Source organism: Chimaeribacter coloradensis, assembly GCF_002858715.1.
GTDB classification, from domain to species: Bacteria; Pseudomonadota; Gammaproteobacteria; order Enterobacterales; family Enterobacteriaceae; genus Chimaeribacter; species Chimaeribacter coloradensis.
In genome coordinates this window covers 1-55,438 of sequence record NZ_PJZH01000013.1, presented here as the reverse complement: position 1 = coordinate 55,438, position 55,438 = coordinate 1, and the positions used below count along the sequence as shown (strand labels likewise).

The window sequence follows — 55,438 nt, the reverse complement described above, 5'->3', positions numbered from 1 at the left end:
CGCTGGCGGTAACGGCCGCCGCGAAGTCACGCGGGTAGCCCTTTTTTTCCATCTCCGGCACCATCACCGAGCCGATGGAGGCGGTGTCCGCCACCGAGGAGCCGGAGATCGCGCCGAAGAAGGTCGAGGCCATGATGTTGACCAGCGACAGCCCGCCGCGGATAAAACCGACAAAGATATAGGCGAAGCTCACCAGCCGCCGGGCGATGCCGCCCTCCGCCATAATGGCCCCGGCCAGGATGAAGAACGGGATCGCCAGCAAGGAGAACTTGTTCACCCCGTTGGTGAGCTGGATCATCAACGCCTCCAGCGGCAGGTCGATCCACAACGCGCCGACCACCGCGCTCAGCCCCACGGCGTAAGCCACCGGCACGCCAATCGCCAGCAGTACCCCCAGTGAAAACAGCAGAATAAATGCATCCATCAGCGTCGCCCCGTATCAGGTTTCCGAGGTGCCGAAGACCACCGCCTGGCGATGGTGTTGCGGCCCCAGCATCAGCCGTTCAAGCACGAACAGCAGGGTAATGGCCGAGCCGAGCGGCAGCGGCAGGTAGGTCTCCCCAGCGGTGAGCACCGGGAAATCCGCCACCGGCTGCTCCCACAGCTCACGGCACAGGGTCGCGCTGTAGACCAGGATGAACAGGCTCAGCGCCAGCATCAGCAGGTCGGTCAGGGTGGAGGCCACCTTCTGCCCCACCGGCGACAGCCGGTCCGTCAGCATACCGACGGCGATGTGCGACCCGGCGCGGTAGCTCACCGCCGCGCCGACAAAGGTAAAGGTCACCATGCAGATAATGGAGACCGGCTCCGGCCAGGAGAGCGCCTGGTTCAGCGCATAGCGGTAGAAGATGCCGACCGGGATCACCGCCACCATCAGCAGCAGCGCGATGCCGGAGATCCACATTGCCAGCCGGTAGAGCACATCCATCGACGACAGGTAGTAACGGGCCATAATTTCCCCCAGTAACAGACGGGACGTGAAAGGCTTATTTCACATCGTTGATTTTATCCACCAGATCCTGATGGGCCTTGCCATACTGCTCACGCACCGGCTGGGTCGCCTTGTAGAAATAGGTCGTGTCGATCTCCTGGAATTTGACCCCGCCGGCTTTCATGGTCTGCAACGCTTTTTCGTTATAGGCAGCCCACAGCTGGCGCTGTTCGGCCTGCGCCTCTTTCGCCAGCTTCAGGATCAGCTGCTGGTCTTCCGCGCTTAACTTGTCCCATTTCGCTTTTGAGTAGAGGAACAGCTCCGGGATAATGAAGTGGCGGGTCAGGGTGTAATACTTCGCCACCGGCAGGTAGTTATGGGCGACAAAAGTCGGCGGGTTATTCTCCGTGCCGTCGATCACACCGGTCTGCATGCCGCTGAAGACTTCACTCACGCCCATCGCCACCGCGTTGGCCCCCATCGCTTTCAGCGTGGCCAGCGCTACCGGGCTGCCCTGTACGCGGATCTTCATGCCTTTCAGATCTTCCGGTTTGGTCAGCGGAGTTTTGGTGATCATGTTGCGGGTGCCGGAGTCCATCCAGCCGAGGAACACCAGACGGGATTTCGGATCGGCGGTGATTTTGTCCCCGATCTCTTGGCCGATGGCGCTGTCGAGCACCTTATGCAGGTGGTCTTCATCGCGGAAAATGTAGGGCAGGGTGAAGACTTCAATCTCCGGCAGAATGGCCGCCACCGGGGCCATGGAGACGCGGATCAGGTCGATGGCGCCGATCTGCGCCTGCTCGATCATCTGTTTCTCATCGCCCAGTACGCCGCCGGGGAAGGTTTTCAGCTCGAGCCGCCCGTCTGTGGCTTTCTCCAGTTTTTCGCCCATATGCTGTACCGCCACCACATTCGGGTAGCCCTGCGGGTGGACGTCCGCGGCTTTGATGGTCTGGGCGAAGGCCGGGGCCGCCGCAAACAGCGTGGCAGACAACAGGCTCAGGGCCAGCAGGGATTTTCGCAGTCTCATGATTCTCTCCAGGGGTAGGGGAATGCCGGGAAAATGGCCTAAAAAAAGCGGGTCTGGTTAAATTTGAAACATTTTATTAACGCGATTATACACTTTGAAATGGTATTGAAAATTTGTTGAAATGGCTTTTTAAAGTAAATCCGATCTGCGTCACGGCCAGCGCTGGCGCGGCCTTTGGATTTGTGATGCGGCTAAAAAAACAGCGCCCCTCGGCCCCTTTTTCCGGCGGTTGCCCCCGCTGTGTTTCACCTTTCTTTATGGAATGTTCACCTGCCTTGACCTTGATCTCTTGCCTGCGTAAATAATAATGAGAACCACTATCAATCCGCGCTGTGTTTGATATGATCCCGCACTGATTTATTTCTTCCAACGTTGATGATTTAGGGTGGAGGCGTAGCGTGAACCTGGCTCGCATGATGATGAAATGTGGGATGCCCACATCCGTACAACACACAACTCAATCCCGGCAAAAAACGGGCGGGCGCGGGCGTCTGGCGTTGGCCTCCCTGTGCCTGATGGCCGGGCTGAGCGGCCCGGCGCTGGCGGCCCCGGCGAATAATGTCGCCCCGGCCACGCAGAGCGCGCAGGCAGAGGCCGCGCCTGCTGCGACCGCGCCGGTCATGGCCGCGGATACCCAACCGGCCGCGCCCAGCGCCCAGCCGGTGATACCGCAGGATTTGTCAGTGCTCGGCATGTACCACCATGCGGATGCCGTGGTGAAAACCGTGATGATCGGCCTGCTGCTGGCCTCGGTGGTGACCTGGGCGATCCTGTTCGCCAAGGGCAGCGAACTGTTTGCCGCCAAACGCCGCCTGCGCCGTGAGCTGAGCGCGCTGGCCTCCGTGACTTCGCTGGACGAAGCCGCCGCCGTGGTGGACGGCTTTGATGACGAGAGCCTCAGCGCCCGCCTGCTGGCCGACGCGCAAAACGAGCTGGAACTGTCGGCCCAGTCTGCCGACATCAACGGCATCAAAGATCGCACCAGTTTCCGCCTGGAGCGCCGCGTCGCGGCGGCCGGCCGCCACATGGGGCGCGGCAATGGCTTCCTGGCGACCATCGGCGCAATCTCGCCGTTCGTCGGGCTGTTCGGCACCGTCTGGGGCATCATGAACAGCTTTATCGGCATCGCCGAAACCCAGACCACCAACCTCGCCGTGGTGGCCCCGGGCATCGCCGAAGCCCTGCTGGCGACAGCCATCGGGCTGGTGGCGGCGATCCCGGCCGTGGTGATCTACAACATCTTCGCCCGCCTGATTGCGGCCTACCGTCACCTGTTGGGTGATGTGGCGGCCCAGCTGCTGCTGCTGCAGGGGCGCGATCTGGATCTGGCCGCCAACGCCGGCACCAAACGCGCGAATCCGCAACTGCGCGTGGGGTAACTGACGATGGCGATGCGTCTGAATGACGATATTGATGAAAGCGGGGAGATGCATGAGATCAACGTGACGCCGTTTATCGACGTGATGTTGGTTCTGCTGATCATCTTTATGGTGGCCGCGCCGCTGGCGACGGTGGATGTGCGGGTCAACCTGCCGGCCTCCACCAGCAAGCCGTCGCCGCGCCCGGAGAAGCCGCTGTTCCTCACGGTAAACGCTGAGAAACAGCTGTTCGTCGGCGATGTGCCGGTGCCGCGTGAGCAACTCACCGCGCAACTGGCCCAGCAGACCCACGGCGACAAAGAGACCACCATTTTCTTCCGCGCTGACAAATCAGTGGATTACGAGACAATGATGGGCGTGATGGATACGCTGCGTCAGGCGGGCTACCTCAAGGTCGGGCTGGTGGGCATGGAGCACACCGGCGCGCAGTAAGCCTGCACGTGATGAAACGGCCTCCCCGGAGGCCGTTTTTTTATGCCTGCGCCCCGCAGGAAGTGCGGTAAAGCAGGCGACTTCTGCGTGTGGCTCAACTAAAATAGGCGTTTTGTTGACAGGTCAGGCGGTAACTATGATGCACGGTACAATTACGACATATTTCGAAGACAAAGGATTCGGATTTATTAAAGATGAAAACGGCGACAACCGGTATTTTCACGTTGTCAAAGTGGCGAATCCGGAGCTGCTGAAAAAGAATGCCGCCGTGACCTTCGAGCCGACCACCAACACCAAAGGGCTGTCGGCCTATGCGGTGAAAGTGGCAGTAGAGAGCAAGTACATCCACATCGCCGGTGAGCGCATCAAAATCACCAGCATCAAGTCCTTCAACCGCTTCACCAAACAGGTGCCGGTTGAGGCGCAGATCGATAAAGAGAACGCCGTGCTCTCCGCCGGGTTGCTGATGGAGCGCATCCGCCCGAAACAAGAGGCGGAGAAGGGCGCGACCCGCCCGCTGGAGATGCTGAACGTCACCACCTTCCAGAATAAAACCTTCACCTTCTCCGAACTGGAGATCGACATTGAAGAGACGATCAAGGCGCTGAAAAACCTCTGATTCCCCCGCCGCCGTGCTGCCCACGGCGGCGCTGCCCCCTCTGCTTTTCCCCCTGTCTGCCGCTGACAGATTCATTCTGTTTATCTCTTATGATCGGCGCGCCGCCTGCTAGAATAGTGACGCTGCGCACGATGCCGCGGCACGCCTATAAAAATAACCTGTTCGCCGTTCGCGGCAACGCTTTGAATTGAGAAGGGATAATGGAGTCTGTTCATATTGGTTTTCCTCTGGAGACGGTCAGCGTATTCGTTGGGCTGTCGATTGCCGCGCTGCTGATTGACCTGTTTGCCCACCGCGGCAACCACGCCATCAGCCTGAAAAGCGCGGTAGGCTGGTCAATTTTCTGGGTCGCCACGGCCCTGGGTTTTGCCGGTTTCCTCTATATTCACCACGGTGCGGCCGTTGCTAACCTGTTTATTACCGGTTATGCGCTGGAGAAAGTGCTGTCGGTGGACAACCTGTTTGTGATGATGGCAATTTTCGCCTGGTTCAAAGTGCCGGATGGTTTGCGCCACCGCGTGCTCTACTGGGGCGTGATCGGGGCGATTGTGTTCCGCGGCATTTTTGTGGCCTTCGGCACCGCGCTGCTCTCCCTCGGGCCGTGGGTGGAGATGGTGTTTGCGGTGATCGTCGCCTGGACGGCGGTGATGATGCTGCGCTCCGGCGAAGACGACGAGGAGATCGAAGATTACTCCGATCACTTCGCCAACCGTCTGGTGCGCCGCTTCTTCCCGGTCTGGCCGAAACTGGCCGGCGACCGTTTCCTGCTGAAAGCCGGCGAAGTCTCCGCTGAGCTGGAGAAGCCGCAGAACAAGGGCTTCGCCTTTACGGTGAAGAAAGGCGCGCGCTACGCCACGCCGCTGCTGCTCTGTGTGGCGGTGGTGGAGCTGTCGGACGTGATGTTCGCCTTTGACAGCGTCCCGGCGGTGATCGCCGTGAGCCGCGAGCCGCTGATCGTCTACTCCGCGATGATGTTCGCCATCCTCGGCCTGCGCGCGCTCTACTTTGTGCTGGAAGCGCTGCGCCGCTACCTGTCACACCTGGAGAAAGCGGTGGTGGTGCTGCTGTTCTTTATCGCCTTCAAACTCGGCCTGAACGCCAGCGACCACCTCTGGCACCACGGTTACGAGATCGGCATCAACACCAGCCTCTACATCGTGCTGATTGTGCTGGGCCTCGGCATCCTCGCCAGCGTGCTGTTCCCGGCCAAAGAGAAGTAATTCTCCCGCCACTATGAAAAAACCCCGGCCCGCCGGGGTTTTTCTTTTTCAGGTTGGTGGAAAGGCGAAACAGTGCAGGCAGAGTTTTTAACTACTTGCAGGATCAATGACTTAAGTCGCATAAAAAGAGGGAAAAAATCGGTAGAATTTTTGCGCCTGAGAAAAGTCAGGGTAATCAATGAAATACGGTAAAAGTGTTCCCCGCGAGAGCGGGGATGAACCGCCTACCGGATATTGCATCTGCATCTGCATCAGGTGTTCCCCGCGAGAGCGGGGATGAACCGTGGGCGACCGCCGCAGAGGGTGGGATAGCCAGGTGTTCCCCGCGAGAGCGGGGATGAACCGCATTCGGTTGCTTCCTTGCCGGGTTGGTTGGAGTGTTCCCCGCGAGAGCGGGGATGAACCGGCGACATTATCCGAAGGCCAATTGGTCACCTAGTGTTCCCCGCGAGAGCGGGGATGAACCGCCGCGCGCCTGGGGGTTTCCTGGGATGCCGGTGTGTTCCCCGCGAGAGCGGGGATGAACCGCCCCCTGACGCGTGGAACCTATTGGAGAGGGAGTGTTCCCCGCGAGAGCGGGGATAAACCTGGGAAACCCTGAGGCCAGTGTAACGATCGAACGTGTTCCCCGCGAGAGCGGGGGAATGAATCGGCGTCGGTCAGATTTCGGTTTGGTCAGTTTAATTCAAAGCAAATGGCGAAATTCGTCTACCGTCCTGTTAGGAGAAATTTATGTTAAAAATAGAATAAATTGCATTAATTTTGTTTTATATCAATAAATCACTACATTTAATTTTAGCCCTGGGGTTTGGTCACTATTTTTATTGATTTCAAAAAAATAAGTGACTATTGTTTTTTTAACTTCAGATGGTTTTAATGAGAGTGAGGGTGTATGAAGGAAAAAAAATAAAGAAGAAAATGTTCCTGACGTTTTCGAATGCACGCATAAAGGAATTCTTAATCTGGGAGGGAAAGAAATATCATGTGCAGTATTAAGCAATGGTAAAAGAATAATTACTCAAACTGCTTTGTTTGATGTTTTCGGAAGGCCAAGAAAAGGGGAAAAAAGACTAGGTAAAGAATACCCTTCTATAATAGGTGCAAGAAATCTCCTTCCTTATGTTGATGAGGAGCTAATCGAATATTCTAAACCTGTCCATTACTACTCATCAACATCTTCAAAAATACTGAAGTCAGGATATGATGCTAATATTATCCCTGCTGTTTGCGAAATATATTTATCTGCAAAAGAAAATAATGATATTTTAGAATCGCAAGAAAAAATTGTATATCAAGCCAATGTTATAATTCGAGCGCTTGCTAAGGTAGGTATTGCTGCACTTGTTGATGAAGCCACTGGTTATCAGTTAGAGCGAGAAAGTGATGCTTTGCAAACTTTATTAAGGGCATATATATCGGAAGACCTACTACAGTGGCAGTCTCGATTTCCAAGAAAATTTTACCAAGAAATTTATCGGCTATATGACTGGGATTATAACCCAACATCGTTCAAACATCCTAGCTACATAGGACATTTCACAAATGACTATATATACAAGAAAATGCCAACTGGGGTGCTTAATGAATTGAGAAGCAGAAATCCAAAAAACAATAGTGGGAATAGGTTAAGAAGGCATCATCAGTTCCTTTCCGGTGATATAGGAATTCCTCACCTTGAAAAGCATATAACCAAAGTAATCACTATAATGGAACTTTCTAAAAATATTGATGAATTTAGAATTAATTTTACTAAAATTTTTGGTCCCGAAAAAGATGATCTTCAACTTAGTTTGATTTAAAAGGATTTTATCTTAACAATAAGAATTGTCAAAGGAATGCTAAATTAGTGTTTCCCACGCGAGCGGAGATAAACCGTATGCGCGACAGTATGGTTTTTAAGTGGCTGCACAGGTTAACGACTCTGGTGCTGCTTATCGTGGTAATGGGGTTTCTGCTGCTGAACCGTACAGCAGACTACAAGGCCGATGACCTCTTCCACACCAGCCGTCAGGTCACTCCGGATCTGTGGCTCTACGCGACCCGGAACGACAGCGGAAACGCCACAGTGCCGGTGGTGTACCGGTACTATCTCTTGCCGGAAATCACCGGTTCTGAAGGGGAGATCGTCAAGGCACTGCACAGCAGTATGCCGTTTCTTGAAGGAACCGGGGATATTACGGCGATCAGTGCCGAAAACAACCGCGTCAAGGTCGTATACAGCGGCCGGGTCTATTCGCTGGATCAGTCAGCCTATTACACGGCCAACGGAAAGGACATGGCGATGCACCTCGCCTACGAAATTCAGTAAAAGGTCATGACAGAACGTGTTCCCCGCGAGAGCAGGGATAAATGAGTCTACGAATCTGGTGATAAGGGATTAATCGTATTATGAAACGCCTGATATGGATGCTGATTTTTTTTAGTTTTCACACTTTATCAGCGGTTACACCCAGTGAATGTGTCAAGCTAAACAACGGCATTGGTTCTGCCATGTATATTTCAATGCTGGAAGATCTGAAAATAGCGCGATCCAATATCATTAAAGAAAAGACTAAGGCAACAATAGTTGTTACCTCTCCCGTTACGCATCCGCTGGCAATGGTGTACGGCGAAGAGGAAAAACGCCTTAGCGGGGAGCACAGCGAGGATCGTACAACCGCAGAAGAATATGCGCAGGGCTTTATGGCAGACAATTCAAAAAATATAATTACTGAATACATCTTTGAAAATAAGGAAGGGAAACACAACGTTTTTCTGGCTTCAGCATTCGCCAGCGAGAACGACTGCTCAGTAAGGTTCAACGGTTATATCATCGTTAAACGTGAGTTTTAAAATTGCTACTGCAAAACATAAATATTTTTATGTTATTAACCGCGAGAGTGGGAATACACCGAGCCGTGTGAGCTACATCGAAACTGCGCTGGAGTGTTCCCCGCGAACGCGGGGATAGTCTCCGCCTTCAGGCGAAGGCGAGTCTGTGTAAATGGCTGACATCTGTTAACTGCCTGGCGATAAACAGGCTGTATGTGGCCTGAATTTTTAACCAGGTTTCCGGTGTGCTGCCAATCACGGCGGAAAGTTTAAGGGCCATTTCTGGCGTAACGGCAGTATGGCCGGAAATTAACCGGCTGGCCGTTGAGGGCGCGATCTCCATCGCTTTCGCAAATTGACGGAGGCTCACATTCATGTCCTCCAGCGCTTCAGCAATGATTTCGCCAGGGTGGGCGGGGTTAGCCATTTTCATTAGTGGTAATCCTCCAGGTTAAGAATTTCAGCATCACCATCGATAAATTTAAAGGTGATGCGCCAGTTGCCGGAGACGCTGATCGACCAACTATCTTTGCGATCGCCTTTGAGCGCGTGCAGGTCATACCCTGGCATATCGATTGCGTCTATACAGTCAGCGGCATCAATCACCGTGAGGCGCGTTTTAATTCGGTTAACCAGTTTTTGTTCAATGCCGCTGCTGTCATTTTTAAGGAAAAAATTCTTTAGCCCTTTATGTTTAAAGCTTTTAATCATGGTCTCGTCCTTGTTCCCTCTTGCGGAACAGTATAGCAAGTGTTCCGCATGAGGGAACAGGCATGGTTGCTAAAATGGCGCAATAAAAAACCGACAGCCTCTGTCGGTTTCAGAAAAGTAATGAGACTGCCATCCCCCCTACATATTCCCTTCCAGCTTATAGTGCCGGGTATTTTCCCGTTTCACCTTAATCCGCCAGATAACCGCCAGCAGGATGAACCAGAGCGGCATCGAGAACAGCGCGATGCGCGTGTCCGGGTCGAACACCATGATCACCAGCGAGAACAGGAAAAACAGCAGGCTCAGGCGGCAGAGGAAGATGCCGGCGGGCATTTTGAACATCGCCTGCTGGTGCAGTGCCGGGCTGCGTTTGCGGTAGACCAGGTAGGCCACCAGGATCATGCCCCAGCTGTAGATCACCAGAATCGCGGCCAGCGTCGAGACGATGGTAAACAGCGTCATCACGTTCGGCACCAGGAACAGCAGCAGGGTGCCGCTCAGCATACAGAAGATAGAGAAGACCAGGCTGCGTACCGGGATCGCCGTGGTGCGGGACAAAATCCGGAACTGCCAGTGCGCGTGCTTCTCCATCGACAGGCCGTAGAGCATCCGGGTGCTGGAGTAGACGCCGCTGTTGGCCGAGGACATCGCTGACGTCAGCGCAACGAAGTTAATGATCGCCGCCGCTGCCGGCAGCCCCGCCTTGGCAAACAGCGTCACGAACGGGCTGGTGTCGGGCGAGATGTGCTGCCAGGAGGTCACGGCGATGATCACCAGCATCGACAGCACATAAAACAGGATGATGCGCAGCGGGATCGCGTTGATCGCTTTCGGCAGGATCTTCTCCGGCTCGCGCGTCTCGGCGGTCATGGTGCCCAGCAGCTCAATCCCGGTGTAGGAGAAAATGGCGATCTGAAACCCGGCGAAGAAGCCCACCACGCCGTGCGGCATGAAGACCGCCGGATCCGTGAGGTTGCCGAGTGAGGCGCGTACGCCGTCCGGCGACGTCCAGCCGGTGGCGACCATCCAGATGCCGGTGACAATCAGCGCCACTATCGCGATGATCTTGATCAGGGCGAACCAGAACTCCGCCTCGCCGAACATCTTCACCGACATCAGGTTAAACAAAAACAGCAGGGCGAGGGTGAACAGCGCCGGGATCCAGGGCGAAAGGTGCGGCAGCCAGTACTGCACATAGCCGCCGCATACCACCACATCGGCGATGCAGGTCACCACCCAGCTCAGCCAGTAAGACCAGCCGAGAAAGAAGCTCGCTTTGGGGCCAAGGTAATCGGAAACGAAATCAGCAAACGAGCGGTACGCCAGCTTAGTGAGCAGCAGCTCGCCCATCGCCCGCATCACCATAAACATAAAGAACCCGACCACCACGTAGGTGATGAGGATAGAGGTGCCCGAGACGGCGATGGTTTTCCCGGCGCCCATAAACAGGCCGGTGCCGATGGCACCGCCAAGGGAGATTAACTGGATGTGGCGGGCGCTCAGCCCGCGGTGCAGGGTCTCAGGGTTGGGCGTATCCCCGGCGGGTGTGCCCGGCCGTTGTAATTTTTTTTCAGTCATAGGGGTCCTGTCACTCTGATAGGGAAAGGCGCGGCGCGCCCGGTGCCAGCAGCAACCCGGCCCGCAGGCCCGGTGCCACACCGGCGTTGGGGAACAGGATATGGCGCGCGGTATCACCCACCCGCCAGCAGCGATCCGGCTGGTGGGCGATCTCATAACCGGGCGGCAGGCAGGTGAAGTTCTCCGCCTCGTCCGGCAGGTTCAGGGTGAAGTGCTCACTGGTTTTGATGATGCTCTCCGCCACCGTAAAGTGCTGCACCGGCGGTTTTTGCCGGGCCGGCAGCGGCGCGCCGATGATCAACGCGCGGAGCATCGCACCGGTGGCCGCAAACTGCGGCAGGTCGTTCCGGCCGAACGGCCGCGCCTTGCCCAGTTCCAGCGTGCAGCTCTGCGCCTGAAACGCCTCACTGACGAAGTGGCTGAAGGTGCCGCCTGCGGCGCTGTGCTGCACCACCGCATCCAGCTCCGCCGCTGCCAGCATGTCGAAAAACGGCGGGTGATAGGGGTGCGCATGGTAAGGCACCAGCGCAAACTGCGGGTAGCGCGAACCGCGGATCGCGGTGTGCATATCCAGGTGCCAGCGCTCAGTCTCCGGCGCATCAGCCTGCGCAAAGAAGGCGGCAGTCACCCGCTCCAGCTCCGCCGCCCGCGTCGCCTCATGGCTGCGCGGCGCGTTACGGTGGCGGCCGCCGAAGAGCCGGTTCATATCATGGTGCAGGTAGCGGCGGTTGGCGCGCATCGCCGGCAGGTTGCCGAACACCAGCAGCAGGGCGGTCTCCGGGCGCAGTGCGCCGGAACCGATCTCCGCCAGTAATTGCAACAGCAGTTCAATTGGCGCGGTCTCATTGCCATGGATGCCCGCCGACACCACCACCGCCCGCGGCGGGGCGTGCTGCGGCGTCAGTTGCAGCACGCCCTCCGCCAGCCAGCGCGGGCGCAGGACGGCGGGCAGCGGCAGGTCGGGCAGGGCGCAGTGCAGGAGTTGTTCGGTTAATGGCTGCATCTTGCCCCCTCAGCGCTGGAAATCATAAACGGCACCGAGGCGCAGGATCTGCGACAGCTCATCCAGCGCCACATAGACCTCGCGCAGCAGTTGCGGGTCAGCCATGTCGCCGGGGTGCAGCCGGTCGCGGTAGTGCTTGCCGACCCACGCCGTCAGCCGCTGGTAGAGCGTCTCATCCAGCAGGCTGCCGGGGTTCACGGCGGCGCGTTCCGCCTCGTTCAGCACCACCCGCAACCGCAAACAGGCCGGGCCGCCGCCGTTGCGCATGCTCTCGCGCAGGTCAAACACCCGCACCTCATTGACCGGCGAGCCGGGTGCCGTGGTCAGCGCATTCAGGTAATCCCAGACGTTCTCCCGCTGGCGGCACTCCTCCGGCACCACCAGCAGCATTTTGCCGTCCGGCTTGCTCAGTAACTGGCTGTTGAACAGGTAAGAGGCCACCGCGTCCGCCAGGCTGACGCGCGACTCCGGCACCTCCAGGCTGATGAAGTCATGCCCCAGCGCCGCCATGTTGTCGCGCAGCGCGCCCAGCACCGCAGGCTGGTCGACAAACGCCCGCTGGTGGTGGAACAGCACGTTTTTATTGCTGACGGCGATCACGTCATTGTGGAACACGCCGCTGTCGATGGCGGCCGGGTGCTGCTGGACAAACAGCGTCCGTTCCGGGTTGAGCTGGTGCAGCCGCGCCACCGCCTCACTCGCTTCGCGCGTCTGGCGCGCCGGGTAGCGCTGCGGTTGCAGGCCGGCGCCGAAAGCGCGGCGGCCATAGACAAACATCTGTATGCCCGGCGTCGCGTAGTCACCGCCAAAACGGTTGTGGTTGGCCGCGCCCTCATCACCGAAATCGCCGTGCTGCGGCAGGGCGTGGTGGTGGCAGAAGTGCGCTTCATCGGCAAAGGTGGCACGCAGGATCGCCGAGGTGGTCGGCGCTTCCAGCGACCGGTGCAGCTTGTTGTTCAGGTTGGCGACGGTGAAATGCACGCGGCCGTCCGCGCTGTCTGCCGACGGCGACACGGTGGCGGCGTTGGCCGTCCACATCGCCGAGGCGGAACCGAGCGTCGAGAGCAGTTGCGGCGAGTAGGCGGCCGCCTGTTGCAGCATCTGCTCATCGCTGCCGCTGAAGCCGAGCGCCCGCAGGGCGGCGACGTTCGGGCGCGGGTGGGGCGGCAACACGCCCTGTACAAACCCGGCATCCGCCAGCGCTTTCATCTTCTCCAGCCCCTGCAACGCCGCCTTGCGCGGGTTGGAGACGCCATCTTTATTGTTCAGCGACGCCTCATTCCCGACGGAGAGGCCGGCATAGTGGTGGGTCGGGCCGACCAGGCCATCAAAATTTGCTTCATAACCAGACATAACTACCCTCTGCGTGGTGGCGGATCAGAATTTCAGGCCGGGGTTCAGGGTCTCCGGCAGCGCCGGGGAATCGGTGACCAGCGAGGCCATCGGCCAGGCGCAGTAGTCAGCGGCGTAATAGGCGCTCGGCCGGTGGTTGCCGGAAGCGCCGATGCCGCCGAACGGCGCATTGCTGGAGGCACCGGTCAGCGGTTTGTTCCAGTTCACAATCCCGGCGCGGGCGTCATCCGCCAGTTGGGCGAAACGGGCCGGATCGGGTGAGATCAGGCCGATCGCCAGCCCGTAACGGGTGGCGTTGGCGATCCGGATCGCCTCCTCAAAGGTGGTGTAGCGCGACACCGACAGCAGCGGGCCGAAGTACTCCTCATCCGGCACCTCAATGCCGGTGACCTCGATGATCCCCGGCGTCAGCAGCGTGGCGTTGGCGTCCGGCTGGGTCATCTCCAGCAGCGAATGGCCGCCGAGCGCCTGCAACTGCTGTTGCGCCTGCAACATCGACTCCGCCGCCTGCAACGAGATCACCCCGCCGATAAACGGCTGCGGCTCCGCGTTCCAGTGACCGACCTCGATCCGGCGGCTCACCTCCACCAGCCGGGCGATCAGCGCGTCGCCCTCCGGCCCCGCCTTCACCAGCAGGCGGCGGGCGCAGGTGCAGCGCTGCCCGGCAGAGATAAAGGCGGACTGGATAATCAGGTGCACGGCCGCATCCTGGTTTTCGACGCTGTCGACGATCAGCGCGTTGTTGCCGCCCATCTCCAGCGCCAGCATTTTCTCCGGCTGGCCGGCCAGGTAGCGGTGGAAGTGGAACCCGGCCGCCGCGCTGCCGGTAAACAGCACGCCGTCGATTTCCGCGTCTTCCAGCAGCGCTTTGCCGGTCTCTTTGCCGCCCTGGATCAGGTTCAGCACGCCGTCCGGCAGGCCCGCCTCCTGCCACAGCCGCACCGTCAGCTCGGCGGTGGCCGGGGTCAGCTCACTCGGTTTGAACACCAGCGTATTGCCGGCGATCAGCGCCGGGATGATGTGGCCGTTGGGCAGGTGGCCGGGGAAGTTATAGGGGCCGAACACCGCCATCACGCCGTGCGGCTTGTGGCGCAGCAGCGCTTTGCCGTCCGCCATCGCGGTTTCGCTCTCGCCGGTGCGGCGCTGCCAGGCGTCCACGGAGATGGCGGCTTTGCCGATCATCGCCTGTACCTCGGTGCGCGTCTCCCACAGCGGCTTGCTGGTCTCCTGGCTGATCAGCCGCGCCAGCGCCTCTTTATGGTCAGCCAGCAGCGCGGCGAAGCGTTCAATGATGGCGATGCGCTGGGCGGCCGGGCGGTGTGACCAGCCGTAAAACGCCTCGCGGGCGGCGCGGCAGGCGGCCTGCACCTCTTTCGCCCCGGCGCTGTGCGCCTGCCAGAGCACCTGTTGGTCATTAGGGGAGAACTTGCTGAAACGCGGGCCGCTGCCCGGTTGCCAGTTACCCTGGATAAAGTGTGCAGCGTGCGTCATGCGGGCAGTTCCTCAGGCAGCAGGCTGACCAGCCGGGCGTTATCGCCTTCAGCCAGGTGCAGCGCGTCAATCATCGGGCCGGTAAGATCCAGCGTCGGGGTAGTGGCATCGGCCTCAATCAGCAGGGCGCGGAAATCCTCAAAGTGCTGGTTGGCGACAATGCAGAGGGTGTCACCGGAGGCGGCCGGGTCACCGTGGCGCACCGGCAGCACGCGGCTGGTGCGCACTGCGCGCAGGGCATCCGTCTCGCCCTCCAGCACCGGCCCGGCGTCAAAGATGTCCACCGAGCCGCGCCAGGTCAGCCCCTCGCGCTCCAGGATGGCACGCGCCGGGGCGGTCTGCGGATGTACCTGGCCGATCACCTGCTGCGCCGGTTCCGGCAGCAGTGAGATGTAGATCGGGTAGGAGGGCATCAGCTCGGCGATAAAGGTTTTGGAGCCGATGCCGGTAAGGTAGTCCGCCTCGGCGAACGGGATCTCGAAAAAGTGGTGGCCGAGCGCGTCCCAGAAGGCGGAGCGGCCGCCGTTGTCCACCACGCCGCGCAGCTCAGCAAACAGGTGCGAGGAGAAAAGCGCCCGGAAGGCGGCGATAAACAGGAAACGCGCCTTGGAGAGAAACAGCCCGTTGCGGTTACGCTGGTAGGCCGGGTCGAGGAACAGGGTGCACAGCTCGCTGTGGCCGGTGTGGTCATAGCTCAGGTAGAGGGTGTCGAGGTTTTTATAGACGCCCAGCTCCCGGGAGGCGCGCACCGTGCGCTGGATGCGGAAGTTATAGAACGGCTCATCCAGCCCCACCGCCACCTCAATGGCGCTGACGCCGACCACTTTCGCCAGGGCCGTATCTTCCAGCACAAACAAAAACCCCTGCTGGGATTTGGGGCGCAGCCCGGCGAAGGTTTCAACGCTGCGCGCAATGCGCGCGCGCAGGCGGTCGGGGTTATTCGGCAGTGAGGTCAACCCCACGCCCGCGCGGGCGGAGAGGTCGAGAATATCGTTCAGGTCAGTCTCTCTGACCGGGCGAAACAGCATCATGGCAGGCTCCTCAACGTCTCACACAAAACGGGCAACGGCGCGTTCCAGCCGGGCAAAGCCTGTTTCCAGCTCTTCCGTGCTGATGTCCAGCGCCGGGGCGAAACGCAGCACGTCCGGCCCGGCGATCAGCGCAATCAGCCCCTCTTCGGCAGCCAGGTTGGTCAGCGTCTTGGCCTTGCCGCGCCAGCGCTCCGCCAGCGCCGCGCCAATCAGCAGCCCCTTGCCGCGCACCGCACTGAACACGCCGTGACGCGCGTTGAGCTGCTCCAGGTGGCTGACAATGATGTCGTGGCGCTCACGCACCCCCTGCAATAATTCGTCATCCAGCAGTGACAGCACCTTGTCCGCCACTGTGGCCGCCAGCGGGTTGCCGCCGAAGGTGGTGCCGTGGGTGCCGGGCTGGAACACCTGCGCCCACGCCTCTTTCGCCAGCATCGCGCCGATCGGGAAACCGCCGCCCAGCCCTTTGGCGCTGGTGAGGATGTCCGGCTCCACGCCGTAGGTTTGGTAGGCGTACAGCGCGCCGGTACGCCCGGCACCGGTCTGCACCTCATCGAAAATCAGCGTCGCCTGGTGCCGGTCACACAGCGTGCGCAGCCCGGCCAGGAACGCCGGGTCAGCCGGGATCACACCGCCTTCGCCGACAATCGGCTCGACAATGATCGCGCAGGTTTTATCGGAGATATGATTCTCCACCGCGTTAAGATCGTTGTAGGGCAGGTGGGTAACGCCCGGCGGCAGCGGGGCGTAATCAGCGGAGTATTTCGGCTGGCCGCCGACCGTGACGGTAAACAGCGTGCGGCCGTGGAAGGAGTTGGTGAAGGCGATGATCTCCTGCTTGTGCGCGCCGTGGCGGTCATGGGCATATTTGCGTGCCAGCTTCAGCGCCGCCTCGTTGGCCTCTGCACCGGAGTTACAGAAGAAGACTTTGTCGGCAAAAGTGGCGTCGACCAGCCGTTTCGCCAGCCGCAGCACCGGCTCGTTGGTGTAGCCATTGCCGATGTGCCAGAGTTTCCCCGCCTGTTCCGCGAGGGCGGCGGCGAGATTGGCATTGGCATGGCCCAGGGAGTTGACGGCAATCCCCCCGGCCAGGTCGATATATTCTTTACCTGACTGGTCCCAGACGCGCGAACCGGCAGCCCTGACGGGAATAAACGGCGCGGGGGCAAAACAGGGAACCATATAACGATCAAACCAGTCGCGTGTAATTTTCTCTGCCATAACATCCTCTCCCAATAATAAGTGTGCAGGCCGCGCCATTCTGTCGGCCCATGCTCAGAGAGCAGGGCCATTCCGCCCCGATGACGTCAGGGGGGCACAGGTGTCTGGCTGGAAACTTTTTCTTAACATTTGCCTCAGCACCTTTCAGCAGGTGTGGGGCGGCCTTACATGATTAACATGATAAAAATGAAGGGGTTTTCTCCCGGATTATCGCAATGGAACGGCGGAGGGCCGGTCAGTGATTGACCTCAATGCTGGCCGTGCGCCATAACATTGTCAACACACTTGCCGTCAAAATATTCACTTTTTGATCACATTCAAGCTTCTGATAAATAGGAAAAATTCAAATCTTATGCACTTTGAGTGCATAAAAAATGCATAAAAATGCTTTCCCTATAGGGGCCGAAAAAGCTAATTAATTATTCATTACGTTGTTTAAATAATGCGGCCGAAAAAAATTCCGCGCCTGAATTAACCATTTCCCAATAATTTTTTGGTGCTAGAGTGAAGGCGCATAGTGATATGCAGGTCACTTCCACGGTTTAACAATACAAATAACTTTGTTTAAAAAAGGTTTGTCATGGAAAAGCTCTCTTACGTGTCTGAAAGCAGCACATCGGCCTGGTCCACTTACCTGCAACAAATTGATCGCGTCGCACCCTACCTCGGCGACCTGTCACGCTGGATTGATACCCTGCGCCACCCCAAACGCGCGTTGATTGTCGACATCCCGCTGCAAATGGATGACGGCACCATCCGCCACTTCGAAGGTTTCCGCGTTCAGCACAACCTGTCACGCGGGCCGGGCAAGGGCGGCATCCGCTACCATCCGGATGTCGATCTGAATGAAGTGATGGCGCTCTCCGCCTGGATGACCATCAAATGTGCGGCGGTGAACCTGCCGTACGGCGGCGCGAAGGGCGGCATCCGCGTCGATCCGTTCGCCCTCTCTGACGGTGAACTGGAGCGCCTGACGCGCCGTTACACCAGCGAGATCGGGCTGATTATCGGGCCGCAGAAGGACATCCCCGCGCCGGACGTCGGCACCAACCCGAAAGTCATGGCGTGGATGATGGACACCTACTCCATGAACCACGGCACCACCATCACCGGCGTGGTCACCGGCAAGCCAATCCACCTGGGCGGCTCGCTGGGGCGTGAGAAGGCCACCGGCCGCGGTGTGTTTGTCACCGGCAAAGAGGTGGCGCGCCGTGCGGGCATCGGCATTGAAGGGGCGAACGTCGCGGTGCAGGGCTTCGGTAACGTCGGCAGCGAAGCGGCACGGCTGTTTGTGGAAGCCGGTTCGTGGGTGGTGGCGGTGCAGGACCATACCGCGACCCTGTTCAACGCCGGCGGCATTGACCTGCACGCCCTGAGCGACTGGCAACTCGCGCACAAACAGATCGCCGGCTTCCCGGGGGCGAAAACGATCGACAGCGACGCCTTCTGGGACGTGGAGATGGACATCTTCATCCCGGCCGCGCTGGAAGGGCAGATCACCCGCGAGCGTGCGGAGAAACTGCGCTGCAAACTGGTGCTGGAAGGGGCGAACGGCCCGACCTACCCGGAAGCGGATGACATCCTGAAAGCGCGCGGCGTGACCGTGGTGCCGGACGTGATCTGTAACGCCGGCGGCGTGACCGTGAGTTACTTTGAGTGGGTGCAGGACATGGCCAGCTTCTTCTGGAGTGAAGAGGAGATCAACGTGCGCATGGACAAGATCATGACCGACGCAATGGTCCACGTCTGGGACAAGGCCGTAGAGAAGGGGTGCAGCCTGCGCACTGCCGCCTACATCGTGGCCTGTGAACGCATTCTGATGGCGCGTAAAGATCGCGGTATTTACCCCGGGTAAGCCGCCGCAGCACGGGCGGCAGGGCCGCCCGTGCAGTCACTTATCCCCGGTTATTCATATTGCAGATAAGCGACGTGGGTTTGCAGGTACTCTTCCAGCCCGTGACGGCCATCCGCGCCGCCCACCCCGGATTTACGCCAGCCCGCATGGAACCCCTGCATCGCTTCAAAGTTCTCACGGTTGACGTAGGTTTCGCCGAACTTCAGCCCTTTTAGCGCCTTCATGGTGACGTTCAGGTCACGGGTGAAGATCGACGACGTCAGGCCATATTCGCTGTCATTCGCCAGCGCGATCGCCTCGTCCAGCGTGGAGAAGGCCATCACCGGCAGCACCGGCCCGAAAGTTTCCTCTTTCATCACCGCCATATCCGCGCGCACGTTGGTCAGCAGCGTCGGCTCATAGAAGAAGCCGCGGTCGCCGATGCGTTTGCCGCCAATCTCCACTTTTGCGCCCTGTTCCACGGCGTTCGCCACTTTTTGCTCCACACGCTCCAGCGCCGCCCGGGTGATCAGCGGCCCCATGTCCAGCGTTGCCTGCTCGGCCGGGTCGCCCACTTTCACCTGGCGGAACGCCTCGGTCAGGCGCGTGACGAACTCGTCATATACCCCTTCCTGCACATAGAGGCGCTCGGCGCAGTTACAGACCTGCCCGGTGTTGATCACGCGGGAGCTGACAATCGCTTTCACCGCCAGATCGAGGTCTGCGTCGTTCATCACGATGGCCGGGGCTTTGCCGCCCAGCTCCAGCGAGACTTTGGTGACGTTGTTGGCCGCCGCCTGCATGGTGGCGATGCCGGCGTTGACGCTGCCGGTGAGGCTGACCATGCCCACTTTCGGGTTGGCGGCCAGCTCCTGCCCGACCACCGGGCCGTAGCCAGTGACCACGTTAAACACCCCGGCCGGTAAGCCCACTTCATCGACGATTTCGGCGAAGATCACCGCATTATTCGGCGTCAGTTCGCTGGGTTTGATCACGATGGTGTTACCGGTGACCAGCGCCGGGGCCGCTTTGCGGGCGATCAGGAAGAACGGGAAGTTCCACGGCAGGATGCCGGTGGTGACACCAATCGCTTTCTTGAACACCAGGATATTTTCATTCGGGCGGTCGCTCTGCACGATCTCCCCTTCATAACGGCGCGCCCACCCGGCCATGTACTCCAGGTAGTCGGCGGTGAACAGCACTTCGGTCTGTGCCAGCGCCTGGGTTTTGCCGCCCTCGGCCACGATGGTGGCGGTGAGTTCCGGCTCGCGGCGGCGGATGCCGGCGGCGATCTTGATCAGCCAGTTGCCGCGCTCCACCGCAGGCAGCGCTTCCCAGCCCGGCTGGGCCGCCTCGGCCGCATCGATGGCGCGGCGCGCATCCTCGGCGCTGCCTTCCGGCACCCGCGAGAGCACCTCTTCGGTGGCCGGGTTGATCACCTCAATCCACTTATCGCTGCGGTTCTCCACAAACTGGCCGTTGATGTACATCTGTTGCTGAACTGGGGACATGGCAGGATCTCCGTAACCAATATTTTATCGTCGTGTTAATAAACAGAGAGGTTTCTGTTATTTGGTTGCCAACATGACGCACCCAACGGGAAATCACCTTCATCTGGCTGCCATTTGCCTGCCACAGGTGGCAAAAAACCGCAGATCGGCATGACCGGCGTAGCAGATTTACAACATGGGGAGGAACAGGGGAAAGAACACAGGTACAACAGAGGAAAAACGCGCCATCTCTTCTCATCACTGACCATTAAAAGGGCCTGCCATGACCAGACTGACTGCAAAAGATTTCCCGCCTGAACTGCTCGAATACTTTGATTTCTATGTGCACGGCAAGATCAGCAAACGCGAGTTTCTCGATCTGGCGTCGAAATTTGTGGTGGGAGGCCTGTCCGCCGTGGCGCTGGGGACGCTGCTGACGCCTAACTACGCCTTTGCACAGCAGGTGGAGTTTACCGACCCGGCGATTCTGCCCGAGTACATCCACTACCCGTCACCCAACGGGCACGGCAGCGTCAGGGGCTATTTCGTCAAACCGGCCAACGTCAGCGGCAAAGTGCCGGCGGTGGTGGTGGTGCATGAGAACCGGGGGCTGAACCCCTATATCGAAGATGTGGCGCGGCGCGTGGCGAAGGCCGGGTTTATCGCGCTGGCACCGGACGGCTTAAGCGCCGTCGGCGGTTACCCCGGCAATGATGAGAAAGGCCGCGAACTGCAACAGCAGGTCGACCCCACCAAATTGATGAATGACTTTTTCGCGGCGATAGAGTTCCTGATGCACCACGAGGCGACCACCGGCAAAGTGGGCATTACCGGGTTCTGTTACGGCGGCGGGGTGGCGAATGCGGCGGCGGTGGCCTACCCGGAGCTGGGGGCGGCGGTGCCGTTCTATGGCCGCCAGCCGAAAACCGAGGATGTGCCGCGCATCAAAGCCCCGTTGCTGCTGCACTTCGGCGAGCTGGATTCGCGCATCAACGAGGGCTGGCCCGCTTATGAGGCGGCGCTGAAAGCCAACCATAAAACCTATCAGGGCTACGTGTACCCCGGGGTGAACCACGGTTTCCATAACGATTCCACGCCGCGTTATGACAAAGCCGCCGCGGAGCTGGCCTGGAGCAGGACGATCGACTGGTTCAAAAAGTACCTGGCGTAAAAAAGGGGGCCGGTGCAGCACCGGCCCCCTTAATGCAGGCGCAGATTACGGGTTACGCTTGTCTTCGGTACGCAGTTCAAAATCGGACGCGTCGTGGCGCTCATGCAGCTGCTCAGACGGCTCGCCCCAGGTACGGTTGACGATGCGGCCGCGCTTCACGGCCGGGCGCTCTGCCACCTCATCCGCCCAGCGCAGCACATGCGGGTAAGCGCTCACATCCAGGAACTCGGCGGCATTATACAGCGACCCTTTCACCAGGCAGCCGTACCACGGCCAGACAGCGATGTCGGCAATGGAGTACTCCTCCCCGGCGATAAAGCGATGCTCCGCCAGTTGCCGGTTCAGCACATCGAGCTGGCGTTTGGCCTCCATGGTGAAGCGGTTGATCGCATACTCAATTTTCACCGGCGCATAGTTATAGAAGTGGCCGAGACCGCCGCCCAGATAGGGCGCGGAGCCTTGCAGCCAGAACAGCCAGTTCAGGGTTTCGGCGCGGGCTGCGTGATCTTCCGGGATGAAATGCCCGAACTTTTCCGCCAGATAGAGCAGGATCGCGCCCGACTCAAACACCCGTACCGGCGTGGTGCCGGAGTGGTCAGAGAGGGCCGGGATTTTGGAGTTCGGGTTCACCGCCACAAAGCCGCTGGAGAACTGGTCGCCTTCGTTGATGCGGATCAGGTGCGCGTCATACTCCGCGCCGCTGACGCCCAGCGCCAGCAGCTCTTCCAGCAGGATCGTCACTTTCTGGCCGTTCGGGGTGCCCAGCGAGTAGAGCTGCAACGGGTGTTTACCCACCGGCAGCGTTTTGTCGTGGGTTGGCCCGGCCACCGGACGGTTGATGTTCGAGAACGTGCCGCCTTCCTGTTGTTGCCAGGTCCAGACTTTCGGGGGTTGGTAGTGAGTGTCTGACATGTTGTTGGTCTGCCTTCTGCTGAGCAATAGGGATAACGATAATGGCGCGGAAAGGTGGCAGGAGGGAAGGGGGCGGCAGGGATAAGGCAGAAAAAGCCAAAGCCCCCACCGGGCAGAGGCCTTCAGGGGGCACGGCTGGGCCTATGATGTCACGCCTGAAGAGAAGATCGTCAAAAAGCTCGGCCACCTGCCGGTACACCTGGTGATGCTGGGCGCCTCCGGCCAGCGCACCTACGAAAAACATGGCTACGCCGACGCCCTGCACGCCCAGATTTCCCACGGAATTTTCGACTACTGCGGCGCGCCGGTGATCACCGCTGAACTGCTGCTGATGGAAGAGCTGGGAACGCCGGATGCGTACCTCGACGCCGCGTACCACATCGGCCGAAGGGTATTTGGGTGAGGGGGCAGAAAAGCAAAAACCCGCCATAAGGCGGGTTTTCTGAAGAAGATGCTCAGCATAAAGTGATGCAGCAATACCTTGTTGTGTAAGGCAATAAAAGGCAGGTAAAATAAAAAGCCCACTCAAAAAGTGGGCTTTCTAAACCTTCATCTGTCCACAGGGGGAGGCGTCCGCCAACAAGTCCCGTGGCTAGTGACACAATCTTAGGACATAACTCGTTATGGCGTCAACGGAAGAGGCTGTACAGGCGATAAAACGGGCTTTAACGCATTCCCGGATGAGTACTTATGAAAAAGTATTTGAGGGAAACCCTGACCGCCGTCTGGCTTTAGAACTCTATGCCTGGAATGCGTTGGTTTCGGCCGCTTTTCTGGCACCGTTGCACCTTTGCGAAGTTGTGGTCAGGAATGCGGTGGCCGATGCGCTTGAAGCGCAATATGGGGAACGGTGGCCATGGTCACCCGGCTTTGAGCGAAGCCTGCCTGATCCCGCAATAGGATATAGCCAGCGCAAAGATTTATTTAATGCGCGCAGAAACCAACAAACCACCGGCAAGGTCATTCCGGAGTTAAAATTCGCATTCTGGCAGAAACTGTTTACCCGGCGTAATGACGAACGTCTCTGGAACAGGTACTTGCCTGTTATTTTCCCTTATGGTGATTCATCCCTGGGTATTAATCAGCAGAGGCAATTTATCTATGATGAACTTGAAAGAGTGCGTAAATTACGAAACCGTATTGCGCATCATGAACCCATTTTTTCCAGGGATCTTTATGTTGATTATCAGGTGATTAATCAACTGATTCGTCTGAGGTGCCCTATTACTGCCGAGTGGATGGCGCAGCATCAGCAAGTACTCTCCCTGATAAAAGAGTTACCCATACCTGCATAAGGGCAAGGTAACCAAACGCCGTTCGATGAAGAGTCCGGATGCAGAAAAGCAAAAACCCGCCTTTTGGGCGGGTTCTTTAAATAGTGGTGCCCGGACTCGGACAACACGCCGCAGGCGTGTTGCACAGCGCGCTTGTCGCGCTGGCCCCGGAGGGGTGAGGGCGAAGCCCGAATAATCGAACGTCGTTCGATAGAGAGTCCGGACGCAGAAAAGCAAAAACCCGCCTTTTGGGCGGGTTCTTTAAATAGTGGTGCCCGGACTCGGAATCGAACCAAGGACACGGGGATTTTCAATCCCCTGCTCTACCGACTGAGCTATCCGGGCAACGGGGCGCATTAAACCGTATTGGCCGGGAGGCGTCAACGGCTTTTTCCCGGTTTGTGGTTCAAGCGCCGATTTTTACAGCAAACCCGCTGCGGGCAGGGCGGGCCGGGGCGGGAATTGTGGCTTGAACCCCCTGGGGAAAAATGCCATGATTGCGCAAATTTTGACTTCCGTTTTACGCGACAGCTTATGAGGGTTGCGGCATGACAGGCTTATCACATCGCACCGCCCGGTGCTGCCGCGCGGCCCCCGTCGCCGCCCCTTTGATGCCTGCCCGGCTGCGCCCGGCGCGTTCCTCCTGCCCGATCCTTTGCCGTGTTACCCCCTTGTCTGCCCCCACCATGCGGTGAAGCTACCCTGTGCACGCTGTTGGGCATGATTAAAAACAGAGCCTTCCTCTGGTTTTACTGATGTCTATCGACGGTGCTGTTCCCAGTTTATGCCTGCGCCCGGCCCTGTGCCCGGGCCGGTGTTAACCCTGGCCGCCGGGTCTATCACATTGCCGGGAGAGGGCGTATTTGCCCTGTCCCATTGCCGTGCCGATGTGGCACCCCCTCATCCTTAACCGTTTGAGAGTTGCAGATGAAATCATTGAAAATAGCAGCAAGCGCCGGCGTGGCCGCACGTCTGGATACCCCGCGTGACGTCATCGCGCTGGAGAGCGCCGACTACACCGAGGTGGCCGCCATCGTGGTCTCCGCCGACGACCTGCGCGCCGGGCGGCTGGAGGCGGTTCAGCAGACCGGCTTTGCCATCCCGGCGTTTGTGGCCGTCAGCGGGGACGAGGCGGTGTCGCCCGACTACCTGCCGCACCTCAAGGGCGTTTTCTCCCTGTCGGATGCCAACCAGGCGTTCTACGGCGCGCAACTGGAAGCCGCCGCGGCCGCCTATGAAGCCGCGCTGTTCCCGCCGTTTTTCGACACGCTGAAAAAGTATGTTGAGATGCAGAACTCGACCTTCGCCTGCCCCGGCCACCAGGGCGGTGAGTTCTTCCGCCGCCACCCGGCCGGCCGCCAGTTCTATGAGTTCTTCGGTGAGAACGTCTTCCGTGCCGATATGTGTAACGCGGACGTGAAGCTCGGCGACCTGCTGATCCACGAGGGCAGCGCCAAAGATGCGCAGAAGCACGCGGCGAAAGTCTTCAGCGCCGATAAAACCTATTTTGTGCTGAACGGCACCTCGGCGGCCAACAAAGTGGTCTGCAATGCCCTGCTGACGCGCGGCGACCTGGTGCTGTTTGACCGCAACAACCATAAATCCAACCACCACGGCGCGCTGATCCAGGCCGGGGCGACGCCGGTCTACCTGGAGACGGCGCGCAACCCGTTCGGCTTTATCGGCGGTATTGATGCGCACTGCTTTGACGAAGCCTACCTGCGCCGGGAGATCGCGCGGGTTGCCCCGCAGCGTGCCGGTGAGGCGCGCCCGTTCCGGCTGGCGATTATCCAGCTCGGCACCTATGACGGCACCATTTATAACGCCCGCCAGGTGGTGGAGAAGATCGGCCACCTGTGTGACTACATCCTGTTTGACTCGGCATGGGTCGGCTATGAGCAGTTCATCCCGATGATGCAGCAGTGCTCGCCGCTGCTGCTGGAACTGGGCGAGAACGACCCGGGCATCATCGTCACCCAGTCGGTGCATAAGCAGCAGGCCGGGTTCTCGCAGACGTCGCAGATCCATAAAAAAGATAACCACATCAAAGGGCAGAAGCGCCACGTCAGCCATAAAAAGCTTAACAACGCCTTTATGCTGCACGCCTCGACCAGCCCGTTCTACCCGCTGTTTGCCGCGCTGGATGTCAACGCCCGGATGCACGCCAACGGCAGCGGCCGGCCTATGTGGCTGGCCTGTGTCAAAACCGGCATTGAGGCGCGTAAAATGCTGCTCAACCGCTGTTCGATGATCCAACCCTTTGTGCCGCCGGTGGTGGACGGTAAACCCTGGCAGGATCACGACACAGAGCAGATGGCGAATGATGTGCGCTTCTTCGACTTTGTGCCGGGCGAGCGCTGGCACGGCTTTGAGGGGTATGCCGAGCACCAGTATTTTGTCGACCCGTGCAAACTGCTGCTGACCACGCCGGGCATCGACGCGGCGACCGGCAACTACACCGGTTTCGGCATCCCGGCGACGATCCTGGCCAACTACCTGCGTGAGAACGGGATCGTGCCGGAGAAGTGCGATCTCAACTCGATCCTGTTCCTGCTCACCCCGGCGGAGAGCGAGGCCAAGATGGTGCAGCTGGTGGAGGAGATTGCCCGTTTCGAGCGTTATGTGCAGGAGGATGCGCCGCTGGAAGAGGTACTGCCGACGGTCTACCGCAAAAACGAAGCGCGTTACCGGGGTTACACCCTGCGCCAACTCTGCCAGGAGATGCACGATCTCTACGTCAGTTTTGATGTGAAACAGTTGCAGAAAGAGATGTTCCGCCAGGCGCATTTCCCGCAGGTAATGATGAACACCCAGGACGCGCACAACGAATTCATCCGCGATAACGCAGAGCTGATTCCGATCGGCGAGGCGGAAGGGCGGGTGGCGGTAGAGGGTGCATTGCCGTACCCGCCGGGCGTGCTCTGCGTGGTGCCGGGTGAAGTGTGGGGCGGGGCGGTGCAGCGTTACTTTATGGCGCTGGAAGAGGGCATCAACCGGCTGCCGGGCTTCTCGCCGGAGTTGCAGGGCGTCTATGTGGAGAAGAAGCCGGAAGGCTGGAAGCGCATTATGGGCTACGTGCTGACGCACTGATCTCTCTGCTGACAATAAAAAAACCCGCCGAGGCGGGTTTTTTATCGGGTCAGTTTTTATCACAACACCGCTTTTTAGCCGCCGCGACGGTAGCTCTTCTGCGCGGTGTTGACCTTGTAAAGGTAACGGCGCGATTCGCCCGACGGGTGTTTGGTGGTCAGGGTGGTGTAGACATCGCCCGGTGCCATGCTGTTGATGATGTTGAACGCCCGCGCCTTGTCGCTGGAGAAGACGCGCAGCACGCTGCCTGCGCCGCCGTTGTAGGCGGTGATCACCGCGTAACGGCGTGAGGTCGGGTTGCTGATGCCGCCCAGGTAGCTGTTCTGCAAAATCGACAGGTAGGCGGTGCCGGTGTCGATGTTGTTCTCCGGGTCAAACAGGTAGTTACGGCTCGGTTTGCCCCATTTGCCCTGCATTTTAAACACGTCCACGCCGGCGGAGTGCTGCACCACCTGCATCAGCCCCAGCGCGTCGGAGTTACTCACGGCGTAGGGGTTGAAGCTCGATTCGGTCTGCATGATCGCCAGGATCAGCGACGAGTCCACGCCATACTTCGCCGCGGCTTTACGCACCATCGGCAGGTATTTGTGGGCACGTTTATCGAGGTGGTTCGGCACCAGCTGGATGGTGACCGAGTAGATCACATGCAGGCCCGATTCGCGTTTCTGCAAACGGGTCTGCAACAGGTAGTCGGCAAAGTGCGCGGCGCGCCACTCCCAGCGGATCGGCTCGCCGTTGTTGTCCAGTACCTGGCCGTAGAGCAGTGGCTCTTTGCTGATCTGGATGTCGTTGGCGTCGGAGTAGAGATCCACGCCGTCCGGGTCTTCACCGATCAGCAGCGTGGTGATGATCGCCTGGCGCAGGTGCGCCGCCGGATCGGTGCCGGCGATGGTCTCAATGGTGATGGTACCGCTGTCAAAGTTGATGTGGCTGCGGGTCTGGTACTGATCCGAATATTTAACGTAGTCCTTCGGCCCGGCAATCAGGACTTCGTTCATCCCCCAGATATTCTCGATGTTATTGGCAAACTGCCCCATCAGAATATCGAACCCGTTGGTATCTTTTACAAAGGCTTCGCTAAACGCATCGCTTTTCTTGTCGCTGGAACAGGAAACCAGCAAAGGCGCAATGACCAGCAGCGCTAACATTTTCTTCATCTTAAATGCCGTGTCGTGATGAAAGAAGCAGGGCCAATCCAGCCCCGAAAAAGGTCTGCCCCGGCGTTACTCGCCCGGTGGCGTATAGCCTTCAATGTGGACGTCATGCCCTTCGAACAGGAATTTCACCATCTCCTGCTCCAGCAATTTGCGGTCAGCCACATTCATCATGCTGAGTTTTTTCTCGTTAATCAGCATGGTCTGCTTGGTCAGCCACTGCGACCAGGCCTCTTTGGAAATTTCGTTATAGATGCGCTTGCCCAGTTCACCCGGGTAGAGCTGGAAATCCTGCCCTTCGGCATCGCGTTGTAAAAAGGTGCAATAGATGGTTCTGCTCATGCTTATTCCTCATCCGCGGCGCGATGGCCGAATAGGGGTTGCTGTGTGGGAACGTGCCGGGCCAACTGGGCCAGCAGGCGCTCCACCGGGGCGGCCAGCCCGACCGACGGCGGCCGCGCTAAGTTATACCAGAGACCGGAGCCGGCATCCATGCCGCCCGGTGCCGATGGGCTGCTTATCTGCACCGGCACAATATCCAGGTGGAAGTGGCTGAATGTATGGCGAAAGGCGATCAGCTGCTCGCGCGGCGCGCCCTGTAAACCGTGCCCGGTAAGCCAGGCACCCAGCGCGGCCTCATCCTCAAACTGCGGGAAGCCGTAGAGGCCGCCCCACAGCCCGGAGGGCGGGCGCTTCTCCAGCCAGACGCTGCCCTGGTGCTCAACCAGCGCCATCCAGCCGGTGCGCACCGGCAGCACTTTCTTCGGCTTCTTGCCGGGGTACTCCGCCCAGCTGTGGTGGGCGTAGGCCTCACAGCCGCGGTTCAGCGGGCAGAGTTCGCATTTGGGTTTTGAGCGGGTGCAAACCATCGCGCCGAGGTCCATCATCGCCTGGTTGAACTGCTGCACGCCGTCGGCTGGGGTCACCTGTTCACTGAGTTGCCACAGGCGGTTTTCGACTTTTTTCTCACCCGGCCAGCCGGACACGGCGTAGCAGCGCGCCAGCACCCGCTTGACGTTGCCGTCGAGGATCGGGTGGTGCTGGCCCAGGGAGAGGGACAACACCGCCCCGGCAGTGGAGCGCCCGACGCCGGGCAGGTCTGCCACTGCGTCAAACGTCGTCGGGAAGACGCCGCCATGCTCCGCCACTACTTTCTGCGCCGCCTTATGCAGGTTACGCGCGCGGGCGTAGTAGCCCAGCCCCGTCCAGAGGTGCAGCACCTCATCCAGCGGCGCGGCGGCCAGCGCCTGCACATCCGGGAAGCGGGCCATAAAGCGCTCAAAATAGGGGATCACGGTGGCAACCTGGGTCTGTTGCAACATCACTTCAGAGAGCCATACTTTGTAGGGGGTTTTCTCAAGCTGCCACGGCAGGGTTTTGCGGCCGCAGCGTTGGTACCAGTCAAGCACCAGGTGCGCGAATTGTTGCGCTTCCATCATAGGCGGGTTCGGTTGTTATCAGAAAAAGAGTAGCCTGCGATTCCAGCACAGTCCCCAGCCTGAGTAAACCGGAACTTTCCGGCTAAACGGCCCCAATACAACGCGGCGCTTGCTAAAGCAGGGTATCTTTGGATAATGCGCCTTTCCTTATTCACCGCCAAACAGACGAAACGCACTATGATTAATGACGTCATCTCGCCGGAATTCGATGAAAACGGCCGCCCGCTGCGCCGCATCCGCAGCTTTGTCCGCCGCCAGGGCCGCCTGACCAAAGGGCAGCAATTTGCGCTGGATAACTTCTGGCCGGTAATGGGCGTGGAGTACCAGACGTCGCCGATCAGCCTGGAGACGCTGTTTGGCCGCGAAGCGCCCACGGTGCTGGAGATTGGCTTCGGCATGGGGGCCTCGCTGGTCACCATGGCACAGACCAACCCGCACCAGAACTTCCTCGGCATTGAAGTGCACACGCCGGGCGTCGGGGCCTGCCTCGGCACTGCCCACGAAGCCGGGGTCAGCAACCTGCGCGTGATGTGCCATGACGCGGTGGAAGTGCTGGAGAATATGATCCCGGATAACTCGCTGACCATGGTGCAGCTCTTCTTCCCGGACCCGTGGCACAAGGCGCGCCACAACAAGCGCCGCATCGTGCAGGTGCCCTTTGCTGACCTGGTGCTGCGCAAGCTGAAGCGGGGCGGCGTGTTCCACATGGCGACCGACTGGGAAGCCTACGCGGAGCATATGCTGGACGTGATGAACCAGATCGCCGGTTATAAGAACGTCTCCGAAAGCGGTGACTACGTCCCGCGCCCGGAGTCGCGCCCGCTGACCAAATTCGAAGCGCGTGGCCACCGTCTCGGCCACGGCGTATGGGATCTTATGTTTGAGAGGACAAAGTAATGGCCACACAACGCAGCCGCCGTTTGCGCAAAAAGTTACATATCGACGAGTTCCAGGAGCTGGGCTTCTCGGTGAAATGGACGTTCCCGGACGAGACCCCGGTTGAAACCATCGATGCCACTCTCGACACCTTCATCAATGAAGTGATTGAGCCGAACGGCCTGGCCTTTGACGGTGGCGGCTACCTGCAGTGGGAAGGGCTGGTATGCCTGCAGAAGATCGGCCACTGCACCGACGAACACCGCCAGCGGGTGAAAAGCTGGCTGGAGCAGCACAACATGACCGACGTGGTGGTCAGTGAGCTGTTCGACATCTGGTGGGAATAAGTTCCCGCCTGCAAAAAAGCGCCGCAAGGCGCTTTTTTTATGGGCGTTTCCCGCTCAGGGAAGGAACCAGTTCAGCCGCTCACGCAGCGCCACCACCCGGCCGACGATGATCAGGCTCGGGCTGCTGACCTGCTGCGCCAGCGCCGCCAGATCGCGCAGCTCACCGCTGACCACCTTTTGTTTCACTGAGGTGCCGTTCTCCACCAGCGCCACCGGCATCGTGCCGCGCATGCCGTGCGCCATCAGCTGCTGCTGGATCGCCGGGGCCTGTGACAACCCCATATAAAACACCAGCGTCTGCTGCCCGGCGGCCAGCGTCGCCCAGTCCGGCTCGCCCTCTTTTTTCAGGTGGCCAGTGACCAGCCGCACGCTCTGCGCGTAGTCGCGGTGGGTGAGCGGGATGCCGCTGTAGGCCGCGCAGCCGGACGCAGCAGTGATGCCGGGCACCACCGAGAAGGGGATGCCGGTGTCGCAGAGGGTCTCCAGCTCCTCGCCGCCGCGCCCGAAGATGAACGGATCGCCGCCTTTCAGCCGCACCACCCGTTTGCCGCGCCGCGCCTGCGCCAGCAGGATCTGGTTAATCTCCTCCTGCGGCACACAGTGGTAACCGGCACGCTTGCCGACGAAGATGCGCTCTGCGTCGCGCCGCACCAGGTTCATCATCTCATCGGAGACCAGCCGGTCATAAACCACGATGTCCGCCCGCTGGAGCTGCTGCAAGCCCTTAAGCGTCAGCAGCCCGGCGTCGCCCGGCCCCGCGCCCACCAGCACCACTTCGCCGTGGTGGTCCAGCGGCTCACTGAACAGGGTCTCGACGAGCTGCGCGGTGCGCTCATGCGCCTGCGCCGCCACGGCGTGCGCCAGCGGCAGGTGGTCAAACAGCTTCTCCCAGAAGTGCCGCCGCTCGCCCTGGCTTTTCCAGCGCTGTTTCACCCGCTGACGCAAACTGCCTGCCAGCGCCGCCAGGTCGCCCAGATGCTGCGGCAGCAGCGCCTCCAGCTTCTCGCGCAGTAACCGCGCCAGTACCGGCGCGCGCCCGCCGGAGGAGACCGCCGCCATCAGCGGTGAACGGTCGATGATCGACGGCATGATAAAGCCCGCCTGTTGCGGTGCATCCACTATGTTGCAGAAGATGCGCTGCGCCTCGGCGGCGTCACTGACCTGCTGGTTCACAGCCGGGTCATCCGTCGCGGCGATCACCAGCCACTTATCCGCCAGCAGCGCCGGGTCAAACGGCTGTGGGGCCAGCGTCAGCGCCCGCTGCTCCGCCCACAGGTGAAATTGCGGGGTGAAATGCAGGGCGCAGACGGTGAGCTGCGCCCCCGCCTCCATCAGCAGGCGCGCCTTGCGCTCCGCGACCTCGCCCCCGCCTACCAGCAGGCAGGCGCGCTGTTGTAACCGGCAGAAAATCGGCAGGTAATCCATAGGGTGGCCCTCAGGCGATGCGGCGGGTGGCAGCAGTGGTGGCCGGTTGCGGGCGTTGTGCGCGCGGGGTGGCGTACCAGTAACCCAGCCCCATAAACACCGCGCCGGAGAGGGTATTGCCGAGCGTCACCCACAGCAGGTTGTGGCCGATACCGGAGAGCGTATACGCCTCGCTGTGGTGGCCGAACCAGGAGAGGGCGAACAGCGTCATGTTTGCCACCGAGTGCTCGTAACCGGAGGCGATAAAGGCCAGCAGACACCACCAGATGGCGATGAACTTCGCCGCGCCCTCGGTGCGCAGCGCCATCCAGATCGCCAGGCAGACCAGCCAGTTACAGAGCGCACCTTTAAAGAACAGCACCATCGCCGGGGCGGTGGTTTTCGCCAGCGCGGCGGTGTGCAGCAGGCTCGATTCCGTCGGCAGCAGACTGCCGCCGCCCCAGTGGTAGAGCAGGGCGACGAACACCGAGCCGAGCAGGTTGCCCAGCCAGGTCTGCGGCAGGATGGCCCACATCTGTGCGGGGCGGATTGTCCCGGCTTTCACGCCGAGCGTCAGGAACATGGTGTGGCCGGTGAACAGCTCAGAGCCGGCGATGATCACCAGCGTCAGCGCGATGCCGAAGGTGGCCCCCATCACCAGCGGGCGTACCGACGGGTCCAGCAGGTTGCCGAGGGTAAAAATCAAAATAATCGCCAGGCCCACATAGGCCCCGGCCATCGCGGAACTGACCCAGAAGCTCAGCGGCGTCTCTTTGGCCAGCCGCGCAATGCGTGCGGCGTTGGCGGCACATTTCGTCAGGGTGTCGGTAAACATGATGGTGTCTCAGAGGTGGTATAACGATAAAAAAGGGGGCCGGGCGGCCCCCACTCATCAGGCGCTGACTTCGACGAGGCCGTCCCGCACCCGCACCGGCCAGGCAGTGACGGAATGCGCCTCATCTTCCAGACACCGCCCGTCACGCAGGCGGAAACGCTGTTTTTTCAGCGGGCTGGCGACCCACAGCTCGCCCTGGTGCTCCGCGATAATGCCGCGTGACAGCACGCTTGCCTGGGCGAACGGATCGATATTGCTCAGGGCGAAGAGCTGGTCATCCGCGTAGGGGCGGAACAGGGCGATCTGCTGTTCGCCGACCAGCGCACAGACGCCGGTGGCCGGCAGGATCGCCTCTAACGGGCAGACGGTTGTCCACTGGCTCATGGGTTCACCTCCATTTCCGGTTCAGACGTGGTGACCAGCCGCACCGGGATGCGCTCCTCCGGCCGCGCCGGGCGGTGCTGGTCACGTTCCGGCACGACCTGCACATTCGGGTCACGCCGCGGGCTGTTGATGAAGTGCGCAAAGCGCGACAGCTGTTCCGGGTGGTTCAGTGTCTCCTGCCATTCGCATACTACCCGCTCACGCAGGCGGGCCATTTCGGCCTCCAGCTGGTCGCTCAGGCCGAGTTTGTCATCGATGATGACGCTGCGCAGGTAAGCGATGCCGCCCTCCAGGCTCTCCAGCCACAGCGAGGTACGCTGCAATTTATCGGCGGTGCGGATGTAGAACATCATGAAGCGGTCGAGATAGCGAACCAGCGTGTCATGGTCGAGATCTGCCGCCAGCAGGTCGGCGTGGCGCGGCTTCATGCCGCCGTTGCCGCAGACATAGAGGTTCCAGCCTTTTTCCGTGGCGATGATGCCCACATCTTTGCCCTGCGCTTCGGCGCATTCGCGGGTACAGCCGGAGACGCCGAACTTCATTTTGTGCGGGGTGCGGATGCCTTTATAGCGGTTCTCCAGCTCAACGCCGAAGCCGACGCTGTCACCCACGCCAAAGCGGCACCAGGTGCTGCCGACGCAGGTTTTCGCCATGCGCAGCGCCTTGGCGTAGGCGTGACCGGTTTCAAACCCGGCTTCAATCAGTTTCTGCCAGATGGCGGGCAGGTCATCTTTCTGCGCGCCAAACAGCGCGATGCGCTGGGAGCCGGTGATTTTGGTGTAGAGGTGGTATTGGCGCGCCACCTCGCCAATCGCCAGCAGCCCTTCCGGGGTAATCTCACCGCCCGGCGAGCGCGGGATCACCGAGTAGGTGCCGTCTTTCTGGATGTTGCCGAGGAAGATGTCGTTGCTGTCCTGCAACGGGGTATGTTGCGGGGCCAGCACATACTCATTCCAGCAGGAGGCCAGCAGCGATCCGACAGTGGGTTTGCAGACTTCACAGCCGTAGCCTTGGCCATATTTCTCGCGCAGCGCCTCAAAGGAGGTGATGCCCTCGACGCGGATCAGGTGGTAAAGCTCCTGGCGTGAATAGGCGAAGTGTTCACACAGGTGGTGGTTAACCTCGATCCCCTGTTTGCTCAGCTCGGCGTTCAGTACCTGCGTCACCAGCGGGATGCAGCCGCCGCAGCCGGTACCGGCTTTGGTCTCGGCTTTGATCGCCGCCACGGTGTGGCAGCCGCCCTGTACCGCGCGCATGATGTCCCCTTTCGAGACGTCGAAACAGGAGCAGATCTGCGCGGTTTCCGGCAGGGAGTCAACGCCCAGCGCCGGTTTGCCGCTGCCGGCATGAGACGGCAGGATCAGCGCGTCCGGGTGCTCCGGCAGCGGGATCTTATTGAGCGCCAGTTGCAGCAGGTTGCCGTAGTCACTGGTGTCGCCCACCAGCACCGCGCCGAGCAGGGTGCTGTTATCGGCACTCACCACCAGCCGTTTGTAGATCTCTTTGCTCTCGTCGAGGTAGACGTAGCTGCGCGCGCCCGGCGTACGGCCGTGGGCGTCGCCGATGCCGCCGACATCCACGCCCAGCAGTTTCAGCTTGGCGCTCATGTCGGCACCGTTGAAGGCGTTGTCACGCCCCAGCAGGTGGTCAGCCGCCACCTGCGCCATTTTGTAGCCCGGTGCCACCAGCCCGAAGACCCGGTCGTTCCAGGCGGCGCATTCGCCGATGGCGTAAACGTCCGGGTCGCTGCTCTGGCAGCTGTCGTTGATCATGATGCCGCCGCGTTTGCCGGTGGCGAGGCCGCACTGGCGCGCCAGTTTGTCCTGCGGGCGGATGCCGGTAGAGAAGACGATGAAATCCACCTCCAGCGTGCTGCCGTCAGCAAACTGCATGGTTTTGCGCGCCTCACTGCCCTGATCGCTGATCAGCTGGGTGTTTTTGCCGGTGTGCACCCGCACGCCCATGCGCTCGATCTTCTGGCGCAGCTGCTCGCCGCCCATGCGGTCGAGCTGTTCGGCCATCAGCACCGGTGCGAACTCCACCACGTGCGTCTCGACGCCGAGGTTTTTCAGCGCCCCGGCCGCTTCCAGCCCCAGCAGGCCACCGCCAACCACCGCGCCGCGTTTGCTCCGGCGGGCGCAGGCTTCGATGGCGTTGAGGTCTTCAATGGTGCGGTAGACGAAGCAGTCCTGCGTGTCTGCACCCTGGATCGCCGGGATCCACGGGTAGGAGCCGGTCGCCATGATCAGTTTGTCATACCAGACAGTGCGGCCGCTGGTGGCGTGGATCACCTTCTCCTGGCGGTTAATGGTGATGGCGCGTTCGCCCACCAGCACCTGGACGTTGTGCTTCTCGTAGAAGCCTTCGCGCACCAGGGACAGCTCTTCCGCCGTATGGTGGGAAAAGTAAGAGGAGAGATGTACCCGGTCGTAGGCGCGGCGCGGCTCCTCACAAAACACGGTGATCTCAAACTGGCCCGGTGCCGCCTTGTCCATCAGTTCTTCGATGAAGCGGTGCCCGACCATACCGTTGCCGATGACAGCGAGTCTGAATTTGCTCATTTTTGCCCCACATTCTTATTTATTGCGCCCACCTTAACGCGTTGGTAACGGCACTTATTGATGCAGATCAAGTTCGCTGTTCGATAACTCTTAAGGGGTATATGGCTGATTTTGCGTGTTTTTTCCTAAGTGGCTAAGAATGTTACTCTTTAGCTGAAACGAGTCAGTGAACCGGAAAAAAGGAATCTGAATAAAAGAAAAAATAAGGAAGATTCAGCAACGCCCCCGATGCCGGAACACAGGTACAATAGCCGCCACTGGCGTGCAGGCCGCGGTGGGCGGTGTGCAGAGAAAGAACGTGTTTATGGCGGGGAGAGGTAACGTGCGCGGAGCACCCGAAGTGAGGAGAGAGCTGGACAACGGCCTGTTGGAAGAGATTGTACGGCAGGTCAGGCCGCTGATTGGCCAGGGGAAGGTCGCGGACTACATCCCGGCGCTGGCGGAAGTCCCGGCGGACCGGATGGGGATCGCCATCTGTACCGTGGACGGGCGGGAGTATTCAGCGGGGGACGCCGGGGAGCGCTTCTCCATCCAGTCGATCTCCAAAGTGCTGAGCCTGACGCTGGCGCTGACGCGCTATCAGGAGCAGGAGATCTGGCAGCGCGTCGGCAAGGAGCCGTCGGGCCTGCCGTTTAACTCACTGGTACAGCTGGAGCTGGAGCAGGGCAAGCCGCGTAACCCGTTCATCAACCCGGGCGCGCTGGTGGTGTGTGACATGTTGCAGACGCGCCTCAGCGCCCCGCGCCAGCGGATGCTGGAAGTGGTGCGGCAGCTCGCCGGGCAGCCTGACCTCGCCTACGACAGCCGGGTGGCGCGCTCCGAGTTCGACCACAGTGACCGCAACGCGGCCATCGCCTACCTGATGAAGTCCTTCGGCAACTTCGAGAATGAGGTACTTTCCGTACTTCAGACCTATTTTAATTACTGTGCCTTACGCATGAACTGCCGGGAGCTGGCCCGTACCTTCGTCTATCTGGCGAACCAGGGGCGGCCGCTGGCGTCGGAGACGGCGCTGCTGTCACCGCGGCAGGCACGCCAGATCAATGCGCTGATGGTGACGTGCGGCATGTACAACGGGGCAGGGGAGTTTGCCTACCGCGTCGGGATGCCGGCCAAATCCGGCGTCGGCGGCGGCATTATCGCCGTGGTGCCGGACGAGATGTGCATTGCCGTCTGGTCGCCGGAACTTGATCCGGCAGGGAACTCATTGGCCGGCACCGCTGCCTTAGAACAACTGGCGCAGCGGATTGGCCGCTCAATTTTTTAATCTGCCGCCCAAGGCGACAGGAGAGGGAGAACAATGAAACTGAAAACCGTATTGAAAAGCAGCCTGTGTGCCGCCGCCCTGCTGACCGCCGTGCAGGCGCAGGCGGAATACCAGTGCAATGTGAAACCGCAGGATGACATCGTCATCACCCCGCAGAGCGTGCAGGTGGTGGGGGCCAGCGGCAACTTCACCATTTCGCCGACCGGTGACATCAACAACAACGGCAAGCTGGTGGACCTGGATGCACTGCAACGCCAGAAAGCGGTGGATTATCAGGGCGCGCTGCGCCGTGACCTGCCGTGGATTGACACCGGCGCGCAGCAGCACCTGGAGAAGGCGCGTGTGGCGCTGGACAAGGTGATCGTCGAGCAGCTCGGCAGCGACAGCAATGTGCGCACCCGGCTGAGCACCCTGAACGGTCAGCTGAAGCAGCAGATGAACCGCATCCTTGAGCACCGCGACGGCGGGCTGGTGTTCCACCACCAGGCGATTTCGCAGGTCGAAGAGGACGGCAAACGCATCGTGCAGCAGAGCATGGGCGGCGTATTGCAGGACAGCCTGAACGAAATGGGCGTCAAGCAGGCGGCCGGTTCCTCTGACAATCCGTTGCAGGCGGTCATGGGCAACCTCGGCGGTTTGCAGCAGGCGATTCAGGCGGAGTGGAGCAATCAGGAGCAGGACTTCAGCCAGTTCGGCCACGAAGTCTGTAACCGGGTCACCGCCCTGGAAAACCAGCGCGCCGGGCTGCTCAGCAGCCTGAAATAAGCGGATCGCGGGCAATAAAAAACGGGCACCTGAGAAGGTGCCCGTTTTTGTTATAACGCGGTTTACGCCTCGTCCGGCAGGAACAGCTCCAGCAGGGAGTTCAAAAACAGTTTGCCGTGCGGCGTGATTTGCCAGGCGTCGGCGGTTTCGGTGATGTAATTCTGCCTGAGCGCCTCATCCAGCGGGGCGCGCACCACGCTCTCCGGCAGGCCGGTAAAGGCGGTGAACTCGGCGCGCGGGGCCGGCTCCAGCAGGCGGAAGCGGTTCATAAAGAACTCAAACGGCATATCTGCCGCGGCGACCGCATGGCGCTTGTCCAGATAGCGCCCCTGCATATAGCCGCGCGGGTGGCGGGTTTTGCTGGTGCGGACCACACTGCCGTCCGGCAGGGTGATCTTGCCGTGCGCGCCGCAGCCGATGCCGAGGTAGTCACCAAAACGCCAGTAGTTGAGGTTGTGATGGCACTGGTAGCCCGGTTTGGCGTAGGCCGAGGTCTCATACTGCCGGTAACCCGCCGCCGTGAGCAGTTCATCCCCTTTTTCGAAGATGTCCCACAGCGCGTCATCATCCGGCAACACCGGCGGCCGTGAGGCAAACAGCGTATTGGGTTCGATGGTGAGCTGGTACCACGACAGGTGCGGCGGGTTGAGGGCGATCGCCTGGCGCAGGTCATCCAGCGCCTCTTCCAGCGTCTGGTCCGGCAGGCCGTGCATCAGGTCGAGGTTAAAACTGCGCAGGCCCAGCCCTTCCGCCAGCCGGGCGGCGCGTTTCGCCTCCTCCGGCCCGTGGATGCGGCCAAGGCGCGTCAGTTTTTGCTGGCTGAAACTCTGCACGCCAATCGAGATGCGGTTCACCCCGGCGCGCTGGTAGCCGCTGAAGCGGTCAGCCTCTACGGTGCCGGGGTTGGCCTCCATGGTGATTTCGGCATCCGCAGCCAGCGGCAGGCGGGCGCGCACGCCGTCCAGCAGCGTCTGCATCGCTTCAGCGCTCAGCAGGCTCGGTGTGCCGCCGCCGATAAAGATCGTACTGAGGGTGCGTCCTGCAACGTCAGGCACGTCCATGTCCAGATCCGCCAGCAGGTGCGCGACGTAGTCGTCATGCGGCACCTCGCCCTTCAGGGCGTGGGAGTTGAAATCGCAGTAGGGGCATTTCTGCACACACCACGGGATATGGATATAGAGGCTGAGCGGCGGCAGGTTATGCATGTTTCATCGCATCCAACAGTTGTGACAGTGCCCGGCCGCGGTGGGAGACGGCGCGCTTTTCGTCGCGCGTCAGGGTGGCGGCGGTTTTGCCCGCTTCCGGCGCGAAGAAGATCGGATCGTAGCCGAAGCCGTGGGTGCCTTCGGCAGCGAAGGTAATTTCACCCGGCCAGCTGCCGTGGCAGACCAGCGGCGTCGGGTCATCGGCGTGGCGCAGGTAGACCAGTACGCAGTGGAACTGCGCCTGGCGCTGCCCGGCGGGCACGTCGCGGAGCGCCACCAGCAGTTTTTCCAGGTTCTGCTGGTCGCTGGCACCTTCACCGGCGTAGCGGGCAGAGTAGATGCCCGGCGCGCCGCCGAGGGCGTCCACCGCCAGGCCGGAGTCATCGGCAATGGCCGGCAGGCCGGTGATCCGGGCGGCATGGCGCGCCTTGAGGATCGCATTTTCAATGAAGGTCAGGCCGGTCTCTTCCGCCGACTCCACGCCCAGAACGGTCTGGGCGACCACATCCAGGCCAAACCCGGCCAGCAGATGGGCCAGCTCGCGCACTTTGCCGGCGTTACCGGTGGCGAGAACAACTTTTTGCATGGGGTATCCTGCGTTAAATAGGGGATGCCGCCGGGGCGGCATCAGGGGACAAGCAGCGCGGCCACGTCAGCCGGGATCAGCTGCGGCGCAATAATGCGGACCTGTTTATGGCGGCCAAGCTCACCTTTTTCAATCACCACCTGGCTTTTGGCCACGCGGAACTGTTTGGCGAGGAATTTCACCAGATGGGCATTGGCCTGCCCATCCACCGGCGGGGCGGTAATGGCGACTTTCAGTTCGTCGCCATGTTGCCCCACAAACTGATCGCGGCTCGATTTCGGCTGAATATATAGCCTGAGCACCAGCCCGTCCAGTTGCTGTGTCACTGCACTCACAGTAAGAACCAAAGCTGCCCGAACAGATCCATGCCCAGGTAGTTGAGCATATAAAGAATTAATACCACCACCATCGCGGAAAAATCGATGCCGCCCATCGCCGGGATGATGCGGCGGATCGGTGCCATCAGCGGTTCGGTCAGCTGCATCAGCACGTAGTCCATCGGGCTGCTGCCGCGGCTGACCCAGCTCATGATGGAGCGGATAATGATCATCCAGAACACCAGATAGCCGGCTGACTTAAGCAGCGAGAGCAGGCCAAACAGCAGGTTGTACGGGCTGAGCGAGATGCCGCCGCCCTGAATCAGCAGCAGCAGCGGGTACTTGATGGTCATCAGCAGAAATGCCAGCAGCAGCGAGGCGCTGTCCACCGGCCCGAGGGAGGGCACCACGCGGCGCAGCGGCCCGACGATCGGCTGGGTGATCTTCACCACAAACTGGGAGAACGGGTTGTAAAAATCGGTGCGCGCCCACTGCATCCAGATGCGTAGCAGCAGCACCATCACGTAGAGGTCGACCAGGGTTTTGACCAGAAAAGTCAGCGTCAGCATAAATTACCTTGTTCCTGTGATTAAAACTGTTTTTCCATATCCTGAGCGCGGGCAATGGCGGCCTGCATGGCGCTGGCAACGATCTCCGGCAATTTCTGCTCATTCATGACCTTGAGGGCTTCCGCCGTGGTGCCGCCTTTGGAGGTGACCCGCTCGCGCAGGGTGCCGAGAGAAACCCCGGGGCTGGCTTCCACCAGGGCCGCCGCACCGCTGGCCGCCTGCTGCACCAGCAGGCGCGCTTTCTCCGCCGGGAAGCCCTGGCGCTCCATCTCCTGCTGCATCGCTTCCATAAACAGGAAGAAGTAGGCCGGGGCGCTGCCGGCGGCGGCGATCACCTGGTTAATGCCGTGCTCGTCATCCACCCAGCAGATTTTGCCCACCGACGTCATCAGCGCGGCGGTGAAATCGCGGTCATCCGCGGTGACGTAATCCGGCGCGTACAGGCCGCTCATGCCCTTGCCGACCAGGGACGGCGTGTTCGGCATGATGCGCACGATGTTGAGCCGGTCACCCAGCAGCGCGCAGAAGCGTTCCACCGTGACCCCGGCGGCAATGGAGAGCACCAGCTTGCCGCTGAAATCCACCTCACTGCGCAGCGCGCGGCACACGTCCGCCATCAGTTGCGGTTTGACCGCCAGTACCACCACCTCCGCCTCTGCGGCACAGGCGGCGTTGTCGCTGCGGCTGTGGACGCCATAGCGTTCTGCCAGGGCGTCACGGTGGGTGGCGGACGGGGCGCAGACCGTGATCAGGTCAGCCGGGTAGCCGCCCTCTACCAGCCCGGCGATGATGGCACCCGCCATATTGCCGGCACCGATAAAGGTAATATTGCGATGTTGCATGGGACTCCTTGTTGGGGTTATGCCGCTGGTCAGTGTTACGCCGGGCGTCGCGGCCGGCGGGGTGTGTTATCTCACTGCGGTGCGCCGTAATCCCGCGCGCCGAAAATCGCGGTGCCGATGCGCACCATCGTACTGCCCGCCGCAATCGCCGCGGGCATATCGTCCGTCATGCCCATCGACAGCGTATCCGCCTGCGGGTGGCGCGCCTGCAACGCCGCCAGCGCGTCCGCCATCTTACGGAACACCGCCAGCTGGCGCGCGTAGTCGCTTTCCGGGGCCGGGATCGCCATCAGCCCGCGCAGACGCAGGTTGGGCAACGCCGCCACCGCCTCGGCCAGCGCCGGTAACTCAGCAGGCGCAATGCCCGCTTTGCTGGCTTCGTCACTGATGTTGACCTGAATCAGCACATTCAGCGGCGGCAGGGCCGCCGGGCGCTGCTCATTCAGCCGGGTGGCGATCTTCAGCCGGTCCACGGTGTGGCACCAGGCAAAATGCTCCGCCACCAGACGGCTCTTATTCGATTGCAGCGGCCCGATAAAGTGCCATTCCAGCTCAGGGGCCAGCGGGTGGGAAGCGAAGTGTTGGATCTTGTCCACGCCTTCCTGCACGTAGTTCTCCCCAAAGGCGCGCTGGCCGGCGGCCATCGCTTCTTCGAGCGCGCTCGCAGGTTTGGTTTTGCTTACGGCAAGCAGCGTAATTTCTTTGGCATCCCGCCCGCATTCTGCGGCAGCGGCGGCGATACGGCGGCGAACATCCTGTAGATTGTGCTCAATCGTACTCATAGTGGCTCAGGCGTCGTGACATGGATATCAATGAATGGGTGGCCCTTAGTGTAAAGCATAATGCCTCGGATCTGCACCTCTGTACCGGACATCCGCCCATCTGGCGGCAGGATGGCTGCTTGCGGCGTGATGAGGGGGCACTGCCGCTCACCGCCGGCCAGCTGGCACAGTGGTGTAAAGGCTGGCTGGACGGTGCGCAGCAGCAGGCGCTGGCGGCGCTCGGCCAGCTCGACGCCGCCCTGACCCTGCCGGGCGGGCAGCGGCTGCGGGCGCACCTGTTCCGGCAGTGCGGCGGGCTTTCCGCCGCGTTGCGGCCCCTGCCGGAGCGCTGCCCGACGCCCGCCGCGCTTGGCGTGCCGCCGGGGCTGCTGACGTGGACCGCGGCAGAGGATGGGCTGATTCTGGTGACCGGGGCCACCGGCAGCGGCAAATCCACCACGCTGGCGGCGCTGGTCGGCCACCTTAACTGCCACCACGCCCGGCACATCATCACGCTGGAAGACCCGATCGAGTTCCTGCACCAGAGCAATCGCTGCCTGATCCAGCAGCGGGAGGTCGGCCTGCACTGCGCAACCTTTGCCGACGGGCTGCGCGGGGCGCTGCGGGAAGACCCGGACGTGATCCTGCTCGGCGAACTGCGGGACGCGGAGTCCATCCGGCTGGCGCTGACGGCGGCGGAAACCGGCCACCTGGTACTGGCAACGCTGCATACCCGCGGAGCCGCGCAGGCGGTAGACCGGCTGGTGGACGTTTTCCCGGCAGAGGAGAAAGCCTTCGCCCGCGCCCAGCTGGCGGGCAGCCTGCGGGCGGTGGCGGCACAAACCCTGTGCGCCACGGCGGGCGGCGGCCGCACGGCGCTGTTTGAGACGCTGGCCGCCACGCCCGCCGTGAGCAACCTGATCCGCGAGGGCAAAACCCACCAGTTGCCGGGCCTGTTACAGACCGGCGCGCAGGCAGGGATGCAGACTTTCGCCCAGCACCGGAAACAGTGTGAGGCGCAAGGGGTGGTATTCGCTGAGCCATGAACGGGCGGGGGCAGATAAGGGCGGAACACAGGCGCGGGAAACGGGGCAATGGAACAAGCCGGCGTAAACCAGGCGGCAGGAAAGCGCAGGAAACGGCAGTCAGCGCGGCGGCAGGCACACGGCGCGCTGATGCCGGAGGTTAACCGTAGTGGTTTTCGAACCAGCTTTCGAGGATCACCACCGCGGAGGCGGAATCGACGCTGCCTTTGTCCAGCGCGCGGAAACCGCCGCTGCTGAAGAGGTGGGCGCGCGCTTCCACGGTGCTGAGCCGCTCATCATGCAGCTCGACCTGCACGCCGAAGCGGCCATGCAGGCGGTTGGCGAACTTGCGTGCGCGGGCGGTCAGTGGCTGCTCGGTGCCGTCCATGTTCAGCGGCAAGCCGACAATCACCAGATCGGGCTGCCACTCTTTCAGCAGCTTCTCGATTTTGAGCCAGTCGGGGGTGCCGTCCTGCGCTTTGAAGGCGGGCAGGGCGCGGGCGGTGCCGGTGATCTCCTGGCCGATCGCGGCGCCGATGCTTTTGGTGCCGAAGTCAAAGGCGATCAAAGTACGCTGGCTCATCAGGCGTGGCCCGCCTGCGTCGCGATGCTGGCGATATCGATGCCGAGGCGGCGGCCCGCTTCACGCCAGCGGTCAGCGATCGGCACATGGAACAGGATGTCGGCGCTGGCCTCGGAGGTCAGCCAGGCGTTCTCCAGCAGCTCTTTCTCCAGCTGACCCTGCTCCCAGCTGGCGTAACCCAGCGCCACCAGCACCTCTTCCGGCTGGTCAGGCGTACCCAGGGTTTCCAGCACATCTTTGGAGGTGGTGATCATGGTCTGGTCAGAAATCAGGATGCTGGAACCGAAGCCCTCGCGTGGGGTATGCAGGATAAACCCGCGATCTTCCGCCAGCGGGCCGCCGGAAAACACCGGGTTATCCAGGCGGATGGCCGGGTCACGCGCCACCGGGGCGATGTCGAGTTTCTCGAGCACGGCCTCTACGGTGAACTGCTCAACCGGCTTGTTGATGACCAGCCCCATCGCGCCTTCTTCATTGTGCTCGCAGATATACACCACGGCACGTTTGAATTGCGGGTCGTCCAAAGAGGGCATGGCAATAAGAAAGTGATGCTGTAAATTCATTATAGTTTGGAGCTTTCGCGGGGTTAAAGGGTACACGATCTGTAGTATGCGGTGTATGGCGGAGCAAGTCACTGGCCGCATTCTGAAAAGGCGGCCAGTTTACGGGCTTTCCGGCGGGCGTTAGCGGGCCGCCAGGCGCTTCTCAATCGCATCCATCAACATACCGGTGATGGAGATCGGGAAAGCGGCTTCGATTTCGCGGGCGCAGGTCGGGCTGGTGACGTTAATTTCCGTCAGGCGGTCGCCGATGATGTCCAGGCCGACGAAGATCAGGCCTTTCTGTTTCAGGATCGGCGCGACGGTGCGGGCGATCTGCCAGTCGGATTCGCTCAGCGGGCGCGCCTCGCCACGGCCGCCGGCCGCCAGGTTGCCGCGGGTTTCGCCCTGGGCCGGGATACGCGCCAGGCAGTAAGGCACCGGCTCACCGTCCACCACCAGCACGCGTTTGTCACCCTCTTTGATGGCCGGCAGGTAGTTTTGCGCCATGCAGTAGCGGCTGCCGTGCTCGGTCAGGGTTTCGACGATCACGGAAAGGTTCGGGTCATCCTGCTTCACGCGGAAGATGGACGCGCCGCCCATGCCGTCCAGCGGCTTGAGGATCACGTCGCCATGCTCCTGGTGGAAGCGGCGCAGGTGCGCCTTGTCGCGGCTGACCAGCGTGTCCGGGGTCAGCTCCGGGAACCAGGCGGTGAACAGCTTCTCGTTACAGTCGCGCAGGCTCTGCGGCTTGTTGACGATCAGCGTGCCTTTGTCTTCCGCGCGCTCCAGGATGTAGGTAGCGTAGATGAACTCGGTATCGAACGGCGGGTCTTTGCGCATCAGCACGGTGTCCAGCTGGTGCAGCGGGATGTCCTGCTCTTCACCGAACGTATACCACTGCTCGTAGTTCTGCTCCACGCTCAGCAGGCGGGTGCGCGCCCGCGCTTCGCCGCCGCGCAGGTAGAGGTCGTTCATCTCCATGTAATGGATTTCCCAACCGCGGCGCTGCGCTTCCAGCAGCATGGCAAAGCTGGTGTCTTTTTTGATGTTGATGGAGGAAATCGGGTCCATCACGATGCCGAGCTTGATCATTCTTTCTCCTTTAACCCAGGTCGCCAAAGCGCACCTGGAGTGCAGTTATCGCAGTGAGCGCGGTAGTTTCGGTACGTAAAACGCGTGGCCCCAGCAGGATGTCGGTAAAGCCCATGGTGGCGGTCATGGCGATTTCGTCTGACGATAATCCCCCTTCCGGGCCAATCAGCAAGCGAACTTTTTTCACCGGCAACGGCAGGGTATTAATGCTCTGGCTGGCGCGCGGGTGCAGGTTCAGCTTCAGGCTGTCATCCTGCTCGCGGCACCACGCCTCAAGGGGCATCGCCTCGCGGATCAGCGGAATGCGGTTACGGCCGCACTGTTCGCAGGCGGCCACGGCGATCTTCTGCCACTGCTGGATCTTCTTCGCCAGCCGCTCGCCGTCCAGTTTAACCCCACAGCGCTCGGAAAACAGGGGGGTAATTGTGCTGACGCCCAGTTCAATCGACTTCTGGATGGTGAACTCCATCTTCTCCCCGCGTGAGATCACCTGCCCGAGGTGCAGGTCAAGCGGTGACTCCACATCCTCCACCACGCCTGCGCCCAGGCGCACCTGGACACTTTTCTTCTCCACCTGGGTAATTTCCGCAGGGAAGACCTGGTTGCTGCCGTCAAACAGCTGCAACGGCTGGCCGGGGGTCATGCGCAGCACACGGCCGACATGGTTGGCAGCCTCGTCGCTCAGCGTGAGGGTGCTGCCGGAACACAGCGGTTCCGGGTGATAAATGCGGGGAATACGCATAACGGGGTTTAACGTCCTGTGTGGCTAAGGGAGGCCGCAGCGCGGCGCAACAGGCGCGCAGCGGCCTGGCCCTGCGCGCGGAATGCCTAGTGTAGGTTAGCCTTTTCGTTGCTGGCAAGCCTGCTGCACATAGGGGTTGTGGTTGCCCTGTACGGCGGCGATGCGGTTGTCACGCGTGCACTCCCAGTCAGTGACCGGGTAGAGGCGGTTCCAGGCGTCAAACAGCTGGGTCTGCTGGCTGGAGAGGCGCAGCTGGTAGCGGTCACGCATATAGAAGTAGGTGCGGGCGATGGCCCCGCGGGCGCGGGCCGGCGGCTCGGCGCTTTTGTCTTTGAAATCGACTTTCATCTCACAGCGGCCATACTGGCCTTCACCACCCCGCCACTGGTTATACATAAAGTTGCCGCGGTCGCCGTTTACTTCGCCCACGGCCGGTTCCAGGTTGTGCAGGTCAGTTTCGATCTGGCGGTAGACCGGGTCTTTCACGCAATTTTTCCGCCCGCCTTCCTGCCAGCACTGGCGCTGGTGGCCGAACTGCCAGGCCGGTACCACATGCTCCCATTCGATGCGGTTGGCGCGCTGGGCGCTTTTGCGCACCTGGTAGCCGCAGGAGGCGAGATCCGGGATGCCCTTTTTGCCCTGCCAGGTAATTTTGCAGCCGCAGTAAAAATCACCGGGCGCATCCTGGTGAATTTTGGCCGCCGCCGTTTTGGCCTGGCTGAAGTTATTAATCTCTTTGCTGACGGCGGTCAGCGGCAACAGGGCGCCGGTAAGGAGCAGGGTAACGATAATTTTGCGGGACATATTCCAAAACTGCCTGAAGGGAAAAGTGCGAGAGTAACGGATGTGCAACACGGTGGCAAATCAGCGGCAACGTTTTTGCCGTGCCGTCACACGGCGTCAGGCGGGGCGTCGCCCACCGGGTGCAGCGTGTGGCCGCAGCGGCGGCAGCGGTACTCCGCCTGATTGCGAAGCACGCGGTTATGGCGGCGCAGCGTCAGCTCGTGCTGCTGGCAGCCGCACTGATAGGGGAAGGTCTTGCTCTGCACAGACGTGACTTCAAACTGGTGGGTGCGCCGCGCCGGCACGCCCAGCACGCCTTCCATCATCCACTGCCACTGCTTGCCGTGCGGCGGCACGCGGCCAAAGCGGCGGTGCACCAGCAGGTGCGCCAGTTCATGGGGGATCACCTCATCGATAAAGCGCTGCCCATTCTCCAGCAGCAACACCGGATTGAGGCGGATCTCCCAGCGGTCAAGCCAGGCGGTGCCCGCCGAGGTGCCGCGCTGCTGGTAAAGCAGCACCGGCTCCGGGTAGTCAGTGCCCAGTTGCTGATTGGCCCGCAGCAACATCTCACGCAGGCAGCGCATCACCGCCTGTTGCAGGGCGATCGGGATTCGTACAGGTTTCATACCCGGCAGGATAGTGAACCCGGTGGGTTCCGGCAATAAAAAAGGGCACCCCGTGGGGTGCCCTGTCAGTCAGTGCGGCGGAAATCAGTCCTGTGCACCGATGTCGCGCAGCGCTTTGCCTTTCATCAGGTTGCGCTCGATGTGCTCCAGCGAGACGTTTTTGGTCTCCGGGATCAGCGCGATGGTGATGAAGATGAACACCACGTTCAGCGCGCCGTACACCCAGAAGGTGTTGGCGTTGCCGAGGCTGTCCAGCATCGTCAGGAAGGTCGCGCCGACGATCATGTTGGCAATCCAGTTGGTGGCGGTAGAGACAGTGATACCGAAATCACGCCCTTTCAGCGGCTGGATCTCCGAGCAGAGTACCCAGATCAGCGGGCCGGCGCTCATGGCGAAGCCAACGATGAAGATCAGCAGCATCGCGATAGCGAAGTATTTCGCTGCCATAGTTTCCACGCCGAGGTGCAGCATGGTGCCCAGGATGCCCATGCCGATCGCCATTACCAGGAAGCCGAGCTTCAGGGTCGGTTTGCGGCCCCAGCGGTCTACCAGGCCGATGGCGATGAAGGTCGCCAGAACGTTGACCAGCCCGACAATCACCGTGCCCCACATCTGCTGGGTGGTGCTGGCGAAGCCCGCCAGGCCGAAGATTTTCGGCGCGTAGTACATGATGACGTTCATCCCGGTGAACTGCTGCATCACCTGCAACAGAATGCCGAGGTAGACGGTGCGGCGGAAGTTGGAGTTGTTCTTGAACAGCGCCCAGCCGGACTGCTTGATCTTCAGGCTTTCGCGGATCTCATCCAGCTCACGTTTCGCCTGCTCGCTGGTGTCACGCAGCTTCTCCAGCACCCGGCGCGCTTTCTCATTGCTGCCGCGGGCCGCCAGCCAGCGCGGGCTGTCCGGCAGGAAGAAGACGCCCACCAAAAGCAGCACGGCAGGGATGGTGATCACGCCCAGCATCCAGCGCCAGGCGCCGGTGTAGCTGAAGCCGGTATCGGAGAGGTAGGCCGCCAGGATACCGATGGTGATCATCAGCTGGTACATGGAGATCATGCTGCCGCGGATCTTCTCAGGGGCGATTTCCGACAGGTAGATCGGCGCGGTGTAGGACGCGATCCCTACCGCCAGGCCCAGCAGCACACGGGCGATGATCAGCACGTCCACGTTCGGGGCCAGGGCAGAAGCCAGAGAGCCAATCACAAACAGCACTGCGCCGATCATCAAGCTGTATTTACGGCCAATGCGGAAGTTAAGCCAGCCACTGCCGACGGCGCCCACAGCGGCACCGAACATCATGGAGCTGACCACCCACTCTTGTTGATGGTTGGTTATCTGAAACTCATCGCTGATAAACGGCAGCGCCCCGGCGATAACGCCGATGTCCAGGCCAAACAGCAGCCCAGCCAGCGCGGCAAGAAAACAAACAAAGAAAGTGATTCTGGCACTTGAGCCATTCCTTTCTTTGCTTAACGTAATGTTACTCATTGGGCCTCCAAGATGGCATGTATTAATTAGGTCGCTATGTTATTTGCCCAGTCTCGCTGATAAAGTGCGCCAGATCACACTTATGTAATCGGTTACACCTATTATAACCAGGTATATTGCTGATTAATCGAGCCTTCGGCCCCAAAATAGAGGGACGAAAAGCGCGCCGCAGATTATTCGTTGAAGCGCGATGAAAGAGCAATCAGATTTTGACGAATCCTTACAAAAGAAAAATATAATTCTCTGTTTTTTAAGTGACTTTTGCGTGTAATCGGTTTCAGTTATCAGAGAAATACGCAAAGGACAGGGTAAACCGTAAATATTCCCTTTTTTATTAATGGGTAATAAGGCAGGTAAAAAAGGCGGGAAACATAAGCCCGGCCTTTCTTATGCGGCAGCCAGACTAAGGATAGCGGACAATAAATAATAAAAAACCCCGGCAGTTACCCTGCCGGGGTCGCTGTTCACGCGAAAACTTATTTCAGGCCGGCAGCTTCGCGCAGTTGCGCGGCTTTGTCGGTTTTTTCCCACGGGAAGTGCTCGCGGCCGAAGTGGCCGTAAGCGGCAGTCTCTTTGTAGATCGGGTGCAGCAGGTCCAGCATCTGGATCAGGCCGTACGGGCGCAGGTCGAAGAACTCACGCACCAGCAGGGTCAGCTGCTCGGCAGGCACTTTCTCAGTACCGAAGGTCTCCACCATGATGGAGGTCGGCTCTGCCACGCCGATGGCGTAGGAGACCTGGATCTCACAACGGTCAGCCAGGCCGGCGGCCACGATGTTTTTCGCCACGTAACGCGCTGCATAGGCCGCAGAACGGTCCACTTTGGACGGGTCTTTACCGGAGAACGCACCGCCGCCGTGGCGGGCCATGCCGCCGTAGGTATCCACGATGATTTTACGGCCGGTCAGGCCGCAGTCGCCCATCGGGCCGCCGATCACGAAACGGCCGGTCGGGTTGATGAAGAATTTGGTGGCGGAGGTCAGCCACTCAGCAGGCAGAACCGGCTTGATGATCTCTTCCATCACCGCTTCCTGCAATTCTTTCTGGCCAATCTCTTCAGCGTGCTGGGTGGAGAGCACGACCGCGTCGATGCCGACAATCTTGCCCGCGTCATACTGGAAGGTGACCTGGCTTTTCGCGTCCGGGCGCAGCCACGGCAGGATGCCGCTCTTGCGCACTTCTGCCTGACGCTGCACCAGACGGTGGGCGTAGGTGACCGGTGCCGGCATCAGCACGTCGGTTTCATTGGTGGCGTAGCCGAACATCAGGCCCTGGTCGCCGGCACCCTGTTCCAGCGGGTCAGAACGGTCAACGCCCTGGTTGATGTCCGGGGACTGTTTACCAATGGCGCTCAATACGGCGCAGGAGTTGGCGTCAAAGCCCATGTCAGAGTGAACGTAACCAATTTCACGCACGGTGTTACGGGTGATCTCTTCGATATCGACCCAGGCGCTGGTGGTGATCTCGCCGCCCACCATGACCATGCCGGTTTTGACATAGGTTTCACACGCAACGCGTGCTTTCGGATCCTGCTCGAGGATAGCGTCAAGAACGGCGTCAGAGATCTGATCGGCGATCTTGTCCGGATGTCCTTCTGAAACAGATTCGGACGTAAAGAGGTGTTTAGCCATTATCTTCTTCACCTTGAGAAACGGGTTAAGTAATTACTGTGGGGCACTGGGCATGCCGGATATGCGGTGAGCGCGGCTCCCCGGGTCTGAAATGCATCCTGCACTGCCCGCAGACAAGCCGATCAACAGTTCATTGGTTAACCACGATAGACGGATTAACATCTGGACGGCTATTTTAGGTCAGCTTTTGGCCGGATTGCCAGTGCTTTTTTTGCAGCGTTGTTACAACGGAGTGCGCGCCGCTGCACAGGGCGTCGCCTGAAATGTGAAGGCGCACATTTTCATTTTGCATTTTCAGGCTGATACCGGTATAACCAGCGCGCATCGGGCACCCGCCCGGCGCTGTGTATTATTTCTTAGAGGCTTGGCTGCCGACCCGGCAGCGTGCGTGGAGGTGGTGAGATTAATGACCCGCTGTTTACCGGTTGTTACATTTATGCAGCTGCGGCATCGCGTGATGTCACTCGCCACGGCAACCTGCCTCTCCTCTTTGTCTTCAACATCTGAACGGTGTTATCCCCCTCTGGGTGCAACCCAGGATTCCCGGGCCGGTAAGCCCGGATCACTCCCCTGAACCTTTTGTCTGCGCGGTATTGCCTGCAGGCCGGAGACGTCGTTTCTGACGCTTCAACTTCCGTATAACCGGCATAACGCCGGAATAATTCGCCTCGAGAGTCGAGGTTTGAAGCAGGTGTTTTACACTTAAAGGGGTGTTAACGCCCTTACACCGCCCTCCCGGCAGCGTTTTATCCTGCTGGGTGGGGTGCGGTGTGGGTTGTTCTCATCGATTATTACTGTGATAGTGGCTGGCCATGTTGTCAGTACAGAATAAGAGGCAAATGATGTCTGATGATATGTTGCACCACCGTCCGTCCTTGTCGGGCGAACCCATTTCTTTGCGCTCCATGCAGGAGGTTGCCGTGAATGACCGGAATGCCAGCAAAATGCTGCGCACCTATAATGTCGCCTACTGGGGCAACAACTACTATGACGTCAACGAGCGGGGCCACATCAGCGTGTGCCCGGACCCGGACGTGCCCGAGGCGCGCGTTGACCTGGCAGAGCTGGTGCGCGAACTGCGCGAACAGGATGGCCAGCGCCTGCCGGCGCTGTTCTGCTTCCCGCAGATTTTGCAACACCGCCTGCGCTCCATTAATGCGGCGTTCAAACGCGCGCGTGAGTCATTCGGCTACCAGGGCGGCTACTTCCTGGTCTACCCGATCAAGGTCAACCAGCACCGCCGCGTGATTGAGTCGTTAATCAACTCCGGCGAGCCGCTGGGGCTGGAAGCCGGTTCCAAAGCAGAGCTGATGGCGGTGCTGGCGCACGCCGGCATGACCCGTTCGGTGATCGTCTGTAACGGCTACAAAGACCGTGAATATATCCGCCTGGCGTTGATCGGCGAGAAGATGGGCCACAAGGTCTACCTGGTGATCGAGAAGATGTCCGAGATCAACATGGTGCTGGAAGAGGCGGAACGCCTGAACGTGGTGCCGCGCCTCGGCGTGCGTGCGCGCCTGGCGTCACAAGGCTCCGGCAAATGGCAATCCAGCGGCGGCGAGAAATCCAAATTCGGGCTGGCGGCAGTTCAGGTGCTGAAGCTGGTGGAGACCCTGCGCGAAGCGGGCCGCCTCGACAGCCTGCAACTGCTGCACTTCCACCTCGGCTCACAGCTGGCCAACATCCGCGACATCGCCACCGGCGTGCGCGAGTCGGCGCGTTTCTACGTTGAGCTGCATAAGCTGGGCGTGAACATCCAGTGCTTCGACGTCGGCGGCGGGCTGGGCGTGGACTATGAGGGCACGCGCTCGCAGTCTGACTGCTCCGTGAACTACGGCCTGAATGAGTACGCCAACAACGTGATCTGGGGCATCGGCGAAGCCTGTAACGAACACAACCTGCCGCACCCGACGGTGATCACCGAATCGGGCCGTGCCGTGACTGCGCACCACACCGTGCTGGTCTCCAACGTGATCGGCGTCGAGCGCAACGAATTCAGCGATGACCCGCTGCCGCCGCCGGAGGATGCGCCGCGCGCCCTCGAAAGCCTGTGGGGCACCTGGCAGGAGATGCACGACCCGGCCAACCGCCGCTCGCTGCGCGAATGGCTGCACGACAGCCAGATGGACCTGCATGACGTCCATACCCAGTACGCGCACGGCATGCTCGACCTGACCAACCGCGCCTGGGCCGAACAGCTCTACCTCAACATCTGCAACCTGATCCAGCAGCAGCTTGACCCGAGCAACCGCGCGCACCGCCCGATTATCGACGAGTTGCAGGAGCGCATGGCGGACAAGTTCTACGTCAACTTCTCGCTGTTCCAGTCGATGCCGGATGCATGGGGCATTGACCAGCTCTTCCCGGTGCTGCCGCTGGCCGGGCTGAACCAGCCGCCGGAGCGCCGCGCGGTGCTGCTCGACATCACCTGTGACTCCGACGGCACCATCGACCACTACGTCGACGGTGACGGCGTGGCCTCCACCATGCCGATGCCGCCTTACGACCCGGAAGACCCGCCGGTGCTGGGCTTCTTTATGGTCGGCGCGTACCAGGAGATCCTGGGCAACATGCACAACCTGTTCGGCGACACCGCCGCGGTGGATGTGTTTGTGTTCCCGGACGGCAACGTGGAAGTGCAGCACTCCGATGACGGCGACACCGTGGCCGACATGCTGGAGTATGTGCAGCTTGACCCGAATGTGCTGCTGGCCCACTTCCGCGATCAGGTCAAAGAGACCGGTCTGGATGACGCCCTGCAGAACGAATTCCTGGCAGAGTTTGAAGCCGGTCTTTACGGCTACACCTACCTGGAAGACGAGTAACCTGATAACAGTCCCCTCTCTGCCGCGCGCCTGCGGGCGGGGAGGGGATTTTTTTACACCCGGACTCCGGCCGCGCCGGAGCCGATAATAAAGAGGATGAACGATGAGCACTCTGGGACATCAACCCGATAACTCTCTGGTTTCCAATGCATTTGGTTTTCTGCGCCTGCCGGTAAATTTCCAGCCGTATGACAGCGACGCAGAGTGGGTGATCACCGGCGTACCGTTCGACATGGCGACCTCCGGCCGCTCCGGCTCCCGCCTCGGCCCGGCGGCCATCCGCCAGGTGTCGGTAAACCTGGCCTGGGAAGGCAAACGCTGGCCGTGGAGCTTTGACCTGCGCGAGCGCCTGAATGTGGTGGACTGCGGCGACCTGGTCTTCAACTTCGGTGACGCCCAGGACTTCACCGACAAACTGCAGGCCCATGCGGAAAAACTGTTGGCCTCCGGCAAGCGGATGCTGACCTTCGGCGGTGACCACTTCATCACCCTGCCGCTGCTGCGCGCACACGCCAAACAGTTCGGCAAAATGGCGCTGCTGCATTTCGACGCCCACACCGACACTTACTCCAACGGCAGCAAATTCGACCACGGCACCATGTTCTTCCATGCGCCGAACGAAGGGTTGATCGACCCGGGCCACTCTGTACAGATCGGCATCCGTACCGAGTTTGACAAAGATCTGGGCTTCACCGTGCTCGACGCGGCGCAGGTCAACGACCGCACCGTGGATGACATCCTGGCGCAGGTGAAACAGATCGTCGGCGACCTGCCGGTCTACCTGAGCTTCGACATCGACTGCCTCGACCCGGCCCACGCACCGGGCACCGGCACGCCGGTGATCGGCGGGCTGACCTCCGACCGCGCCCTGAAGCTGGTCCGCGGCCTGAAAGACCTCGACATCAACATCGTCGGCATGGACATCGTGGAAGTTGCCCCGGCGTATGACCAGTCTGAGATCACGGCGCTGGCCGCCGCGACGCTGGCGCTGGAGATGCTCCACGTGCAGGCGGACAAAAAAGGCGCGTAACCGCCCGGTTTCGCCCAACAAAAAAGCAGCCGGTCGGCTGCTTTTTTTATGCCTGCGGATCGCGCTTATTTACCGGCAGCGATGCGCTCACGGATATGTTTGGCGCGCGCCTCGGAGGAGGGGTGATCGCTGAGCCAGTCGAGGCCGCCGCCCTGTTCAAGCTTGGCCAGCTTCTCAAAGCTGGTGGCGAGGCCGGTCGGGTCGATGCCGCGTTTTTTCAGCAGGTCAAAGGAGTAATCATCCGCTTCAGACTCCTGCTTCTGCGAGAACTGCGCGTTCACCAGTTTCTCGCCGAGGTCCGCCAGCTGGGACTGGGAGAGTGCGCCGGTGAGGCCGCCCAGTGCCGAGGCGGCGGTACGCGCTGCGGTGGTGCCGTAAGCGACCTGCATCGCCTTGCGGGTGTGGCCCAGCGCCACGTGGCCCATTTCATGGCCGAGCACGCCCTCGACTTCATTGTCATTCATCAGATCCATCAGGCCGCTGTAGACGCGGATACAGCCGTTGGCCATCGCCCAGGCATTTACATCTTTAGTCACATAAACCTTATAGTTAGCCGGCTGGCCGTTGATGTTGTCACCCAGTGCCGCGGCGATTTTTGCCAGGCGCTGGCTGTATTCGCTGTCGGCCGGGGCAATCTGCGACTTTTTATCCATCTCTTCGCAGGACTGCACGCTCAGGGTTTTGACCTGCTCATCGCTCAGGGTAGCCGCCTGGTAGGCTTGCGCGCCGGATTGCAGCAAAGACTGGGAGTTCATGTTCTGGCAGCCGCTGAGCAGGGCAGCCAGGCTGAACGCTAAAAGCGCGGGGCGCATTTTCATAAAGATATCTTCCTGTGACATAACAAAGGGAACCGGTCGAGCATACCGTAATCGTAAAGAAAGCGTTAAGGTAAGTAATGGGTGCGCCCCGGCATAGACCATTTTTCCGAAAAAGTGCACCAGAATCGCTGATAGCCTGTGATCATCTTCACAAATGGTTTTAACGATTGCCGTTTTAATGCCGACTCTGACAAAATGCCCCACTTGATCGCTTTTTTAATCCGACCTGGAGTTGAACATGTCCTCTCGTAAAGAGCTTGCCAATGCCATCCGTGCGCTGAGCATGGATGGGGTGCAGAAAGCCAAATCCGGCCACCCCGGCGCCCCGATGGGCATGGCTGATATTGCCGAAGT

At 60.5% G+C, this 55,438-nt stretch carries 57 protein-coding genes, 1 tRNA gene and 1 CRISPR repeat array (1 of these 59 cut by a window edge); of the genes, 21 read left to right on the top strand and 37 right to left on the bottom strand.

Going from position 1 to position 55,438, the window contains the following annotated elements:
• The 4 genes from CYR32_RS13355 to CYR32_RS21705 all read right to left on the bottom strand — a co-directional run.
• A protein-coding gene (locus CYR32_RS13355; protein WP_101825168.1) for a TRAP transporter large permease crosses the window boundary here: on the bottom strand, positions 1 to 424 show its 5' portion. Its footprint begins 872 nt before the window's first position; 424 of the gene's 1,296 nt are visible here — the first part of the coding sequence; the start codon lies at positions 422 to 424; the stop codon falls past the left edge of the window.
• A gap of 15 nt (positions 425 to 439) precedes the next feature.
• Complete coding sequence (locus CYR32_RS13350; protein ID WP_101825166.1) at positions 440 to 952, bottom strand: TRAP transporter small permease; 513 nt, start codon at positions 950 to 952, stop codon at positions 440 to 442.
• A gap of 34 nt (positions 953 to 986) precedes the next feature.
• A complete protein-coding gene (locus tag CYR32_RS13345; protein ID WP_101825164.1) occupies positions 987 to 1,964 on the bottom strand; it encodes a TRAP transporter substrate-binding protein in 978 nt (325 codons plus the stop codon).
• An 85-nt stretch (positions 1,965 to 2,049) separates the two neighbouring features.
• A complete protein-coding gene (locus CYR32_RS21705) occupies positions 2,050 to 2,403 on the bottom strand; it encodes a hypothetical protein (protein ID WP_165698240.1) in 354 nt (117 codons plus the stop codon).
• On the opposite strand from CYR32_RS21705, the gene exbB reads away from it, so the two are divergent.
• The 7 genes from exbB (at position 2,396) to CYR32_RS13310 (ending at position 8,446) form a co-directional block, all read left to right on the top strand.
• A complete protein-coding gene (gene exbB, locus CYR32_RS13340; RefSeq protein ID WP_420912838.1) occupies positions 2,396 to 3,343 on the top strand; it encodes a tol-pal system-associated acyl-CoA thioesterase in 948 nt (315 codons plus the stop codon). The two genes, CYR32_RS21705 and exbB, sit on opposite strands and share 8 nt — an antisense overlap.
• A 6-nt stretch (positions 3,344 to 3,349) precedes the next feature.
• Entirely contained in the window at positions 3,350 to 3,775 is a 426-nt protein-coding gene (gene exbD / locus CYR32_RS13335) for a TonB system transport protein ExbD (protein ID WP_101825159.1), read from the top strand.
• Between the two features lie 139 nt (positions 3,776 to 3,914).
• Positions 3,915 to 4,394, top strand: coding sequence for a cold-shock protein (locus CYR32_RS13330; protein ID WP_101825297.1), 480 nt, complete (start codon positions 3,915 to 3,917; stop codon positions 4,392 to 4,394).
• 200 nt (positions 4,395 to 4,594) lie between these two features.
• Positions 4,595 to 5,614: a TerC/Alx family metal homeostasis membrane protein gene (locus CYR32_RS13325; RefSeq protein ID WP_101825156.1), complete on the top strand. Its 1,020-nt coding sequence runs from the start codon at positions 4,595 to 4,597 to the stop codon at positions 5,612 to 5,614.
• A gap of 194 nt (positions 5,615 to 5,808) precedes the next feature.
• Positions 5,809 to 6,203: a CRISPR direct-repeat array (repeat unit 29 nt; unit sequence GTGTTCCCCGCGAGAGCGGGGATGAACCG).
• A gap of 439 nt (positions 6,204 to 6,642) precedes the next feature.
• Positions 6,643 to 7,413 (top strand): P63C domain-containing protein, encoded by a 771-nt coding sequence (locus CYR32_RS13320; RefSeq protein WP_206602460.1) that lies wholly within the window; start codon positions 6,643 to 6,645, stop codon positions 7,411 to 7,413.
• 77 nt (positions 7,414 to 7,490) lie between these two features.
• The gene (locus CYR32_RS13315) at positions 7,491 to 7,922 is read left to right on the top strand and encodes a hypothetical protein (RefSeq protein ID WP_101825150.1); all 432 of its coding nucleotides are present in this window, start codon (positions 7,491 to 7,493) and stop codon (positions 7,920 to 7,922) included.
• A gap of 80 nt (positions 7,923 to 8,002) precedes the next feature.
• Positions 8,003 to 8,446 carry a hypothetical protein gene (locus tag CYR32_RS13310; protein ID WP_101825148.1) on the top strand — a complete coding sequence of 148 codons (444 nt, stop codon included), beginning with the start codon at positions 8,003 to 8,005 and terminating at the stop codon, positions 8,444 to 8,446.
• A 127-nt stretch (positions 8,447 to 8,573) separates the two neighbouring features.
• Here CYR32_RS13310 and CYR32_RS13305 read toward each other — a convergent pair whose 3' ends face one another.
• From CYR32_RS13305 to CYR32_RS13270, 8 genes are all read right to left on the bottom strand, one after another.
• On the bottom strand, positions 8,574 to 8,858 hold the full coding sequence (locus CYR32_RS13305) for a HigA family addiction module antitoxin (protein ID WP_101825145.1): 285 nt from the start codon (positions 8,856 to 8,858) through the stop codon (positions 8,574 to 8,576).
• The gene (locus tag CYR32_RS13300; RefSeq protein ID WP_101825144.1) at positions 8,858 to 9,136 is read right to left on the bottom strand and encodes a type II toxin-antitoxin system RelE/ParE family toxin; all 279 of its coding nucleotides are present in this window, start codon (positions 9,134 to 9,136) and stop codon (positions 8,858 to 8,860) included. The genes CYR32_RS13305 and CYR32_RS13300 overlap by 1 nt, the downstream gene beginning before the upstream one ends.
• A gap of 138 nt (positions 9,137 to 9,274) precedes the next feature.
• Positions 9,275 to 10,714 (bottom strand): amino acid permease, encoded by a 1,440-nt coding sequence (locus CYR32_RS13295; RefSeq protein ID WP_101825143.1) that lies wholly within the window; start codon positions 10,712 to 10,714, stop codon positions 9,275 to 9,277.
• Between the two features lie 10 nt (positions 10,715 to 10,724).
• Positions 10,725 to 11,717 (bottom strand): succinylglutamate desuccinylase, encoded by a 993-nt coding sequence (astE, locus tag CYR32_RS13290; RefSeq protein ID WP_101825140.1) that lies wholly within the window; start codon positions 11,715 to 11,717, stop codon positions 10,725 to 10,727.
• Between the two features lie 9 nt (positions 11,718 to 11,726).
• Complete coding sequence (astB, locus tag CYR32_RS13285) at positions 11,727 to 13,070, bottom strand: N-succinylarginine dihydrolase (protein ID WP_101825137.1); 1,344 nt, start codon at positions 13,068 to 13,070, stop codon at positions 11,727 to 11,729.
• A 24-nt stretch (positions 13,071 to 13,094) separates the two neighbouring features.
• Positions 13,095 to 14,561 (bottom strand): succinylglutamate-semialdehyde dehydrogenase, encoded by a 1,467-nt coding sequence (astD, locus tag CYR32_RS13280; RefSeq protein ID WP_101825134.1) that lies wholly within the window; start codon positions 14,559 to 14,561, stop codon positions 13,095 to 13,097.
• Positions 14,558 to 15,589: an arginine N-succinyltransferase gene (astA, locus tag CYR32_RS13275; RefSeq protein WP_241523823.1), complete on the bottom strand. Its 1,032-nt coding sequence runs from the start codon at positions 15,587 to 15,589 to the stop codon at positions 14,558 to 14,560. The genes astD and astA overlap by 4 nt, the downstream gene beginning before the upstream one ends.
• A gap of 21 nt (positions 15,590 to 15,610) precedes the next feature.
• Entirely contained in the window at positions 15,611 to 16,813 is a 1,203-nt protein-coding gene (locus tag CYR32_RS13270) for a bifunctional succinylornithine transaminase/acetylornithine transaminase (protein ID WP_101825129.1), read from the bottom strand.
• Positions 16,814 to 17,393: 580 nt separating this feature from the next.
• Between CYR32_RS13270 and CYR32_RS13265 the strand changes: the two genes are divergently transcribed.
• The gene (locus CYR32_RS13265; RefSeq protein ID WP_101825126.1) at positions 17,394 to 18,668 is read left to right on the top strand and encodes a Glu/Leu/Phe/Val family dehydrogenase; all 1,275 of its coding nucleotides are present in this window, start codon (positions 17,394 to 17,396) and stop codon (positions 18,666 to 18,668) included.
• A 50-nt stretch (positions 18,669 to 18,718) separates the two neighbouring features.
• Here CYR32_RS13265 and aldA read toward each other — a convergent pair whose 3' ends face one another.
• A complete protein-coding gene (gene aldA, locus CYR32_RS13260) occupies positions 18,719 to 20,158 on the bottom strand; it encodes an aldehyde dehydrogenase (protein ID WP_101825124.1) in 1,440 nt (479 codons plus the stop codon).
• A 262-nt stretch (positions 20,159 to 20,420) separates the two neighbouring features.
• On the opposite strand from aldA, the gene yghX reads away from it, so the two are divergent.
• On the top strand, positions 20,421 to 21,308 hold the full coding sequence (gene yghX / locus CYR32_RS13255) for a YghX family hydrolase (protein WP_101825121.1): 888 nt from the start codon (positions 20,421 to 20,423) through the stop codon (positions 21,306 to 21,308).
• Positions 21,309 to 21,353: 45 nt separating this feature from the next.
• Here yghX and yghU read toward each other — a convergent pair whose 3' ends face one another.
• Complete coding sequence (yghU, locus tag CYR32_RS13250; RefSeq protein ID WP_101825117.1) at positions 21,354 to 22,220, bottom strand: glutathione-dependent disulfide-bond oxidoreductase; 867 nt, start codon at positions 22,218 to 22,220, stop codon at positions 21,354 to 21,356.
• Positions 22,221 to 22,422: 202 nt separating this feature from the next.
• Here yghU and CYR32_RS13245 point away from each other — a divergent pair, with 202 nt between their 5' ends.
• Together CYR32_RS13245 and CYR32_RS13240 are read left to right on the top strand one after the other, a co-directional pair.
• A complete protein-coding gene (locus CYR32_RS13245) occupies positions 22,423 to 22,623 on the top strand; it encodes a hypothetical protein (RefSeq protein WP_175578822.1) in 201 nt (66 codons plus the stop codon).
• A gap of 277 nt (positions 22,624 to 22,900) precedes the next feature.
• Positions 22,901 to 23,515 (top strand): hypothetical protein, encoded by a 615-nt coding sequence (locus CYR32_RS13240; RefSeq protein ID WP_165698241.1) that lies wholly within the window; start codon positions 22,901 to 22,903, stop codon positions 23,513 to 23,515.
• 248 nt (positions 23,516 to 23,763) lie between these two features.
• Here CYR32_RS13240 and CYR32_RS13230 read toward each other — a convergent pair.
• Positions 23,764 to 23,839, bottom strand: a tRNA-Phe gene (locus CYR32_RS13230).
• A gap of 582 nt (positions 23,840 to 24,421) precedes the next feature.
• Here CYR32_RS13230 and speF point away from each other — a divergent pair.
• Positions 24,422 to 26,584: an ornithine decarboxylase SpeF gene (gene speF / locus CYR32_RS13225; RefSeq protein WP_101825112.1), complete on the top strand. Its 2,163-nt coding sequence runs from the start codon at positions 24,422 to 24,424 to the stop codon at positions 26,582 to 26,584.
• 74 nt (positions 26,585 to 26,658) lie between these two features.
• Here speF and mltC read toward each other — a convergent pair whose 3' ends face one another.
• The 3 genes from mltC to mutY form a co-directional block, all read right to left on the bottom strand.
• Positions 26,659 to 27,741 carry a membrane-bound lytic murein transglycosylase MltC gene (gene mltC, locus CYR32_RS13220; protein ID WP_101825109.1) on the bottom strand — a complete coding sequence of 361 codons (1,083 nt, stop codon included), beginning with the start codon at positions 27,739 to 27,741 and terminating at the stop codon, positions 26,659 to 26,661.
• Positions 27,742 to 27,807: 66 nt separating this feature from the next.
• The gene (locus tag CYR32_RS13215) at positions 27,808 to 28,080 is read right to left on the bottom strand and encodes an oxidative damage protection protein (RefSeq protein WP_101825106.1); all 273 of its coding nucleotides are present in this window, start codon (positions 28,078 to 28,080) and stop codon (positions 27,808 to 27,810) included.
• 2 nt (positions 28,081 to 28,082) lie between these two features.
• The gene (gene mutY, locus CYR32_RS13210) at positions 28,083 to 29,177 is read right to left on the bottom strand and encodes an A/G-specific adenine glycosylase (RefSeq protein WP_101825103.1); all 1,095 of its coding nucleotides are present in this window, start codon (positions 29,175 to 29,177) and stop codon (positions 28,083 to 28,085) included.
• Between the two features lie 177 nt (positions 29,178 to 29,354).
• Here mutY and trmB point away from each other — a divergent pair, with 177 nt between their 5' ends.
• Complete coding sequence (gene trmB / locus CYR32_RS13205) at positions 29,355 to 30,074, top strand: tRNA (guanosine(46)-N7)-methyltransferase TrmB (protein ID WP_101825293.1); 720 nt, start codon at positions 29,355 to 29,357, stop codon at positions 30,072 to 30,074.
• On the top strand, positions 30,074 to 30,400 hold the full coding sequence (locus CYR32_RS13200) for a YggL family protein (RefSeq protein ID WP_101825101.1): 327 nt from the start codon (positions 30,074 to 30,076) through the stop codon (positions 30,398 to 30,400). The genes trmB and CYR32_RS13200 overlap by 1 nt, the downstream gene beginning before the upstream one ends.
• Before the next feature lie 54 nt (positions 30,401 to 30,454).
• Here the strand turns inward: CYR32_RS13200 and cysG are convergent, their stop codons facing one another.
• Genes cysG through nirB form a run of 4 tightly spaced genes read right to left on the bottom strand, consistent with a single transcriptional unit; the run spans position 30,455 to position 35,584 of the window.
• Positions 30,455 to 31,825, bottom strand: coding sequence for a siroheme synthase CysG (cysG, locus tag CYR32_RS13195; RefSeq protein ID WP_101825098.1), 1,371 nt, complete (start codon positions 31,823 to 31,825; stop codon positions 30,455 to 30,457).
• 10 nt (positions 31,826 to 31,835) lie between these two features.
• The gene (gene nirC, locus CYR32_RS13190; RefSeq protein ID WP_101825095.1) at positions 31,836 to 32,639 is read right to left on the bottom strand and encodes a nitrite transporter NirC; all 804 of its coding nucleotides are present in this window, start codon (positions 32,637 to 32,639) and stop codon (positions 31,836 to 31,838) included.
• 57 nt (positions 32,640 to 32,696) lie between these two features.
• Positions 32,697 to 33,023, bottom strand: a complete 327-nt coding sequence (gene nirD, locus CYR32_RS13185; protein ID WP_101825093.1) for a nitrite reductase small subunit NirD — start codon at positions 33,021 to 33,023, stop codon at positions 32,697 to 32,699.
• Entirely contained in the window at positions 33,020 to 35,584 is a 2,565-nt protein-coding gene (gene nirB / locus CYR32_RS13180; RefSeq protein WP_101825091.1) for a nitrite reductase large subunit NirB, read from the bottom strand. Before nirB ends, nirD begins: the two co-directional genes overlap by 4 nt.
• A gap of 340 nt (positions 35,585 to 35,924) precedes the next feature.
• Between nirB and glsB the strand changes: the two genes are divergently transcribed.
• Together glsB and CYR32_RS13165 are read left to right on the top strand one after the other, a co-directional pair.
• Positions 35,925 to 36,851, top strand: coding sequence for a glutaminase B (gene glsB / locus CYR32_RS13170; protein WP_101825089.1), 927 nt, complete (start codon positions 35,925 to 35,927; stop codon positions 36,849 to 36,851).
• 33 nt (positions 36,852 to 36,884) lie between these two features.
• On the top strand, positions 36,885 to 37,616 hold the full coding sequence (locus tag CYR32_RS13165; RefSeq protein ID WP_101825087.1) for a YggN family protein: 732 nt from the start codon (positions 36,885 to 36,887) through the stop codon (positions 37,614 to 37,616).
• Between the two features lie 62 nt (positions 37,617 to 37,678).
• Here the strand turns inward: CYR32_RS13165 and hemW are convergent, their stop codons facing one another.
• The 6 genes from hemW to CYR32_RS13135 form a co-directional block, all read right to left on the bottom strand.
• Positions 37,679 to 38,821, bottom strand: coding sequence for a radical SAM family heme chaperone HemW (hemW, locus tag CYR32_RS13160; RefSeq protein WP_101825085.1), 1,143 nt, complete (start codon positions 38,819 to 38,821; stop codon positions 37,679 to 37,681).
• A complete protein-coding gene (gene rdgB, locus CYR32_RS13155) occupies positions 38,814 to 39,407 on the bottom strand; it encodes an RdgB/HAM1 family non-canonical purine NTP pyrophosphatase (protein ID WP_101825082.1) in 594 nt (197 codons plus the stop codon). The genes hemW and rdgB overlap by 8 nt, the downstream gene beginning before the upstream one ends.
• A gap of 41 nt (positions 39,408 to 39,448) precedes the next feature.
• Positions 39,449 to 39,742 carry a DUF167 family protein YggU gene (yggU, locus tag CYR32_RS13150; protein ID WP_101825079.1) on the bottom strand — a complete coding sequence of 98 codons (294 nt, stop codon included), beginning with the start codon at positions 39,740 to 39,742 and terminating at the stop codon, positions 39,449 to 39,451.
• Positions 39,739 to 40,293, bottom strand: a complete 555-nt coding sequence (locus CYR32_RS13145; protein WP_101825077.1) for a YggT family protein — start codon at positions 40,291 to 40,293, stop codon at positions 39,739 to 39,741. The genes yggU and CYR32_RS13145 overlap by 4 nt, the downstream gene beginning before the upstream one ends.
• A gap of 20 nt (positions 40,294 to 40,313) precedes the next feature.
• Complete coding sequence (gene proC / locus CYR32_RS13140) at positions 40,314 to 41,135, bottom strand: pyrroline-5-carboxylate reductase (RefSeq protein ID WP_101825075.1); 822 nt, start codon at positions 41,133 to 41,135, stop codon at positions 40,314 to 40,316.
• Positions 41,136 to 41,206: 71 nt separating this feature from the next.
• Entirely contained in the window at positions 41,207 to 41,917 is a 711-nt protein-coding gene (locus CYR32_RS13135; RefSeq protein WP_101825072.1) for a YggS family pyridoxal phosphate-dependent enzyme, read from the bottom strand.
• A gap of 20 nt (positions 41,918 to 41,937) precedes the next feature.
• On the opposite strand from CYR32_RS13135, the gene CYR32_RS13130 reads away from it, so the two are divergent.
• A complete protein-coding gene (locus tag CYR32_RS13130; protein ID WP_101825070.1) occupies positions 41,938 to 42,942 on the top strand; it encodes a type IV pilus twitching motility protein PilT in 1,005 nt (334 codons plus the stop codon).
• Positions 42,943 to 43,081: 139 nt separating this feature from the next.
• On the opposite strand, the gene ruvX is transcribed toward CYR32_RS13130, so the two are convergent.
• The 8 genes from ruvX to metK form a co-directional block, all read right to left on the bottom strand.
• Positions 43,082 to 43,504: a Holliday junction resolvase RuvX gene (gene ruvX, locus CYR32_RS13125; RefSeq protein WP_101825068.1), complete on the bottom strand. Its 423-nt coding sequence runs from the start codon at positions 43,502 to 43,504 to the stop codon at positions 43,082 to 43,084.
• Complete coding sequence (locus CYR32_RS13120; protein WP_101825065.1) at positions 43,504 to 44,067, bottom strand: YqgE/AlgH family protein; 564 nt, start codon at positions 44,065 to 44,067, stop codon at positions 43,504 to 43,506. The genes ruvX and CYR32_RS13120 overlap by 1 nt, the downstream gene beginning before the upstream one ends.
• A 120-nt stretch (positions 44,068 to 44,187) precedes the next feature.
• Entirely contained in the window at positions 44,188 to 45,138 is a 951-nt protein-coding gene (gene gshB / locus CYR32_RS13115; protein WP_101825062.1) for a glutathione synthase, read from the bottom strand.
• Between the two features lie 10 nt (positions 45,139 to 45,148).
• A complete protein-coding gene (gene rsmE / locus CYR32_RS13110) occupies positions 45,149 to 45,880 on the bottom strand; it encodes a 16S rRNA (uracil(1498)-N(3))-methyltransferase (RefSeq protein ID WP_101825059.1) in 732 nt (243 codons plus the stop codon).
• Between the two features lie 96 nt (positions 45,881 to 45,976).
• Positions 45,977 to 46,684, bottom strand: coding sequence for a deoxyribonuclease I (gene endA / locus CYR32_RS13105; RefSeq protein WP_101825056.1), 708 nt, complete (start codon positions 46,682 to 46,684; stop codon positions 45,977 to 45,979).
• A gap of 86 nt (positions 46,685 to 46,770) precedes the next feature.
• Positions 46,771 to 47,292, bottom strand: coding sequence for a SprT family zinc-dependent metalloprotease (locus CYR32_RS13100; protein WP_101825054.1), 522 nt, complete (start codon positions 47,290 to 47,292; stop codon positions 46,771 to 46,773).
• A gap of 84 nt (positions 47,293 to 47,376) precedes the next feature.
• On the bottom strand, positions 47,377 to 48,780 hold the full coding sequence (locus CYR32_RS13095) for a sugar porter family MFS transporter (RefSeq protein ID WP_101825051.1): 1,404 nt from the start codon (positions 48,778 to 48,780) through the stop codon (positions 47,377 to 47,379).
• Positions 48,781 to 49,256: 476 nt separating this feature from the next.
• Positions 49,257 to 50,411, bottom strand: a complete 1,155-nt coding sequence (gene metK / locus CYR32_RS13090; RefSeq protein WP_101825049.1) for a methionine adenosyltransferase — start codon at positions 50,409 to 50,411, stop codon at positions 49,257 to 49,259.
• A 406-nt stretch (positions 50,412 to 50,817) separates the two neighbouring features.
• Here metK and CYR32_RS22135 point away from each other — a divergent pair, with 406 nt between their 5' ends.
• From CYR32_RS22135 to speB, 3 genes are all read left to right on the top strand, one after another.
• A complete protein-coding gene (locus CYR32_RS22135) occupies positions 50,818 to 50,985 on the top strand; it encodes a hypothetical protein (RefSeq protein WP_476739106.1) in 168 nt (55 codons plus the stop codon).
• 268 nt (positions 50,986 to 51,253) lie between these two features.
• Positions 51,254 to 53,236, top strand: a complete 1,983-nt coding sequence (speA, locus tag CYR32_RS13085; RefSeq protein WP_101825291.1) for a biosynthetic arginine decarboxylase — start codon at positions 51,254 to 51,256, stop codon at positions 53,234 to 53,236.
• Between the two features lie 103 nt (positions 53,237 to 53,339).
• Positions 53,340 to 54,266, top strand: a complete 927-nt coding sequence (gene speB / locus CYR32_RS13080; RefSeq protein ID WP_101825047.1) for an agmatinase — start codon at positions 53,340 to 53,342, stop codon at positions 54,264 to 54,266.
• Between the two features lie 65 nt (positions 54,267 to 54,331).
• Here the strand turns inward: speB and loiP are convergent, their stop codons facing one another.
• Positions 54,332 to 55,084 (bottom strand): metalloprotease LoiP, encoded by a 753-nt coding sequence (gene loiP, locus CYR32_RS13075; protein WP_101825044.1) that lies wholly within the window; start codon positions 55,082 to 55,084, stop codon positions 54,332 to 54,334.
• A 238-nt stretch (positions 55,085 to 55,322) separates the two neighbouring features.
• Between loiP and CYR32_RS13070 the strand changes: the two genes are divergently transcribed.
• A partial coding sequence (locus CYR32_RS13070; RefSeq protein ID WP_172644810.1) for a hypothetical protein occupies positions 55,323 to 55,438 on the top strand: 116 nt, incomplete at its 3' end.

Excerpts from the sequence above, each read along its gene's own strand:
- CYR32_RS13165 (WP_101825087.1), top strand. The coding sequence starts at position 36,885 with ATGAAACTGAAAACCGTATTGAAAAGCAGCCTGTGTGCCGCCGCCCTG.
- CYR32_RS13300 (WP_101825144.1), bottom strand. The coding sequence starts at position 9,136 with ATGATTAAAAGCTTTAAACATAAAGGGCTAAAGAATTTTTTCCTTAAA.
- cysG (WP_101825098.1), bottom strand. The coding sequence starts at position 31,825 with ATGGATTACCTGCCGATTTTCTGCCGGTTACAACAGCGCGCCTGCCTG.
- CYR32_RS13135 (WP_101825072.1), bottom strand. The coding sequence starts at position 41,917 with ATGAGTACGATTGAGCACAATCTACAGGATGTTCGCCGCCGTATCGCC.
- exbD (WP_101825159.1), top strand. The coding sequence starts at position 3,350 with ATGGCGATGCGTCTGAATGACGATATTGATGAAAGCGGGGAGATGCAT.
- nirD (WP_101825093.1), bottom strand. The coding sequence starts at position 33,023 with ATGAGCCAGTGGACAACCGTCTGCCCGTTAGAGGCGATCCTGCCGGCC.
- CYR32_RS13310 (WP_101825148.1), top strand. The coding sequence starts at position 8,003 with ATGAAACGCCTGATATGGATGCTGATTTTTTTTAGTTTTCACACTTTA.
- CYR32_RS13325 (WP_101825156.1), top strand. The coding sequence starts at position 4,595 with ATGGAGTCTGTTCATATTGGTTTTCCTCTGGAGACGGTCAGCGTATTC.
- mutY (WP_101825103.1), bottom strand. The coding sequence starts at position 29,177 with ATGATGGAAGCGCAACAATTCGCGCACCTGGTGCTTGACTGGTACCAA.
- CYR32_RS13295 (WP_101825143.1), bottom strand. The coding sequence starts at position 10,714 with ATGACTGAAAAAAAATTACAACGGCCGGGCACACCCGCCGGGGATACG.
- CYR32_RS13130 (WP_101825070.1), top strand. The coding sequence starts at position 41,938 with ATGGATATCAATGAATGGGTGGCCCTTAGTGTAAAGCATAATGCCTCG.
- aldA (WP_101825124.1), bottom strand. The coding sequence starts at position 20,158 with ATGTCCCCAGTTCAGCAACAGATGTACATCAACGGCCAGTTTGTGGAG.
- proC (WP_101825075.1), bottom strand. The coding sequence starts at position 41,135 with ATGCAACATCGCAATATTACCTTTATCGGTGCCGGCAATATGGCGGGT.
- CYR32_RS13330 (WP_101825297.1), top strand. The coding sequence starts at position 3,915 with ATGCACGGTACAATTACGACATATTTCGAAGACAAAGGATTCGGATTT.
- CYR32_RS22135 (WP_476739106.1), top strand. The coding sequence starts at position 50,818 with ATGACCCGCTGTTTACCGGTTGTTACATTTATGCAGCTGCGGCATCGC.
- nirC (WP_101825095.1), bottom strand. The coding sequence starts at position 32,639 with ATGTTTACCGACACCCTGACGAAATGTGCCGCCAACGCCGCACGCATT.
- astD (WP_101825134.1), bottom strand. The coding sequence starts at position 14,561 with ATGACGCACGCTGCACACTTTATCCAGGGTAACTGGCAACCGGGCAGC.
- astA (WP_241523823.1), bottom strand. The coding sequence starts at position 15,589 with ATGCTGTTTCGCCCGGTCAGAGAGACTGACCTGAACGATATTCTCGAC.
- CYR32_RS13315 (WP_101825150.1), top strand. The coding sequence starts at position 7,491 with ATGCGCGACAGTATGGTTTTTAAGTGGCTGCACAGGTTAACGACTCTG.
- CYR32_RS13240 (WP_165698241.1), top strand. The coding sequence starts at position 22,901 with ATGAGTACTTATGAAAAAGTATTTGAGGGAAACCCTGACCGCCGTCTG.
- CYR32_RS13200 (WP_101825101.1), top strand. The coding sequence starts at position 30,074 with ATGGCCACACAACGCAGCCGCCGTTTGCGCAAAAAGTTACATATCGAC.
- astE (WP_101825140.1), bottom strand. The coding sequence starts at position 11,717 with ATGCAGCCATTAACCGAACAACTCCTGCACTGCGCCCTGCCCGACCTG.
- CYR32_RS13350 (WP_101825166.1), bottom strand. The coding sequence starts at position 952 with ATGGCCCGTTACTACCTGTCGTCGATGGATGTGCTCTACCGGCTGGCA.
- yghU (WP_101825117.1), bottom strand. The coding sequence starts at position 22,220 with ATGTCAGACACTCACTACCAACCCCCGAAAGTCTGGACCTGGCAACAA.
- endA (WP_101825056.1), bottom strand. The coding sequence starts at position 46,684 with ATGTCCCGCAAAATTATCGTTACCCTGCTCCTTACCGGCGCCCTGTTG.
- speB (WP_101825047.1), top strand. The coding sequence starts at position 53,340 with ATGAGCACTCTGGGACATCAACCCGATAACTCTCTGGTTTCCAATGCA.
- gshB (WP_101825062.1), bottom strand. The coding sequence starts at position 45,138 with ATGATCAAGCTCGGCATCGTGATGGACCCGATTTCCTCCATCAACATC.
- metK (WP_101825049.1), bottom strand. The coding sequence starts at position 50,411 with ATGGCTAAACACCTCTTTACGTCCGAATCTGTTTCAGAAGGACATCCG.
- yghX (WP_101825121.1), top strand. The coding sequence starts at position 20,421 with ATGACCAGACTGACTGCAAAAGATTTCCCGCCTGAACTGCTCGAATAC.
- mltC (WP_101825109.1), bottom strand. The coding sequence starts at position 27,741 with ATGAAGAAAATGTTAGCGCTGCTGGTCATTGCGCCTTTGCTGGTTTCC.
- nirB (WP_101825091.1), bottom strand. The coding sequence starts at position 35,584 with ATGAGCAAATTCAGACTCGCTGTCATCGGCAACGGTATGGTCGGGCAC.
- exbB (WP_420912838.1), top strand. The coding sequence starts at position 2,396 with ATGCCCACATCCGTACAACACACAACTCAATCCCGGCAAAAAACGGGC.
- CYR32_RS13120 (WP_101825065.1), bottom strand. The coding sequence starts at position 44,067 with ATGAATTTACAGCATCACTTTCTTATTGCCATGCCCTCTTTGGACGAC.
- CYR32_RS13270 (WP_101825129.1), bottom strand. The coding sequence starts at position 16,813 with ATGGCAGAGAAAATTACACGCGACTGGTTTGATCGTTATATGGTTCCC.
- CYR32_RS13215 (WP_101825106.1), bottom strand. The coding sequence starts at position 28,080 with ATGAGCAGAACCATCTATTGCACCTTTTTACAACGCGATGCCGAAGGG.
- CYR32_RS13345 (WP_101825164.1), bottom strand. The coding sequence starts at position 1,964 with ATGAGACTGCGAAAATCCCTGCTGGCCCTGAGCCTGTTGTCTGCCACG.
- rdgB (WP_101825082.1), bottom strand. The coding sequence starts at position 39,407 with ATGCAAAAAGTTGTTCTCGCCACCGGTAACGCCGGCAAAGTGCGCGAG.
- loiP (WP_101825044.1), bottom strand. The coding sequence starts at position 55,084 with ATGAAAATGCGCCCCGCGCTTTTAGCGTTCAGCCTGGCTGCCCTGCTC.
- CYR32_RS13265 (WP_101825126.1), top strand. The coding sequence starts at position 17,394 with ATGGAAAAGCTCTCTTACGTGTCTGAAAGCAGCACATCGGCCTGGTCC.
- CYR32_RS13305 (WP_101825145.1), bottom strand. The coding sequence starts at position 8,858 with ATGAAAATGGCTAACCCCGCCCACCCTGGCGAAATCATTGCTGAAGCG.
- CYR32_RS13145 (WP_101825077.1), bottom strand. The coding sequence starts at position 40,293 with ATGCTGACGCTGACTTTTCTGGTCAAAACCCTGGTCGACCTCTACGTG.
- hemW (WP_101825085.1), bottom strand. The coding sequence starts at position 38,821 with ATGCATAACCTGCCGCCGCTCAGCCTCTATATCCATATCCCGTGGTGT.
- rsmE (WP_101825059.1), bottom strand. The coding sequence starts at position 45,880 with ATGCGTATTCCCCGCATTTATCACCCGGAACCGCTGTGTTCCGGCAGC.
- trmB (WP_101825293.1), top strand. The coding sequence starts at position 29,355 with ATGATTAATGACGTCATCTCGCCGGAATTCGATGAAAACGGCCGCCCG.
- CYR32_RS13100 (WP_101825054.1), bottom strand. The coding sequence starts at position 47,292 with ATGAAACCTGTACGAATCCCGATCGCCCTGCAACAGGCGGTGATGCGC.
- CYR32_RS13095 (WP_101825051.1), bottom strand. The coding sequence starts at position 48,780 with ATGAGTAACATTACGTTAAGCAAAGAAAGGAATGGCTCAAGTGCCAGA.
- astB (WP_101825137.1), bottom strand. The coding sequence starts at position 13,070 with ATGTCTGGTTATGAAGCAAATTTTGATGGCCTGGTCGGCCCGACCCAC.
- ruvX (WP_101825068.1), bottom strand. The coding sequence starts at position 43,504 with ATGAGCCAGCGTACTTTGATCGCCTTTGACTTCGGCACCAAAAGCATC.
- speF (WP_101825112.1), top strand. The coding sequence starts at position 24,422 with ATGAAATCATTGAAAATAGCAGCAAGCGCCGGCGTGGCCGCACGTCTG.
- speA (WP_101825291.1), top strand. The coding sequence starts at position 51,254 with ATGTCTGATGATATGTTGCACCACCGTCCGTCCTTGTCGGGCGAACCC.